The 41,003-nt window shown below is 55.3% G+C and carries 40 protein-coding genes; 25 read left to right on the top strand and 15 right to left on the bottom strand.

Translation table 11 applies throughout. The features are described from left to right. Positions 1-294: 294 nt before the first annotated feature. The 7 genes from M7F93_RS00935 to M7F93_RS00910 all read right to left on the bottom strand — a co-directional run bounded on the left by M7F93_RS00935 (position 295) and on the right by M7F93_RS00910 (position 6,382). Complete coding sequence (locus tag M7F93_RS00935) at positions 295-1,428, bottom strand: MFS transporter (protein WP_298167633.1); 1,134 nt, start codon at positions 1,426-1,428, stop codon at positions 295-297. A gap of 631 nt (positions 1,429-2,059) precedes the next feature. Further along, the gene (locus M7F93_RS00930; protein ID WP_298167631.1) at positions 2,060-2,335 is read right to left on the bottom strand and encodes a hypothetical protein; all 276 of its coding nucleotides are present in this window, start codon (positions 2,333-2,335) and stop codon (positions 2,060-2,062) included. 692 nt (positions 2,336-3,027) lie between these two features. After that, positions 3,028-3,891: a DMT family transporter gene (locus tag M7F93_RS00925; RefSeq protein ID WP_298167628.1), complete on the bottom strand. Its 864-nt coding sequence runs from the start codon at positions 3,889-3,891 to the stop codon at positions 3,028-3,030. A gap of 341 nt (positions 3,892-4,232) precedes the next feature. Continuing rightward, entirely contained in the window at positions 4,233-4,613 is a 381-nt protein-coding gene (locus M7F93_RS11890) for a DUF4124 domain-containing protein (protein WP_366144652.1), read from the bottom strand. A gap of 185 nt (positions 4,614-4,798) precedes the next feature. After that, entirely contained in the window at positions 4,799-5,368 is a 570-nt protein-coding gene (locus tag M7F93_RS00920; RefSeq protein ID WP_298167625.1) for a methyltransferase family protein, read from the bottom strand. Positions 5,369-5,589: 221 nt separating this feature from the next. Next, complete coding sequence (locus M7F93_RS00915; protein WP_298167622.1) at positions 5,590-5,886, bottom strand: hypothetical protein; 297 nt, start codon at positions 5,884-5,886, stop codon at positions 5,590-5,592. 22 nt (positions 5,887-5,908) lie between these two features. After that, positions 5,909-6,382: a GNAT family N-acetyltransferase gene (locus M7F93_RS00910; RefSeq protein WP_298167619.1), complete on the bottom strand. Its 474-nt coding sequence runs from the start codon at positions 6,380-6,382 to the stop codon at positions 5,909-5,911. A 409-nt stretch (positions 6,383-6,791) separates the two neighbouring features. Between M7F93_RS00910 and flgA the strand changes: the two genes are divergently transcribed. The 5 genes from flgA (at position 6,792) to fliW (ending at position 9,154) form a co-directional block, all read left to right on the top strand. Continuing rightward, positions 6,792-7,559, top strand: coding sequence for a flagellar basal body P-ring formation chaperone FlgA (gene flgA / locus M7F93_RS00905; protein WP_298167617.1), 768 nt, complete (start codon positions 6,792-6,794; stop codon positions 7,557-7,559). 92 nt (positions 7,560-7,651) lie between these two features. Next, positions 7,652-7,987, top strand: coding sequence for a flagellar biosynthesis anti-sigma factor FlgM (gene flgM, locus M7F93_RS00900; protein ID WP_298167614.1), 336 nt, complete (start codon positions 7,652-7,654; stop codon positions 7,985-7,987). A 4-nt stretch (positions 7,988-7,991) separates the two neighbouring features. Further along, entirely contained in the window at positions 7,992-8,393 is a 402-nt protein-coding gene (gene flgN, locus M7F93_RS00895; RefSeq protein ID WP_298167611.1) for a flagellar export chaperone FlgN, read from the top strand. Beyond that, positions 8,394-8,660 carry a carbon storage regulator gene (locus tag M7F93_RS00890; RefSeq protein ID WP_298167608.1) on the top strand — a complete coding sequence of 89 codons (267 nt, stop codon included), beginning with the start codon at positions 8,394-8,396 and terminating at the stop codon, positions 8,658-8,660. Next, positions 8,657-9,154 (top strand): flagellar assembly protein FliW, encoded by a 498-nt coding sequence (fliW, locus tag M7F93_RS00885; protein WP_298167605.1) that lies wholly within the window; start codon positions 8,657-8,659, stop codon positions 9,152-9,154. Before M7F93_RS00890 ends, fliW begins: the two co-directional genes overlap by 4 nt. Here fliW and M7F93_RS00880 read toward each other — a convergent pair. Then, positions 9,134-9,883, bottom strand: coding sequence for a flagellar brake protein (locus M7F93_RS00880; RefSeq protein WP_298167602.1), 750 nt, complete (start codon positions 9,881-9,883; stop codon positions 9,134-9,136). The two genes, fliW and M7F93_RS00880, sit on opposite strands and share 21 nt — an antisense overlap. Positions 9,884-10,118: 235 nt before the next feature. On the opposite strand from M7F93_RS00880, the gene motD reads away from it, so the two are divergent. The 11 genes from motD to M7F93_RS00825 all read left to right on the top strand — a co-directional run bounded on the left by motD (position 10,119) and on the right by M7F93_RS00825 (position 19,066). Then, positions 10,119-10,967: a flagellar motor protein MotD gene (motD, locus tag M7F93_RS00875; RefSeq protein ID WP_298167599.1), complete on the top strand. Its 849-nt coding sequence runs from the start codon at positions 10,119-10,121 to the stop codon at positions 10,965-10,967. 25 nt (positions 10,968-10,992) lie between these two features. Beyond that, the gene (locus M7F93_RS00870) at positions 10,993-11,676 is read left to right on the top strand and encodes an SPOR domain-containing protein (RefSeq protein WP_298167596.1); all 684 of its coding nucleotides are present in this window, start codon (positions 10,993-10,995) and stop codon (positions 11,674-11,676) included. A 207-nt stretch (positions 11,677-11,883) separates the two neighbouring features. Next, positions 11,884-12,303, top strand: a complete 420-nt coding sequence (gene cheY, locus M7F93_RS00865) for a chemotaxis response regulator CheY (RefSeq protein ID WP_298167593.1) — start codon at positions 11,884-11,886, stop codon at positions 12,301-12,303. Then, a complete protein-coding gene (locus tag M7F93_RS00860; RefSeq protein ID WP_298167590.1) occupies positions 12,300-12,788 on the top strand; it encodes a protein phosphatase CheZ in 489 nt (162 codons plus the stop codon). The genes cheY and M7F93_RS00860 overlap by 4 nt, the downstream gene beginning before the upstream one ends. 2 nt (positions 12,789-12,790) lie before the next feature. Further along, a complete protein-coding gene (locus M7F93_RS00855) occupies positions 12,791-14,866 on the top strand; it encodes a chemotaxis protein CheA (protein WP_298167588.1) in 2,076 nt (691 codons plus the stop codon). Further along, on the top strand, positions 14,866-15,486 hold the full coding sequence (locus M7F93_RS00850) for a hypothetical protein (protein ID WP_298167583.1): 621 nt from the start codon (positions 14,866-14,868) through the stop codon (positions 15,484-15,486). The genes M7F93_RS00855 and M7F93_RS00850 overlap by 1 nt, the downstream gene beginning before the upstream one ends. Next, positions 15,464-16,216, top strand: coding sequence for an oxygen-binding di-iron domain-containing protein (locus tag M7F93_RS00845; RefSeq protein ID WP_298167580.1), 753 nt, complete (start codon positions 15,464-15,466; stop codon positions 16,214-16,216). Before M7F93_RS00850 ends, M7F93_RS00845 begins: the two co-directional genes overlap by 23 nt. A 26-nt stretch (positions 16,217-16,242) precedes the next feature. Next, on the top strand, positions 16,243-16,416 hold the full coding sequence (locus M7F93_RS00840; RefSeq protein WP_298167577.1) for a hypothetical protein: 174 nt from the start codon (positions 16,243-16,245) through the stop codon (positions 16,414-16,416). Positions 16,417-16,482: 66 nt separating this feature from the next. Beyond that, on the top strand, positions 16,483-17,439 hold the full coding sequence (locus M7F93_RS00835; RefSeq protein ID WP_298167574.1) for a chemotaxis protein: 957 nt from the start codon (positions 16,483-16,485) through the stop codon (positions 17,437-17,439). Positions 17,440-17,451: 12 nt separating this feature from the next. Continuing rightward, positions 17,452-18,795 carry a methyl-accepting chemotaxis protein gene (locus M7F93_RS00830; protein WP_298167572.1) on the top strand — a complete coding sequence of 448 codons (1,344 nt, stop codon included), beginning with the start codon at positions 17,452-17,454 and terminating at the stop codon, positions 18,793-18,795. A gap of 28 nt (positions 18,796-18,823) precedes the next feature. Next, positions 18,824-19,066, top strand: a complete 243-nt coding sequence (locus tag M7F93_RS00825; protein ID WP_298167569.1) for a hypothetical protein — start codon at positions 18,824-18,826, stop codon at positions 19,064-19,066. A gap of 14 nt (positions 19,067-19,080) precedes the next feature. Here the strand turns inward: M7F93_RS00825 and M7F93_RS00820 are convergent, their stop codons facing one another. The 6 genes from M7F93_RS00820 to hfq are packed head-to-tail and all read right to left on the bottom strand — an operon-like array spanning position 19,081 to position 25,272. Beyond that, positions 19,081-20,370, bottom strand: coding sequence for an adenylosuccinate synthase (locus M7F93_RS00820; RefSeq protein WP_366144651.1), 1,290 nt, complete (start codon positions 20,368-20,370; stop codon positions 19,081-19,083). Positions 20,371-20,413: 43 nt separating this feature from the next. Beyond that, on the bottom strand, positions 20,414-21,616 hold the full coding sequence (locus M7F93_RS00815; protein ID WP_298167564.1) for an ATP phosphoribosyltransferase regulatory subunit: 1,203 nt from the start codon (positions 21,614-21,616) through the stop codon (positions 20,414-20,416). After that, the gene (gene hflC, locus M7F93_RS00810; protein WP_298167561.1) at positions 21,613-22,485 is read right to left on the bottom strand and encodes a protease modulator HflC; all 873 of its coding nucleotides are present in this window, start codon (positions 22,483-22,485) and stop codon (positions 21,613-21,615) included. The genes M7F93_RS00815 and hflC overlap by 4 nt, the downstream gene beginning before the upstream one ends. After that, positions 22,482-23,675 carry an FtsH protease activity modulator HflK gene (hflK, locus tag M7F93_RS00805; protein ID WP_298167558.1) on the bottom strand — a complete coding sequence of 398 codons (1,194 nt, stop codon included), beginning with the start codon at positions 23,673-23,675 and terminating at the stop codon, positions 22,482-22,484. The genes hflC and hflK overlap by 4 nt, the downstream gene beginning before the upstream one ends. A 14-nt stretch (positions 23,676-23,689) precedes the next feature. After that, the gene (hflX, locus tag M7F93_RS00800; RefSeq protein WP_298167556.1) at positions 23,690-24,964 is read right to left on the bottom strand and encodes a ribosome rescue GTPase HflX; all 1,275 of its coding nucleotides are present in this window, start codon (positions 24,962-24,964) and stop codon (positions 23,690-23,692) included. A 47-nt stretch (positions 24,965-25,011) separates the two neighbouring features. Continuing rightward, positions 25,012-25,272 (bottom strand): RNA chaperone Hfq, encoded by a 261-nt coding sequence (hfq, locus tag M7F93_RS00795; RefSeq protein WP_298167553.1) that lies wholly within the window; start codon positions 25,270-25,272, stop codon positions 25,012-25,014. A 373-nt stretch (positions 25,273-25,645) separates the two neighbouring features. On the opposite strand from hfq, the gene ppc reads away from it, so the two are divergent. Both ppc and M7F93_RS00785 read left to right on the top strand, forming a co-directional pair. Continuing rightward, positions 25,646-28,435 carry a phosphoenolpyruvate carboxylase gene (ppc, locus tag M7F93_RS00790; RefSeq protein WP_298167550.1) on the top strand — a complete coding sequence of 930 codons (2,790 nt, stop codon included), beginning with the start codon at positions 25,646-25,648 and terminating at the stop codon, positions 28,433-28,435. A 12-nt stretch (positions 28,436-28,447) separates the two neighbouring features. After that, complete coding sequence (locus M7F93_RS00785; RefSeq protein ID WP_298167547.1) at positions 28,448-29,026, top strand: Maf family protein; 579 nt, start codon at positions 28,448-28,450, stop codon at positions 29,024-29,026. 66 nt (positions 29,027-29,092) lie between these two features. Here M7F93_RS00785 and M7F93_RS00780 read toward each other — a convergent pair whose 3' ends face one another. Next, positions 29,093-29,878, bottom strand: a complete 786-nt coding sequence (locus M7F93_RS00780) for a tetratricopeptide repeat protein (RefSeq protein WP_298167544.1) — start codon at positions 29,876-29,878, stop codon at positions 29,093-29,095. Between the two features lie 186 nt (positions 29,879-30,064). Between M7F93_RS00780 and M7F93_RS00775 the strand changes: the two genes are divergently transcribed. The 7 genes from M7F93_RS00775 to M7F93_RS00745 form a co-directional block, all read left to right on the top strand. Then, complete coding sequence (locus M7F93_RS00775; RefSeq protein WP_298167541.1) at positions 30,065-31,615, top strand: efflux transporter outer membrane subunit; 1,551 nt, start codon at positions 30,065-30,067, stop codon at positions 31,613-31,615. A 43-nt stretch (positions 31,616-31,658) separates the two neighbouring features. Then, positions 31,659-32,750 carry an efflux RND transporter periplasmic adaptor subunit gene (locus M7F93_RS00770; RefSeq protein WP_298167538.1) on the top strand — a complete coding sequence of 364 codons (1,092 nt, stop codon included), beginning with the start codon at positions 31,659-31,661 and terminating at the stop codon, positions 32,748-32,750. 10 nt (positions 32,751-32,760) lie between these two features. Then, entirely contained in the window at positions 32,761-35,838 is a 3,078-nt protein-coding gene (locus M7F93_RS00765) for an efflux RND transporter permease subunit (RefSeq protein WP_298167535.1), read from the top strand. 241 nt (positions 35,839-36,079) lie between these two features. After that, on the top strand, positions 36,080-36,943 hold the full coding sequence (gene folD / locus M7F93_RS00760; RefSeq protein ID WP_298167532.1) for a bifunctional methylenetetrahydrofolate dehydrogenase/methenyltetrahydrofolate cyclohydrolase FolD: 864 nt from the start codon (positions 36,080-36,082) through the stop codon (positions 36,941-36,943). Next, positions 36,940-39,045 (top strand): polyphosphate kinase 1, encoded by a 2,106-nt coding sequence (ppk1, locus tag M7F93_RS00755; protein ID WP_298167530.1) that lies wholly within the window; start codon positions 36,940-36,942, stop codon positions 39,043-39,045. The genes folD and ppk1 overlap by 4 nt, the downstream gene beginning before the upstream one ends. A 12-nt stretch (positions 39,046-39,057) precedes the next feature. Beyond that, complete coding sequence (locus M7F93_RS00750) at positions 39,058-39,696, top strand: ParA family protein (RefSeq protein WP_298167527.1); 639 nt, start codon at positions 39,058-39,060, stop codon at positions 39,694-39,696. Further along, the coding region (locus M7F93_RS00745; protein ID WP_298167524.1) for a CYTH and CHAD domain-containing protein at positions 39,680-41,003 on the top strand (1,324 nt) is incomplete at its 3' end. The genes M7F93_RS00750 and M7F93_RS00745, both read left to right, overlap by 17 nt.

Genomic DNA, 41,003 nt, shown 5'->3' with positions numbered 1-41,003 from the left:
CTGCCGGAGGTGGTTATCTTCACGTGCATGCCGCCACTTTATCAGCGTTCATAGGCATGTCAATAAAAGAGCATAAGTGATAACACGTGCCACCACAGAAGTTTTAGAAAACAGGCGCTGAAACCCCTATGAATGCTGGGGCGGCATTACGAAATTGACGATTTTTGCCAATGAACTGTCGAACTCGGGGGTGCACAACATATAAGTTGCACTTCCTGTTTCATGACCTGAAAAGCGGCTGTTAGCCCGTCAACCGTCTGGGTAAAAAGGCCAATACTCAGTTTGACCCCTCCTCTATGGGGATTCTTGGTAATCTTTAAACAAGGCCATGGGCATACGTAGCGCTAACCACAAACTGGGCAGTGCCGCAGCAAATGCCAGTAAAAAGAATTCCACAAATCCCACCCGTGCCGCAAGAAAGCCGCTAAACCCACCGACGACGGTGGCTGCTACAGACATCAGGGCGGAGCCAATAGCGAAGTGCATCGCCTGATAGTCGCCCTGGCAGCGCTGCATAAGAAAAACCATCAAAACGGCGGTGCCGAGACCAGCCGCCACCTGCTCAAAGGCCACCGTAATGCCGACCCACCAGACAGAAGGCATCGCCCAGGCTAGCCACGCATAGGCAGGTATCGCCAGAGACTGGATAAAAGTCAGTGGAAATAGAGCGCGGCGTAATCCTCCTCGAGATATGATGATACCCCCCAGCAATGCACCCCCAATACCCGTCACGGTACCTACCGTGCCGGTGAGAATGCCACGTGCTACCAAGCCATAACCCAAATGGTTAAGGAATGGTGTCACCATTGCAAACATCATGGCGTCACCAGCACGAAAAAGCAGGATAAAGGCCAGGGCCCAAACGATTCCTGGTTGCTGCATATAGGTCGAAAGGGCTTCGCGCACTGCGCGCCAGCGTTGCCCCTGATGGCTCGTAGCCACTGGTGGTGGAAGTACGCGCTGATGAAAAGCTGCCAATCCCCACATCATCGCTGCTGCGGTTAAAAAACAAATGGTCCAGGACGCCCATCCAGCGAGGATAACGAGGGCACCATTTCCTACCAACATGGCTACCCGATAGGCGGCGACCCGCAGTCCGGAAAATGCAGCTTGATCGGACGAATTAAGTATCTGAATATAATAACCATCTACGGACATGTCATGGGTGGCAGACATAAAGGCCATTAACACAAAGATTTTAGCAGCAAGATCCAGATCCAGGTGTTGCGCGGGCCAGACCAACAAAGCTGCCACGGCACCCAAGATGATTTCCATCACCACCAACCAACGCTTTTTGTTGGCAAAAAGGTCGATTAACGGACTCCAGAATAGCTTGATGTTCCAGGGCAGACCGAAAAAAGAGAGCAGTCCAATGACCTGCAAACTGGCCCCGGCATAGGTAAAAAACTGCACGGAGACCTGTTGCACCAGCGAATATGGCAATCCTTCCGCGTAATAGGTGCTGACAATCCATCTGAATGTTTTAAACTTTTCTCTCAAGATTCATCCGGATATAAAAAACCCCCGCAACGCGGGGGTCTAAATGGCCCAAAAAACCCATTAAGCAGTTTTTGGGGGTGTGACGAGCTTTTTTTGTACCAACACCCATGAAACCGACTTTTCAGTTTCCGTCGGGGTAAGCACTGCTGCGGCGGTACAGACTCCCACATGCCAGACATGCCGCGCTCGATAGTGTAGCTCAACATTTTGCCACTCATTCTGGCAGTGACTTGCTGGCAGGCAAACAACCCTCCGCCTCTGCCAAAAACCCCGCTTCGGCCATCTAATCTGGTGTTTCATCGTGACAGTAGTAGTCGCTGCTACTTCTTCAACAAAACGTCCCCCTGTACAGCGAAACCCGACGACACGGTAGTAGTGGCTCCCGTGTCGTCATCACTCTGGGTGGATCCAAAACCCTGGCCACTGCGCATAGTCGAACTGTCACTCGACGCGGTAGTGGACTCTGGCGAGCACGAGAAGACGTATGACTAGACTAAAATTTCTGACATTCGTCATGACTTCTAAAGTGTTCTAGTTTTGAACTACCCAAGTAGTGAATTTAGTCAGTAGAAGAATCCGAACTCGTACCAGAAGCCGCATCAGAAGAATCGCCGCTGGCGGTACTGGCGTCAGGCGCAGCAGATTCCATCGGCATAGTAGCACTGCTGCTGTCCGTGGTGGTCGTCGCCGGGGCAGCAGATTCGGTGGTGGTGGTGGCACTGCTGTCAGAAGCAGCAGTGGTGTCTTCCTTTTTGGCACACGCTGAGGCAAGCGCGATGGCACTGGCAACGAGGATGATCCGGGCAGCAGGCTTAATCTTGGTAATATCCAACATGTTTTAAACTCTCCTTACGTAGGTTTCACGAGATGACAGCGTCAGTAACTGACGTAGATGGTATAGCGCAAACGGCCTCAACATGGTAGCACTAATTTCTCCTGTGCCAAATACCACAGATCGCAGCATAAGCAAACGCTCGCAGACTTAGGTGTGGAACAACGGCTACGAGATCAGCATGGTGACCCACCTGATGTCCAAAGATCGACTTGATCGCGGTCTCAGTGTCGGAAATCCAAGAGGAGGCATGGCAAACACGAATGTCAAAATCATGTTAGCTCGGATGATCGTAAAGAAAAAGCACGGGCTGGCACCCATGCACCCATATACGATACGCTACCTACGCGTTATGCGTCCCAACCTCCAGAGAGATTCCCGTGGGGGTTAGATATAACACCGCTCGGCGCGCCAAGTGCTGAATGGAACCTGCCGACTGGTGACAGCCTCCCGCTGGGACTCCATGAAAGCCCGCCGGGCATACCAGATCCACCAATTATAGATCGATATCACTACTATTATTATGGTCCACCGTACCAAGGAAACGAAAGGGGACTCATGTTGCTGGCCCCTGCAATATTGGAGGTAGGGTATCTGGCCATTTTAATGGTGGCCGATTAAAGTATTCTGTAAAAAATTTAACATCATATTGATCGGTAAAAACACTACAACAGGCTTACTATCATGGGCACATGTTAACGCTTTCGCAAATGCTTCGTCAGGGTAACAAAAAAGAAGCCAGATATCATAATTGCTCCGCCTATTAACAAATGATTGGTAACCTGTTCACCAAGCAAAGGAGCGGATCCCAGAATTACCACCACGGGCACAGCCATTTGTACGGAGGCACTTGTGACCCCCGAAAGCTCTTGTACCAGCATATACCAAACCACGTACACCAACGCAGAAGTGATTGCACCGACCACTAAAGCATAGTATAAACCGGACATGCTAATGTATATTGATTCTCGACCACCAAGATCAAATATATCTACGACGACGAAAATAATGAGTACAGCCAAGCCTGACCAAATGAAATTTGCAGTGGTGACGGCCAGTGAGTCAGTTATGTTTTTACCCAACATTGAGTATAATCCCCAAGATATACCAGCAATAATCATCAGAACTATTCCGATAATATCTGGTAGCCTGCTGATTCCTCCAATTAAAATCCAAAGGCCCCATAAGGAAAGGCCGCTCCCTAGCCATTGCCAGGCTGAGAGTCGATAACCCTTAAAAATCTCCCAACACAATATGGTGGCCTGAATGGCAAAAAATAGGAATAGCGTGCCAGTAGCTGCCCCGAGCTGTAAATATCCATATGCAAATGCAAGCGCATAGAGCAACAGCATAACTGGCATTAATATGTGGGATAGGCGTGGACGCACCCGGGCGATCAATGCCAGAAGTAACAGCATGATAAAACCACTAACCAGGCGAATTACAGTAAATGGCAAAGGGCCTATCAAATGCCCACCAAGGGCTGCGCGAGCCAATAGACTGTTTCCAGCCATACCGATTAACACCAAAATGGTAAGAACAAGGATTCGGAATGACATAATCTTTCTCTCGGGTAAAGGAGGCCGCTCCTATCATTGAATGAAAATCACTGGCGAAGGCAATAATAATCATACACCGCAACAAGATAATGGTTCCAGACTACCAAGAAGGCATCATGCAATGCGCTTTCTTTGCTCAGCAACAAAATATTTAACTTCATTACTGCTTGGATTTGATATACCACTTTTGTAATGCGCATACTCCAAGAGCCGCCGCCAAATCCAGTCGGGATGGAGGGGCTCTATGCCCTGACCAATCCAGCCACGTACCACCGGGAATTGGCAGCATCAGCCTGTTTGTTGGTGTCTTGCCCACAATCACTATCTGTTTGCGATCCAGCCTACGGGGCCATCCCGGCCCTGCGTCGCACGGAGTACGGGAGCGCAAAAGCTCTGTGGGGCGGGCGTTTCCTCCCCACACTCCTGTTTCGCTGATTTTGCAGGGCAGAAAGCAAGTTTAGACGCATAATCAAGCGTTGAGTCTGCTGCTGATTACGCCGTTGTCCTGTTGAACGACTTGAGGAAGGCGTTATCGGTGGACGCGAAAGAACGGCTCTCGGCGGCACGGGAAGCGTTGAGTTTGAAGCACGGAGAACGGTGATCCTGCTGCCACGCGCAGGAGGATGCCCGCCGTAGTTGACGACACCCCGTGGGGAAATCCAACGATAAATGGGGGCGGCTTCCAGCCCTGACGAAGCGAAGAAGAGCAAGCCCAGCAACATACACCGCACGGCGACGTGATGATGGTACTCCTGGTTGTCAATGGCATGTTCCATAAAATTGGCACGCCTCAGAGTTTTTCGGGAGCCACTTAGCGGCGCTCCGAAAGTATATCCGTGGAATGGACAAGCGTATTGCTTCCTTATGAGGTCAGAGATTCGTCTGCAGCGACAAACCGGTGAACCAGTTAAATGATCCCTGGAATGAGCCGGTATGTGTGATAGCGGTATTCTTGATAAGCGGGTCCGAACGCATCCGTCAGTATGTGTTCTTCTTTGGCGATTCTCCAGAGATAGATCGAAATGACGGGAAGAATGATCATGATCGCTGTGGCCCAGTAACCAAACGACAATGCCAACCCGGAAAAACACAGGAGTGCTCCCGTGTAGGAAGGATGGCGCACCATGCGGTACGGTCCGTGCCGGATCAGTCGATGTCCGGGCTGGATAGCCAGATCCACAGTGAAATATCTCCTTAACGTCATAACCGCATACGATCTCAGCAGCAATCCCGCCATCAGCAACGAACAACCCACCCGCGGCAGATATAGGGCAATATGTGGCTCATGGCGGACTTCTGCCGCTACCATACAAGCCCAGCTTCCGACACTGGAAAAAATCACGACGTTGAATATTTTTGAAGATCCACCGTCTTGTTTATTCGCATTCATGGGGGACCGGAAAAAATATTCCAGATACAACTCTAGCAATATCCATAAGGATAACACTGCCAACAGTAGAACTGCCGATACCGTCATTCACCACCGCCTTTGCTTCTTTGCCCAGATGATAGGACCCTGAGCATACCCCACAATGCGTCATATTGCTGCCTAAATGAACGTATGGTTCGTTCACCCTTCTTCTCCACGCCAGATTTTGCCCTTTCTCGGTGTATGGCGATGTCGACGGAGATCATGGCGCTGTCGCCATTGACGATAACCCGGAAAGGTGCATCGTATGCATGCCCCCAACAGAGCGATCAACAACCGCCATAATGGCGCACCATGCCGCTGAACAAAATGATTTGCATGGTCACTTCGTTTTTCACCTCCACGCACACGCGAAAATTCTGGATTGTGGCATGGCTCACTGAGTATCGCACATATCGACCTTGGCATCGAATATGCTCAATATTGTCACGATATATATGATCAATAATGGCTTCCAGATGAATGACCAGTTTTGAATAAACATCGGCAAGTGCGTAGCCATAGGGTGATGTGATGGCTACCCTGGTCATCGAGGAGGGCGATAATAAGCGGCGTTCTGCATACAAAACCCTATCCGGTATTATACTATCACCATTTCAGGTACATTTCTTTACCCACATCAGAGAATCCCATACTTTCGTACAGATGAATCGATTTGTGGTTAGCAGTGAAAACATGTAATGCCAGCCCTGCGGAACCCGCGCAACGACATTGCCCGACAACATGGGCCAAAAGGTTTTTGCCGTGACCCTGCCCCTGAAAATCTTCTTCGATCATGAGCCACTGTAGTATGGCGACCTGTTGCGGTGGTGCCGAATACCATGCGCCGCCGATAATGGCGTTCTGCCATTGAACAGCCACGAGGTACTGGTGCGCCGAAGCTTGTTCATGCTGATGCAGTTCTTGGATCTGGCGAAGCGTTATCGCCTCTGCCATCTCTTGCGAACAATGCATTGCCTGACGTAGCTGGAAACTATGGTGCGTCGCGAGGGTGGCAGTAAATTTCGGGATATATTCCGTGGGCATCGCCACATAAGTGGCCTCTGCAACGGTGCTATCCATAGCGAGCCTACTGGCGGGCGTCATTTCCTGAAGCCCCGATACTGACCGCACGATATTACCGATGCCCCGGACCGGTTTTCAGGCTGGAACAAAACACCAACAGGCTGGAAATATGGCCCTATCTGGTGAAATGGATGGGTTGCCTGCGTATTTGGCGTGAGGCTGGGGGTGACTGATGACAGGGACATAATAACTACTCTCCTCAAAAGGATATTGCTGCTGGTCTGCCCCAGCCATAAGCAATTATGGCGCCAACGACAGGGCGATTGGAACACTACCCCAGGAATCAAAGCGGCAATCATTTGCCGTTGAGAACATAGGGTTCTGTCAGAACATCCGCCTGTCCAAGACGAACCGCTTCTGCTTACCGTTCTGGGGTACCAGTAATGAATGGCATATTTTTTGCTGCATGGCATACACGACACACGCGGGTACGACGATGAACAATATCCATCCAGCACAACACCGGAAGCGCAGTATCTGGCTCTCGCGCGGAATGATGCTCCTCCTGTTTGCCTGCACGGTAGCGCCGCCCCTCAGCGCCGTTGGCGCAGAAACCCCTGAAACCATCCGTGCTGCCGTTGTCCGTTTCGTGCGCAATCACCTGCCTGCCAATGCCAGCACTGCAGAAATCCACATCAGCGGCCCGGCACCGAGCCTGCATTTTCCCACCTGCGCCCGCTTGCAACTCAACTTTTTCGGCTATGGCAATCCTTACGGTAACCAGACCGTCGCCGTGCGCTGCAGCAGTCCATCACCATGGGTCCTGTATGTACCGGTACAACTAAGCATGAATCAGGTCGTCGTCGTCGCCGCTCACCCACTCAGTGCGGGTATGGTGCTGAGCGCCGCCGATCTCAGCGTTGTCAAGCGTGACACTACCGGGCTCGGTGGTAGCATACTGAGTAACCCACAACAGGCCATCGGCCAGGTTCTGCGCTTTGGTACTCTGGCAGGGCAACCTGTTACCACATCCATGCTCAACGCACCGGAGATCGTTCATGCCGGCGAACAGGTTACTTTGTATGCGGAAGGAGATGGCATTCGTATCGCTACCATCGCCAACGCCATTGAAAGTGGTCGTCCCGGACAGGCTATACTGGTACGCAACATGCAGTCCGGCCGGGTGATTCGCGGTATCGTTACAGCCAATGGTACGGTGGTGGTGCCCTTCTGAAGGCTGGTCGGTTGCCAATAAGTTTCAAACGGGCCTTCAGTTCTTGCTCCAATGTGCCGTATCACGATTTCAAGTGTAGAGGAGAATCAGCCATGAACCCCATCAACCCTTATTCGGGCGTGCCCGGCACGAAGACGCAGACAAGTAACGATGCGGCGATTACTGCAAGTCAACCTGCATCATCCGGAGCCAGCCCGGCGCAAAGTGCCAAAAATCCAACCATAGCCCAGGACCATGTGACCCTTTCTCCCGTCGCTCTCAGTCTCCTTGCTACCCATAACTCCACGTCAAAAGACTCCGGGCGTGTGCAGAGCATCAAATCAGCCCTCGCTAATGGCACCTACCAGATCTCGCCACAACGCATTGGCCAAGGCCTTACCCAGGATGCACAACAGTTCTTGCCCTTGGTGCCCGGCAATAAGGCCTGATCTCATGACCAGCCAGACAGATGCTACCCTCCAGCAACAAATCAGTGCCCTAGAAGCCTTGCTTCAGTTGCTCCTTAAGGAAGCGCGTTGCCTCCAGTCCGGGAGCATAACCGAGTTGGAACCCATTGCTGCGGAAAAAGAACGGCTCTACCAGAACATCAGCATTCTGGAGTCCCGGCACTGCACTCAAGCTCCCAATCTCACTCCCGTGGATCTGCGCGCCCGGCGAAAAGCGCTTCTGCAAAAGATCGTTCAGCATAACCAACTCAACGGACAGGTTATTGGCGCCCTTGAACGCTTCAATAAGGGTGCCTGGCAGATTATTTTCGGTACTGACCACCCGCTCTACACTGATGTTGGCACCACTCAGAATGCCGCGCAGCGGCACCTGATCGGCAGCGCCTGAGTGCTCGTTCTCACCCGGCGCCGCGGTCAGGCCATTTGTATCGGCGATGATATTCGTATCGTTGTCACCCGCATAGAAGATGGTCAAGTCCGATTAGGGATTGAGAGTGCTCACCATGTGACCATCCTCCGCGAGGAATTACTGGAGTCGGTGCGCCATGCCAATCGGTCTGCACAAGCCGTAGCCCCCGTCGAGTTTGGCCAGTGGCTACAGTCTCACCGCCCGCCTGATCAGGACGCGGCCAACATTCAGGAAGAGCAAAAATGACCCAATACTCCACCCGCTTTGGCCTCCTGTCCATTTCCGAGGAGCAGGTTTGGCAGTGTGTCGCGCCGCTCCCTGGTTTCACGGAGTTGCAGCGTTTTGCTCTGTTACACGTTCAGGAACATGGCCCTTTTGTCTGGCTGCAATCGCTGGATGAGCCGCTGATCACTTTTCTGCTGGTGGCGCCAGCACACTTTGGCCTGCGCTATCCACAGCGGCCTCACTTCGCACTCCAGGAAGCGGAGGGGATTAGCATGGTCATGGCGATCCTGCCGCAACAAACAAAGGATTCTTTGCACGCCAATGCGTTGGCACCGCTGTATTTCATGCCAGGCACGCGTCAATTCGGTCAGTGGATTGTCGAACACCCCGATCCCGATTCAGCGGTCATTTCCGAAGCCAAAAGCCCCCCGCTTACCCTGTATACCCAGATCGTCCACCTCGAACACACCCAGCAGAAACTAGCTGCCAGCCCCCTAGCGATTGGCGCTGCGTAAGCGTTCGCGATCACAACGCAGGGTGTACTGAATAATCTGTTCCTGCAGGCTTCCCGGGGCCTGTACAAAGCTAAAACCGATTTCTTGCACAGCCATACCGCGGGGATAACGTACCGGTTCCACATAACGAACCTGCGCCCCTACCCAGTATGCCTTGCCCTGAAAGCTGAACTGCACGCTGGCCAGTATCTCGCCAGTGGTTATCGGGTAGTCATTAGGTGCATTAATTCTTGCACGCATGCCACCAGCACCAATATTCACACAGAATCCGTCGCAACTGCGGGCGCCGTGGCGCTGCAGTGACAACGCCATCCCCCCGGCGGGCTCAGCCAGCGTCGCGCGCAGGGCCATGCGCCGCTGCATCTGGTAAATAGCCTCTGGCCATTGGATACGCACAGCCCCGTAACGCTGCCACAGGAATCTCTCCATTACCTTGCTCTGAAACCCCAAGGGCATGGTCAAACGGCTCCACAGAAGCAAATCTTCTCCACACAGCAGACGAACATTTGCTGTCTCTGGCATAAGTTCATCCAGAATCAACGTGGAAGCATCGATTTCAGTGTGCAGAAGGGCGGCCTGCGCCAAGGTGCCACCCGTACGTCCTACCATCACCGCCAACACTTCGCCGTCGGCAACCAGTTCGGTAAGGGCACGCTCAATCGGGCCGCTCCCTGTTTGCCGATTTTTTTCAGTGAACAGTTGATCCAGTAAGCACTGATTCAAACGCATCTTATCCTCACCTTTCAATTGTGATCGTCAAGATTTTGACGATTCTGACAGAAGATCGTCAGCGCTGGGCGACCATGCCGGACTTTCTGGTCATTTTACGGTAAAGAGGCAGGAATCATGCCGGTACTAAGGCACTCGCTTTGCGGCACGATTTTCGCGTTACCGGGGACGCCCGCTGCGGAATCGGAAAATTCGTCTATTTCCCTGCGCATCTGCGTAAAAAAGGAATATCGCCATGGCACGTCGCAAGAAAGAAGAGGAATGGGAGAATCATGAACGTTGGCTGGTGTCTTATGCCGACTTCATTACCCTGCTCTTCGCCTTTTTTGTGGTGATGTATGCCATTTCCTCGGTGAACGAAGGCAAATACAGAGTCCTGTCGAGAACTTTGGTATCCGCCTTCAGTGGACACCCCTGGTCTCCAGTACCCATCCGCTCTGACGCGACCCCATCCCTCAGTGAAATGCCCATAAAGCTGCCGCCGCTGCCCAAAATCGCCAACATCGTCTCTGTGCCCCATGTGCAAAAAGGTCAGGTTTCTCCCAGAGCAAAAATGGCGCCGCAGACATCGCCCGAGGTCGCCATGCGCGACATAGAAAAACAAATGGCATCCCTACTTAGTCCCCTGATTAAGCAGGGGAGTGTCGCGATTCACCGCAGCAACCTCGGTGTCGTCATTGATCTCAACGCCAAAATTCTGTTTCCCTCGGCACAGACGCAACTCAGCCCCAATGCCACCCACACCCTGGGGTCTATTGCAAAGGTCTTGAGTCAGGTGCCTTATCAGATCCAGGTGGCCGGATTTACCAACGATCTACCCATCCGCACGACCCAGTTTCCCTCTAACTGGGCTTTATCTGCGGCACGTGCGGTTTCCGTGGTGGAACTTTTCATCCAGCATGGTGTGGACCCACAGCATCTGGTCGCCGCGGGTTATGGCAAGTATCATCCCATTGCCTCTAATAACACGGCAAAAGGCCTGGTTATGAACCGGAGAGTAAGCATCGTAGTAGTCGCCCCGCAGAACCCCAGTAGGGCCGGGACCGATCCAATCATGGCGGGCGCTATTGATCAGCGTGGTTAGTGAGTTTTAAGGAACGATGAGAGCAATGACACCTGACGAGATCCGTAAATGGCAAAGACAGCAAAAGCACCTCAATCGCGTTATCACCATTGCTCTTATCTTATTGATTATATTAGCGGCAGAAATATATCGGAGTCGCTTTGAACGGCGTGAAGAACATACACTAAGGGCCCTTCCATCCAGCGTTTTTCTGAGTCTGCCGCACCTGGTCACAGAGACCACCACGACCATCTCAACAGCTTCGGCAACCATCGTCGAAACGAAGAAGATGCCATCTGTCACGCCCCAAGTCGTTGCCAGAGGATCTATCCTCCCTTCGCAAAAAATTGCCACACACAGCAGTCCGAACCCACCCCCGGCACTTACCCCCGTGCAAACAATTGCCGCTCCCGCTCAGACGAAGAGGTCCTCACCGACCACTCAAAAAACACCAGCACCACCAGTTTCGACCCATGGTAACACCTGCAGCAGTGTCGGCTGGTATGTACAACTGGGCGCATTCGGGCGTGCAAGCATTGCTAAGGGCCTTGCTGATCAAATCGAAAGCAAGGGCTTCAGCACTTGCATTGGCACCTTGCCCCAGAACGCTCTTTACCGCGTTTTAGTAGGACCCGTACCCAATCGTCTAGCTGCCAACACCGTCACGCAGCGCATCGCCAATCTCACCAAACGTCAAGGTTATCCCCAATATTGGTCACCAGTTCGCTGATGATTCAGGCGGTGGAGGCCCCTTCAGCTTCCGCGCCTGCGTGTCGTTATTCTTCAGCAGGATGACAACTGCCCGCAGGGCTGTCTTGCTGGTATAGAGCTTGCTTATAAACCATCTATAGAGATTGGGGAGAATTCGCGCTGCAGATAACACGCTCGCAGCAACGGATCAGGGCGGCCTGCGACTCAAGGAGGAGAACAGGAGCATATGGGAATAGATCAGGTCGACAAAAGCATTCACATCCTTGTGGTGGACGATTTCTCCACCATGCGCAGGATTGTACGAAATCTATTGCGTGAACTAGGCTTCAGCAATTTTGATGAAGCTGAAGATGGGGTACAGGCGCTGCAAAAACTGCGTAGTCGCCCCTTCGATTTTGTCGTCTCCGACTGGAACATGCCCAACATGCAGGGCATCGACCTGCTCCGTGCCATTCGTTCAGACGCTCAACTCAAACACATACCGGTCCTTATGGTCACTGCTGAGGCAAAACGCGAGAACATCCTTGATGCTGCCCAGGCGGGGGTGAACGGCTATATTGTCAAACCCTTCACTGCCGAAACACTCAAGGAAAAACTCGACGCTGTTTTCAAACGTCTGCAAGCAGCCCAGGGAGGTCAGTCATGAGCGAGCATGTGTTAAACCCGGAGCGTCTGCTCAGCGAGGCCGAACTGCTCCTGCGTGAAGGCCTGAAACGTATCGCCAATATGGCAGAAGAAAATCTTTCGGGTGCGCAAAATCCACTGGAAGAAGCTCTGCGCCTCACCGAGGAACAAACCATGGCCACGCTATCTGCCGTTGAGCGTGCCCAGGATGCCGTAAATGACATCCGTAGCGCCCACAACAGTTTTATCGACGAATCGCTCATCCAGATTGACAGTGCCCTGCTCACCATTCTGACCAGCCAACAAGGGCAGGATCTTGCCGGTCAGCGGCTAAAAAAAGCCATCGCCCTTCTGCAAGCAGTCGAAGAACGCATCCGTCTGACACTCGTCGAAATCGGGATGAAAACCAACCCGTACTACGCGCCCCAAACGGATGATTTTGTGGATTCCAATCCCCACGTCAATCAAGACGAAGTAGATGCCCTGCTCTCAGAATTGGGAATTTAATCATGGATATGGAGATTTTGCAGGACTACCTTCCCGAAGCCAGAGAGCTCCTCGAAAAAGCCCAGGAGGACACCCTCCTCCTGGAATCCGACCCTGGCAATGACGAAATTCTGGCATCGGTATTCCGAGCCTTTCATACCCTGAAAGGCGGAGCGGGGTTCCTGGAAGCAGACCATCTCGTCAGATGGACGCATCACCTGGAAGACCTCCTGGATAAACTGCGTTCTCATACGCTGACCGTTTCTGCCAACATGATCGACGCCATCCTCAAAGGTCTGGACGTTATCGATAACATGCTACAGCAACTGGCGCACGGCGAAATTCCGGCACCTGGACCTGTGGATCTCGGCCAGGTTATTCAGCAACTCGCTGCTGGTCAAACAATCGAGTCAGGCATGAGCACACCACCCTATTGTCCGCCGACCGATGCCACGCTGTTGGCCAGTCAACGGACCACAGTCGACGGTCACAGCGGTACTTACGTTGAGCGTACCGATGTAAGCAGCCACTCCGCACCCGGTAGCAATGATGAAATCAGTGAGGCCGAGTTTGAGGCCACCCTCGACTCCCTCTATGGCAACCAGGCGCCCGGTCTCGCTGATGCCCCGGAGCGATTCTGCCTCACCGGAGACGAGATCAGCCCGGAAGAGTTTGAGCGAGTGTTAGATCAACTCTATGGCGGTCAAGCGCCTGGCTATGACGTACTGGAGCGCGCCACGCAGACGCAACCTGCCAGCGTTGCATCGGAGCTTGACGCGTCCGCATTCCACACTGATCTTCCGGTCCAGAACCTCGATGCGCAGCAGTCGCTACCCACGATGCTGGCGTCCATAGCGAACCCCGCTGCCAGTGCGCACGCGCAGAGTATGCCAGAGGCCGCCGACACCACGCTCCGCGTTGATGCGCTGCGCCTCGATGCCGTCATGAATCAGGTCGGCGAGCTGGTCCTCCTACGCAATCGCCTGGCTTCGGCGGTCAGTAGTCTAGGCGAAGAAAATGAGGATATGACGCGCATCGCCCGTGAAGTAGACCTCACCGTCAACGATATCCAGAGCACGGTCATGCGTTTGCGGATGCAGCCCTGTAAGCGGCTCTTCCAGCAACTGCCCCGCGTGGTACGCGACGCCTCCCGGCAGCTCGGTAAAGAGGTCAAACTCGACATTGTCGGCGAGGAAGTCGAAATCGACAAAACCGTCGTCGATGCCCTCTCCGGCCCCATGACACATCTGATCCGCAACAGCCTCGACCACGGCATTGAGCCTCCCGAAGTACGCCAAGCAGGAGGTAAAGCGCGTAGCGCAACGATACGGGTGGCCGCTGTGCATCTTGGCGACAAAGTGCGCATCGAAGTGTCTGACGACGGCCGTGGCATAGACCGCCAGTTTGTCACTCAGAAGGCCGTCGACAAAGGCGTGATTACGACAGATCAGGCGGCCCGGCTCTCGGAACAGGAAGCGCTGGAACTGATCTTTCGGCCCGGTTTCTCCACCAAAGACCAGGCTACCGATCTCTCCGGTCGCGGAGTCGGCATGGATGTGGTCAAAGAAACCGTGCGCAAACTGCGCGGGCATCTGGATATTCAGACGCGTCTCGGTCTCGGCACCACGATTGCTATGGAGTTTCCGCTGACCATGGCGGTATTGCCCGTACTTTACCTACGCCTGCGTCGGGAAATCTACGCCCTGCCCATCTCCAGCATCGAAAGCCTGCTGGATATTCAGGAAAACCGTATTCATCGTATGGGGGGCCGCAGCGTTTACCGCGTAGATGGCACTCAAATCACCCCCATGGTAGACCTTGGTGCCCTGCTCAATGATCGCCCTTTGCGTCTGGGTTCGGAACCCATCGAAGGGGTTCTTACCGAACGTGGCCTTTTCATGGTTTCGGAGGTGCTCGGCAATGAAGATTCGGTAGTCAAACCCATTGATTTTCTCGCCGAGCAGACCTGGTATCAGGGAGCGACCATCTCCGGCAAGGGTAATGTCGTCCTCATCCTTGATCCGGTGGCACTGATCGGTCACTCCTTGGAGTACTCCGGTATGGATAGGACGACCCTTGATCAGCGCGGTGCCGCCTGATGAACATCCAGCGCATCATGCAGGTCGTCGACGCTTCCTTTGCCGCCCGCCAGAGCATCGAAAAATCCCTGCGCGAGATTGATCGCCGGGCTTTGAATGCCATGGTGCTGGTCAAACGCCACGGCAACGCATTAGCCGGATATGGTGTCGTCGCCCAAGCTTTCCGCGAACGCGCTGCCAGCCTCAAAGAATCCGCGTCCCATCTACAGGAAACCATTGCACCCTTGATTCAGGCGCATATGCGTATTCTCCAGCATCAGCGCTTCGCGGCATCGTTTAGCACCATGATCCAGGCCATGACACACCATGAACAGGACTGCGCCAATCTCAAGAATACCCAGGTGCAACATCAAAAAATTATCACCCAGGAGGAAACCGATGCACGGAAAATATTGCTTCGCCTCATCGCCACGGTGGATGCCCTGCAAGAAGGCATTGAAGAACAGGAATACGTGGTGACCAATGGCCGTATCGAAGCGGCTTTAGCCGAAGGCACGGGTGCCCCGCTGATGCGCGTCTCACGCGACATGGGAGAGGCGGTGCGCACCGTATCCAACGCCATCCGCACTTATCGCCACCAACTGGAGAGCTTAGAGCATGAAAGCAGCACCAATATTTGAAGCAGGCAGCCATCGCTGGTGGATTCTCTATGACCAGGATGAGCATCGCGTCGTCGACTCCAATGTCTACGTGATGGAAGCGAATGGACAAAGCCTTATTCTCGATCCTGGTGGATTTGAAATTTTCCCGCAGGTTTTCGCTGCCCTTGTCGAGGTGATACCGCCAAGCAGTCTGAAGGCGGCTTTTGTTTCCCATCAGGATCCGGATGTTGCCTCCAGCCTGCCGCTCTGGTACGCCTGCAATGAGCAGATTCAGTGGCATACCCCCAAACTTTGGGAGGGCTTCATTCGCCATTACGGGGCGTTGGAGGCTCCCCTGCAGGGCATTCCGGATGAAGGTGGGGATATACTGATTGGCGGCCATCGCCTGGAGTTCATTCCTGCTCATTACCTGCATTCTTCGGGAAACTTCCACGTTTATGATCCAGAGGCCAGGGTGCTGTTTTCCGGCGATGTCGGCGCTGCGCTCTTACCACCAGGACATGGTGCCTGGGTGGATCGTCGCGATAAAAGCGGCCGCGCTTTCGAAGAGCACATTACCAAAGCCAAATACTTTCATGAGCGCTGGATGCCATCAAATGCTGCCAAAAAAGACTGGATCAACCGCGTGAGCAATCTGGAAATTGATTACCTTTGTCCACAACATGGCGCCATTTATAGTGGCGATAATGTGAAACGTTTTTTGAATTGGTTTGATAGCCTGGATGTCGGTACGGCCATCAATGAATAAGCCTGAAAAGATGGAGCCAACCTACTATGGAAAATACCATATTTTATATGAATCCTGCCGACAGACTGATCATGGAGCGTTATCACCGGCAACTGAACCCGCTTCTGCGTGGAGCCGATGTGCGGAAGGCGCTCGGACGTTCTATCCACCAATTCCATAAAGGTCTGGAACGAATTCGTAAGATATTTAGCGCTGCGTGATGTGATTTTCCAGAATTTAGACGCACTGTCTGCCGCCACCCAGAAAAGTCACCAAGGACCAAACCTATGAGCCAGTTATTACGTGAAGTGGATGAAAGAGCCCAACTCGCCGGCACTAACAAATTTGAACTCCTGGTCTTCCGCCTCGGTAAAGATCAGCAGCTCAACAGCCGTGAGCTTTTCGGCATCAACGTCTTCAAGGTCCGCGAAGCACTGGTGATGCCAAAGATCACTCCCATGCCTGGTGCTCCAGAGCATGTGATGGGTGTCGCCAACATTCGTGGGCAGATCATCCCTGTGATTGATCTTCCCACTGTGGTCGGTTGCCACGCCGATGGGCTCAACATCCTGCTGGTTACGGAGTATGAGCGATCCATTCAGGGCTTTGCCGTAGAGGAAGTTGAAGAAATCGTCCGTTTGGAATGGAGCCGGGTACTCTCCGCTGAAGGCGCTGCCGTCGGCGGACTGATCACGAGTCTAGCGCGTCTCGACGAAGATGAAGAAACCGCCCGCTTGGCGCTCGTCCTCGATGTCGAGCACATTCTGCGACAAGTACTCCCCTCCCGCTTCAAGGCTGGCGGCGAACTGGTCCAGCAGCATGTAGTCAACATTCCCCAAGGCGCTGTCATTCTCTATGCGGATGATTCCGGCGTCGCCCGCAATCAGATCGAAAAAACGCTGCGCAGCCTTGGCCTTCCTTTCATCGGTACCAAGACTGGGAAAGAGGCTTGGGATCGCCTGCAACAGTTAGCGCATGATGCCAAGGCAGCAGGTATTCCTTTGCGCGATAAAGTAGCCATGGTACTCACCGACCTCGAAATGCCGGAGATGGACGGCTTCACCCTCACCCGACGTATCAAAGAACATGAGACCCTGCGTGAAATCCCAGTGGTCATCCACTCCTCATTGTCCGGCACGGCCAACGAATCCCACGCCCACAGCGTCGGGGCCGATGGCTACGTCGCCAAATTCCTGCCAGACGATCTGGCCCGCGCCGTCGCCAAGGCCATTCAGCCCAATTAAGAGGACAGCCCTATGTCTACCGATCCCAGCTCTTTGATTTCCTTGCTTTCCGCCTGTCTGGATGGTGATGCGGATGCCGCGCATCTGATCGCCGAGGATGAAGAATTGCAAGCTACCGTCGCTCCCATCTGCAATTGGCAGAAAAACCGCCTGCAGCAGGATTGTCTTGCCCTCGACCACCAGGTCACGGCGCTGGAACACGCTGCTGAGGGCCATCTGCTTGGCATTGACTTCCGTAAAAACATTGAGGTGGCGCAAGCAGATAGCCAGTCTCTCCAAGCCCAGGCGCATGCCGTCGTTGTAGCAGTCCGCAGCGCCGCCGAGAGCGTCGCCGAAAACCAGGATCTCGCTGAAAACACACTGCGCGAGGTGCAGATGGGCAATGAACGGCTATCCGAATTGATTGGCGAAATAGACCTCGTCGAGCAGACGGTTACCGCCATGGGTAAAACCGTGCAGGCTTTTTTACAACAAACTCGCAACATCACCAGTCTCGCCGGCAAAGTACAGGAAATTGCCAAACAAACTAATTTGTTGGCCTTGAATGCTGCCATTGAGGCAGCACGCGCAGGGGAGCACGGCCGCGGCTTCGCGGTCGTCGCCGATGAAGTCAAAAAGCTCGCGCAAAGCTCTGCTGCCGCGGCTGCAGACATCCGTAACTCAGCGATCACCATCAACGAGGGCGCCGGCCAGGTCGAATCAGGAGTGGCAGCCAGCATCACCCACCTCCGCCGCGGTGGCGACTCACTGGAAACCGTTGCCGAAGTACTCGGCATGGCCAATCAATCCGCTCAAAAAACACGGAGCAACCTTAAGAACATCGTTAACGATGGTGCTCAGGAGGTCGCTGCTGCTGACGCCATGGACAGTCACATGAATGCCCTACAACGGTCCATGGATCATTTCGCCGCCCAATTCGGTGAAATTCAGAATGGTCTGGATACAGTTCGGGAGCAACTCGCTCAGGCCAGCGAAGCAGCCGTGCAGGGAGAGGCGGCACTGGCTACTCGGCTGACCATCGCCAAAGCGGAGCACGTCCAGTGGGTCGCCCACATTTTAGAGAGGATCAGCGCCAACAATACCACCACCTCTCCGATGGCCCTCTCTGACCATCATCAGTGTCGCCTTGGAAAATGGATGGACGGCATGGCACAGAATGAATTGGCGCAGTTGCCGGAATTCGTTGCCGTACAACAAGTGCATCCCCAGGTCCATAAGCTTGGCCTCGCCATTATTGCCGCCCTACAAAAAGGAGATGAAGATGCCGTTCGCAAGGGTGCCGGACAACTCAAGAGCCTTAGTACGATGATACAGCAGCAACTCGACAAACTGCGCGGCCGCATCATGAGTCGTTGATCCGGACAACCAGAGAAAGATTCACTCCATGGCGCGCGAAGCAAAAAAAAATGACCAAATAAAAACCTGGGCAATCACTTGGGTTTTGGCCATCCTTGCAACCCGCGGCGATTTTCTCGCCAACCCTGAAATATCAGGTAGTGGCAGCCCTTTCTGGATCCCTATCGGCTTGGAGACTCTGCGTTTTATGGTGCTCTGGTTTGCTGCCCACGTCATCGTTCATATCATTTTCGGCGCATGGGATACGTTTGCTGAGGGTCGTGAACTTTAATCGCCGACGTCTGCTTAAAGAATCTCCGTGCGTAAAATGGTGTCATCCCGATCTGGCCCGGTGGAGATGATCGCCAAAGGTCGTCCGGCGCGCTCCGCGATAGCATCCAGGTAGCAACGGGCCGCATCGGGAAGCGCGTCCCAGCGACGTACGCCTGCCGTGGACTCAATCCACCCCGGGAAGCTTTCGTAGACTGGTTCACAGGCGGCAAGCGCCTCGGCGCCACCCGGTAACTCATCCTGTACTACCCCGTTGACCCGATAACCGATCGCCATCCGGATTTCAGCAAGGCCATCCAGTACATCCAGTTTGGTAATGCACAGACCGGTCACCCCATTCACCCGGCAGGCGGCCCGCAGGGCCACCACATCAAACCAGCCGCAACGTCGTGCCCGGCCCGTAGTTGCGCCCACTTCCGCACCACGCTCAGCGAGGAATATCCCCGTCTCATCAAAGAGCTCCGTAGGAAATGGTCCAGCCCCGACACGCGTGGTGTAGGCCTTGGTAATGCCCAGCACGTAGCCGAGATCCGCCGGCCCTACCCCGCTGCCGGCAGAAGCGCCTCCCGCCACTGTATTAGAGGAAGTCACAAAGGGGTACGTGCCATGATCCACATCCAGCAAGGTACCCTGGGCACCCTCGAAGAGAATCCGTGCGCCCTCCGCCTGCAAACGCGCCAGCCGCACCGAAACATCTACCACCATCGGTGCGAGGCGCTCTGCCAACCCCAAATACTGCTCCAGGATAGCGTGGAAGTCTTCCGATTCCTGCTTGAAGTAGTGTTGGAGCACGAAGTTATGGTAATCCAGGGCCTCGCCGAGCTTGGCGGCAAAACGCTCGCGATGAAACAAGTCGGCGACACGCAAAGCGCGCCGCGCTACCTTATCCTCATAAGCGGGTCCGATGCCCCGACCGGTGGTGCCGATTTTTGCCGCACCCATCGCCCGCTCCCGCGCTAGGTCGAGACTCTTGTGGTAGGGCAGAATCAGCGGACAGGCGTCGGAAATGAACAGGCGCTCATGGGCATCGGGCACCACCGGTTGCAACTCATCCAGTTCGGAAAACAGGGCCAGCGGATCCAGCACCACACCATTACCGATAAAGCAGGACACGCCGGCACGAAGAATCCCCGAGGGAATCAGATGCAGAACGGTTTTCCGCGCGCCTATCACCAAGGTATGGCCAGCATTGTGTCCACCCTGAAAGCGAACCACCGCCTGGCACTGTTCTGTCAGCCAGTCAACAATTTTACCCTTACCCTCATCGCCCCACTGAGTACCGATGATCACCACATTTTGATTCATAGCCACGAACGACTCCGCAAATGGGTCATTGGAAAATTAAAATTCACGAATCAAGCTGCCGCATCTTCCAGCTCGCCTGTTCTTTGATCAGGACAGCATCAAAGCCCTGTGCCCACAATATCTGTTGGTCCGGTACGTCCTGACACAGCAAGTCCTGTAAAACCGCATAACCAGCCCGGCGATGTTCCTGCATCGACTGCCACAAAAGATCATCAGTACCAGCCGGAGCCCAAATCCGCCGCGCTCTCTCTGCCTCCGGGAATTCACGCAGCAGCGGCTTGAGATCCAGACTGAAACCCGTCGCCGCCCTCCGTCGGCCAAAAGCGGCACCAATATCATCATAGCGACCACCACTGGCCAGCGCCTCACCACGCTGCGGACCAAACAGCGAAAACAGCAAGCCGGTATGATACCGATGCCCGTGAATCTCCGAGAGGTCACATTGAATCGCAAGATCAGGATAACGCAGGCGCAATGCCCCCCAGACGAAACGCAGGTCATCCAGGGCGGTGCAAACCGCCGGGTGATGCCCGAGACGCTGGCGAGCCTGCTCCAAGATGTCGAATTCACCCTGCAAACGCGACAGGGCATCAAAATCTGCGCTCAGCTCCATGCCGCAATGGTGCTCCCGCAGCCATGCCCGTACATCCGGCCAAGCCTTGCGCTCGACATGCTGCAACAGGTCTGCACGTAGCGCACCTTCCAGACCTGCCGCGTCCGCCAGTGCCTGGGAAATACCCACGTGACCGATATCCAGCAACAGATTCGATACCGCACAGTGGATAAGGCTCTCTACCATCAGCGAAAGGACCTCCAGATCACCCGCCGGCCCGTCCACCCCGAAGAGTTCGGCGCCCATCTGAAAAGGGGCACGGCTCCCACCGAGCAAATCGGGCCGGGCGCGCAGCACTGTGCCAGCATAAGCCAGACGGCGGACCTCCTTCGCAGAGGATGTCTGGGCGTCTATACGGGCCATCTGCGGCGTCATATCTGAACGCAGACCCACCAGCCGACCGCTGTCCTGATCCAACAGCTTCCAGGTCTGTAAGTCGAGGTCTGCGGCACTTCCAGTCAACAAGCTCTCCAGATGCTCCACCAAGGGTGGAATGACCTGGCGATAGCCCCACTGTGCGTAGAGATCAAGCAAGGCCCGGCGACACTGTTCCAGTGCCTCCGTACGTGCAGGGAGAACATCTTCAAAACCACTCGGCAGTAACCAGGCTGGGTGAGTTTCAGGACGCGTCATTTGCCTGCCGACTCCAGCGAATGGCGAAAATATTTAAAGAATGGAGAATCCGGGTTAAGCACGAGAATATCCTTGTCCCCCAGACTGTGACGATAAGCTTCCAGACTGCGATAAAAAGAGAAAAACGCCGGATCTTTGCCATATGCCGCACCGTAGATGGATGCCGCCTCAGCATCCCCCTGCCCTTTCAGTTCTTCTTGTTGCCGATAGGCATCCGCCATGATCTGGGTCTTTTCCTTGTCCGCGCTGGCGCGGATTTCGGCGGCATCGGCGGCACCCCGTGAGCGATATGCATTGGCCTCCTGCGTACGCTCAGCCTCCATCCGTTTGTAGACGGCCTGCAGCACTTCCGGGGGCAAACCCACCTGCATAATGCGCACATCGACCAGATGCACGCCAAGAGATTGCAGGCGCTGATTGGCCTCCGCCAGCACCGGATCAATCATCTCCTGACGGTTACCCTGTATCACCGACTCCAAAGTCATTTTACCGATCTTACTCCGCAAAGAAGAGCGCACAATGTCACCGATCCGGCTCTGTGCGCTCGCATCGTTATGCAGGCGGGTGTAAAAAACCAGTGGATTGACCACTTGCCATTCGGCAAAAAAGCTGATGAGCACCGGCTTTTTTGCGACAGTCAAAAATGATTCCGGCTGCGTACTATAGCTTGATAAACGGTTATCGATGAACGCCACACTTTGTATCAGGGGCCATTTCATATAGAGCCCCGGAGTTTTCGCCACCCGTACCGCTTTACCAAACTGCAATACCACCGCGGTCTGGGTCATGCGCACCGAATAGAAGCTCGCAGAAGCCAGCAATAGTAAGGCGAGTACCACAATAATCGAACTCCAGGCCCAGTTCTTCATGATCTGGCCCCCGCTACCGGAATCCGTAAAGCCGCCGGGCTGGTCGTTAATGCTACCGGCGGAGTTACAGACAGGGCTGGCGCCGTGACTGCTGTGGAGCTCGTCGGACTATGGACCGCCACGGGAGTTTTGGCGGGCATATGGAGATAGATCACGGGCTGCCCCTTACTTTCAATAATCACTTTCTGGGTATGACTCAGAATAACCTGCATGGTGTGTAAGTACATACGCTCACTCACCACCTTTGGATTTTTCCGATAGGCTTGAAGAATGTCCGTAAAACGTGCGCTATCCCCCTTGGCACGATCCACCACCTGCTGCTTATAGCCCTCGGCATTCGTCACCATGGCGGCAGCTTCCCCCTTGGCTTTGGGAATCACCGAGCTCGCATAGGCCTGCGCCTCGTTACGCGCCCGCTCCATATCCTCACGTGCAGTCGTCACCTCCGTAAACGCTGGCTGGACCGCCTTGGGGGATTCCACCTGCAGCAGTTGAACAGCGTCAACGGTGACACCCGCATGGTAACGATTCAGCAGGTTTTGGGTGAGCTGCTGTGCCTGCTGCTCAATCGCACCTCTACCGGATGTAAGCAGATCGTCAATTTTGCTACGCCCCACCAGCTCGCGCATGGCGGACTCCGCACAATACGAAATCAACTGACCCGGATTCGTGGTGGCAAACAGATAATGACTGGCATTGGTAATTCGATACTGCACGGAAAAACGGACATCAACCACGTTTCCGTCTGCAGTCAGCATCATGCCGGGATTCAGTGAATCAGCGGCGCCACTATAACCCAAAACCAGACGCCGGCTCTGCGCTACTTTGGGCAGATATACACGCTCAAAAGGGAAAGGAAGCCGATAATGTAAACCGGGCTGGCTGATGCCAACCTCTTTGCCGAAACGCAGCACCACACCCTCTTCATCCGGTCCCACGACATAAATGCCAGAAGCAACCCAGAACAGGATCAGTACCATAATCACCAGAAAAGGTAGCAGGCGCAACCACTTGCGATCCATCTTCGGCCCGCTGCCACGGCCACCGCCGGAGCCAAAAACACCACCCAGTTTTTTCAGCTCCTGGGTGATTTTCTGGATATCAAAAACCGGCTTTTGCGCATTGGGACGCCGCCCCCAAGGGTTATTATCGTTTTTGTTTCCGTTTTCGCCCGGATCACTCCACGGCATACCGCTCTCCTTCCTCAGCCATCGGCCGGTATTGTAGGGGGCGTATCTATCGCCTGACAACCGCTATTGCGCATTTGCGCACGCATGCGCCGCCAGGTGAGATCATCAATGTCAAAAATCAGATGTGCCATGCCCAGCTCATCAAAATTTTCCTCAACAATGCTAGCCATGCGGTGCAATCGGGCACGCAAGGCGCCCTCTTCAGGCGTCAACGTCAATTCTGCACGCAGCATGGATCGCCCTACACGCTGCGCCATAGCCTGCAGCAACTCGGGCATACCCGCACCAGAGCAAGCACTAACACGCACCGCCATCAGGCTACCAGAGCCTTCATATACATTACCTGGTGCGTCTCCTGTCAAATCTACCTTGTTGAGTACCAACAGGCGGGGGATCCCATCTGCGCCAATTTCTTTCAAAACGGCGTCTACCGCGGCAATCTGGGCATCACGGTCGGGAGCGCTTCCATCTATTACATGGAGAAGCAACTGCGCCTGGTTTACCTCTTCCAAAGTCGCACGAAAAGCGGCAATCAAATCCGTCGGCAAATCACGTAAAAAACCGACAGTATCAGCCAGGAGAATGGCCTCGTGCCCCGCGACTTGCAAACGCCGTATTGCCGGATCGAGGGTCGCAAACAGGTGATCAGCAGCGTAACTGGAACTTTCTGTGAGGGTATTGAAGAGAGAAGATTTACCGGCATTCGTATAACCGACCAAAGCAACCGTTGGTAGTGGTGCCCGCTGACGAGCCCGCCGCTGTGTTGCCCGATGTGCAGCCACTTTGACCAGACGTCCGCGCAGAGAACGAATACGTTCACCAATGAGGCGCCGATCTGTTTCCAGCTGGGTTTCACCTGGACCCCTTAGTCCGATGCCGCCGCGCTGGCGTTCCAGATGAGTCCAGCCGCGGATGAGGCGCGTCCGTAAGCGTGTCAACTGCGCCAGTTCCACTTGCAATTTGCCTTCATGGGTACGTGCTCGTCGCGCGAAGATATCGAGGATAAGACCCACCCGGTCGACGACCCGGCATTGGAGCGCGCGCTCCAGATTGCGCTCCTGCACGGGGCTCAGGACTCGATCAAAAAGTACAAGATCTACAGACAAGTCGGAAACCTGCTCCGCGAGTTCGGCCACCTTGCCACGCCCCAGAAAAGTCGCCGGGTCGGGACGATCGCGCTGTACGGAAAGGAATTCTAATACGTACGCACCACTATCCGTGGCCAGATGAAAAAACTCCGCCCCATCGTCAGGATCGGCCTCACCATGCAATACCACATGGACGAGCAAAACCCTCTCCTGGGGCGAGGCTACAGCAACTTCGGTATTTGCCAGAATCAGGCCCCTTCTTCCGCATCGCCTTCGCCTTCCGGCAAGGGCAAACGCACATCACGACCGGGAACCACCGTAGAAATAGCATGTTTGTAAATCATCTGACTCACATTGTTGCGAAGCAATACGACGAACTGGTCAAAAGACTCCACAAAACCTTGCAGCTTGATACCATTCACCAGATAGATGGCGACAGGAACATGCTCCTTACGCAACAGATTGAGAAAAGGATCCTGTAGGATCTGTCCTTTTTGTTGTCCGGCCATTTTTATCTCCTTAACTATGCTTCATGGCGCTTCTAGGGTAGTGAAAAAGCCTGCGGGACTCCTTGCACTGCATGCCGGTTAGACTAACTCAAAAACAAAGCGAACGCCATGCTTGTGCAGCCGCGGATAGCACCTCTGTCTGGGGTGGAACGGCAATCAGCTTTTATTATGAATTGACCTGTCGCACGCTTCCCATTACGTTAGATGCAAAGCCAGTCGGCAAAAGTGGTCTCGGCCATTCCGCTCCATCAGCCTGAAGCAGAAGACCGCGACAGCGACTTTTCCCAGACAGCCCCAGGTACCCCAGTATCAGCGGACGACCCGGTGGTCATCGCCCCTGAATGTGGAATCAATGCAATAAGGAGACGGAACCGTGGAAAAGACGACCATCAATGACAAAGCACTCCGCGCTCGTGTCAAATTGCTTGGCAATTTGCTGGGCGAGGTCCTGCGCGAACAAGCCGGAACCCGGGTATTCAATGCCGTAGAGCAGCTTCGCCAGGGATATATCCGTTTGCACAAAAAAGAAGATCTCCGCCTGCGTGGTCGTCTCGCGCGCTTCATCGACGCACTGCCCCAGGATGATCTCGTGCTGGTGATACGCGCATTCAACACCTACTTCAGCTTGGTCAACATTGCGGAAGAAGAGTTCCAACATCTGCATCGTCGCCGCCTGTTGCAAAAGGGGGATGGGCTGTGGATCGGTTCTTTTGAAGAAACCTTCCGCGAACTGCAAAACCAGGGCATCAACTCCGGTCAAATACAATTTCTCCTGGATCAGACGCGTTACCTACCAGTATTCACAGCACACCCCACCGAATCCAAGCGACGGACGGTGCTTCATGGTTTACGCCGCATCTTTGTGGCCAGCAAAATGCTCGACGATCCATCTCTTAATGATGAGGAAGAACAGGATGTTATCGACAATCTGAAGGCGCAAATCCAAATTCTCTGGGAAACCGAGGAAGTGCGGACCAACCGACCACAGGTACAGGATGAGGTCGAGAATGGCCTTTTCTATTTCCGCGACAGCCTCTTTGAGGCCGTGCCACGCACCTACCAGGCGGCGCGACGTGCAGCGCGACGGGTCTTTGGCAATGATGATATCGACATCCCGGCTTTCATCCGCTTCGGCTCCTGGATCGGTGGTGACCGCGATGGCAATCCCAATGTGACGGCGGCCATTACCGGTTGGGCCTTGCGTACCCAAAGCATCGAAGTGTTGCGAGAATACCAGCAACGCTTAAGCGATCTCTACCAACTGCTTGGGCATTCCAGCCGCTTCTGCGCCATTTCTCCCATCCTGCTGGCCTCGCTGGAACGAGATGCCGATGACTTCCCGGAACTCGCCGAATGGGTGGATCAACGTTTCCCCAGCGAACCTTATCGGCGCAAGCTGCGCTACATGATGACGCGCCTTGATCTGCGACTTCGGCAACTGGAAAACGGTCAGATCCTCAACGAATCCTCTGGTCCGGCTTATGCGGCCGCAGAGGATTTCCTCGACGATCTTTTGCTGGTGCGTGACTCCTTGCGGGGCCACAACGATGACTACATCGCCGATCACAAGGTGCAGGACATTATCTGGCTGGTTCAGACCTTTGGTTTCCATCTGGCCAACCTGGATATTCGTCAGGAATCCACCGTACATTCCCGCACCATCGCTGAGCTTTTTGCGGCAGTGCCCGGCTTCGCCAACTATCTGGAACTACCGGAAGAGACGCGCCTGCTGACGCTCTCCGAAGCCCTGCGCCGACCCGGCCCGCTGGTAGAAAAGCAGCCCGATCTGTCACCGATGGCCGCCGAGACCTGCGCCATGTTCCGCTGCATCGCCCAGTTGCGTCGTGAAGTGAGTTCATCCGGTTTCGGCAACTACGTGATCTCTATGACACATGAGGCCAGCCACATCATGGAAGTGCTGGTCCTCGCCAAAGAGTTCGGCCTGGCCGGTTGGTCACGGCAGGGGCTGTACAGTGAGATCGCCGTCACGCCCCTCTTTGAAACTATCCACGATCTCGAACGCATGGACACGGTGATGTCTACCTTGCTGGACAACCCGGTCTATACCGAAATCCTCCGCAGTCAGGACGATACCCAAGAGGTCATGCTGGGCTATTCGGACTCCTGCAAGGATGGCGGCATCCTCTCTTCCAGTTGGTCCCTGTACCAGGCGCAAATGCGACTGGCCGCCCTGGCAGACAAGCGACGAATTCAGATGCGCGTCTTCCATGGTCGCGGCGGTAGCGTGGGGCGCGGCGGCGGCCCCACCTACGAAGCCATTCTGGCCCAGCCGCCAGATACGGTACGCGGACAAATCAAAACCACTGAACAGGGAGAGGTGCTCTCCTTTAAATATGCCAACCTGGAGACGGCGCTTTATGAACTGACCGTGGGCACGGCCGGTCTCATCAAGGCGAGTATGGGGCTAGTCCGGTCCGTATCTGGTGATAACCCGAACCACTTGCGGATTATGGCAGAGTTGACCCGCACCGGAGAGGCAGCTTACCGCGACCTGACCGAAAACACCCCGGGCTTCATGGATTATTTCTACGAAGCCACCCCGCTTAACGAAATTGCCCACATGAACATCGGGTCGCGTCCCTCTCATCGCCAGCGGGGGGACCGTTCCATGTCCTCTATCCGCGCTATCCCATGGATTTTCGCCTGGGCCCAATCGCGGCATATTCTGCCAGCCTGGTATGGACTGGGTTCGGCACTCGCCCAGTGGCGGAGGGATAAGCCGGAGCGTTTGCAGGCTTTGCGGGACATGTACCAACAGTGGCCGTTCTTTCGGGCGCTCATGAGTAATATCGCCATGGCCATGGCCAAAACAGATATGGCTATCGCCGGCGAATATGCCGGTTTACCCAAAGATCAGAAGATTGCCGCCGGGATATATCAGAAAATTCGCGCCGAGTTTGAACGCAGCCTGGCCGAAATGCTCGCCATGGCCGGATTAGAGCAACTGCTCGCCGACAATCCGGCTCTGGCATTTTCCCTGCAACGGCGCAACGTGTACATGGAGCCACTCAACCATATTCAGCTCGCCTTGCTGCGTCGTTATCGCAATGATGACGCACCGCCCGAGTTCCGCGAGATATGGCTGGACCCTCTGTTACGCACCATCAATGCTATTTCTGCCGGACAGCGCAACACCGGGTAAGGAGGAAGGTGCGTGTCTCTGCCAGAATTAATCCTCGCGTCCACCAGCCCTTACCGCCAGGAATTGTTGCAACATCTGCAAATTCCGTTCCGCGTGGAAGCTTCAGCGGTCGATGAAACCCCGTTACCGGAGGAGGCGCCAGAGGCCCTCGTCTGTCGGCTGGCAGAAGCCAAGGCGCAGGTCGTGGCGCGCCGCAATCCCCAGGCAGTGGTCATCGGCGCCGACCAGATGGCGGTCTGCGGTACCCGCATTCTCGGCAAACCGGGGAATGCCGAACGGGCCGTGGAACAACTGGACTGGATGCAGGGTCAGGCTGTCGAATTTCTCAACGGTATGGCCATCGTCGCCGCATCCGGCACCGAAATATTTCTGGTGCCATATCGGATCGTCCTACGCGCGCTAACGAGAATGGAGATTGAGCGCTATGTGGCGCGAGACCAGCCACTGGATTGCGCCGGAAGTTTTCGCTCCGAAGGACTGGGCATCAGTCTGGTGAAGCGCATGGAAGGAGAAGACCCCCACGCATTGATGGGCTTGCCGCTGATTGCCCTCTGCCGGGTGTTGCGCAAACTCGGTTACCCGCTACCATAACCCCCTGAAAAGGCATTAAAAAGGGGCATCGCAGTGATGCCCCTTCGATTGCGCAAAGCAACGGGCTTAGCCCCAGCTGTCGCCGCCGTCATCCAGTCCGAAGTCGTCATTGGACGCCAACTGGTCATTGCCCCAGGAGTCGTCCGTCAAACCCAGATCATTGTTGCTGCTATCACCGGCGGCATTACCCGATTCATTGCCGTGTCCAAACAGACTGCCGGCCAATGCCTGCCCGGCTGCCAGTCCGGCGCCCACCCCAACACCAGTGGCAATCCCGGAGGTCAGACTGGACCCCAGCCCACCCCCCTGCTGCGGCATGCCGCCCATGGCACCGCCGGGATTCATGGGACCATAACCGTTCATCCCCCCGAAAGGCCCGGAAGGCTGTCCACGGTACATCATGCTCGCCTGCTGGCGGCGGCGGCGCAAGAACATGGATATCAGCGCAATGAATGCGACGAGACCCAGGAAAAACGCCAGCACTGTACTCCAGTGACTTGCTTTGCTGATTTTACCGACCGGTTTATTCACATGACTCTGCAACGACTTCTTAAAAGAGGTCAGCACCTGCGCTTTCACAAAGGGCATGCCGGGTGCAAGTTGCTCGGATTTCTGCAAGGCCGCTGCCGCGTCGGTCCAGTGGCCCTGACGCGCCAGAATCCGCGCCTCGACATACTGCGCCTCCGCGGACTGCGGGTGCGCGACCAGCACCTCCCGCATCATGCTCTGCGCCTGATCCAAACGACCCGCCTGTATCGCTTGCGTGACTTGCGCTACACTAGGTTCGGCCCACGCTGTAGGCGCGGCCAGCATCAAGGCAATGGCGATGGTTCCAAAGATTTTCAACCGCATACGCTCCTCCAAACAGTAAACCTCGTAACTGGAAATATGCGGTGAAACCCTGTGCAAATCAAGAGCACATTGCCCGGTAATCAGTTCCTGGCTTTCGCGCGGGGGAAACGCCGGAACCGTTTGACAGCAGGGGGGATTGCCTCCATTATACTGACCGGTCGGTACAGGCCCGTGAGAGGTATCGTTGTGCAAAAACCATTGCCGAGACCCATTGCTGCGGTGCTGGCGGCCGTGCTGGCAGGGAGCCTGGCGGCCTGTAGCTTCGAACCACCGCTGCGCATGCCCCCGGCCCCGTCGGACAAAGCACCCTACACGGCAGGCGCACAGATCAAACGAACCGTGACACCCGGCGGCCCTGCTGGTCACGCTCAGGAAATGGCATATGGCCAGGAACTCCACGAAGAGTGGTGGAAGCTTTTTCACGCCAAGGCGCTGGACACCCTGATTGCCGTAGGTCTGAAAAACAGCCCGACCATCGCCCAGGCGCAAGCGCAATTGCGCGAAGCGCAAGCCGCCGCGAGAGTGGATAGCAGCATCTTTTATCCACAGGTAACGGGCAATCTCCAGGCGAATCGCAGCAAGGCCAGCGCGGCGGCCTTTGGCAGGAGTGGCGGCTTTCGCTACTCCCTGATCACCGGCAGCGTCGGCGTTACCTACTACCCGGATATTTTTGGCGTGAATCGCCTAGTCTACAGCCACGGCGAAGCCTTGGTGGAGTATCAACGGTGGGAACTGGAAGCGGCGCGACTGGCTCTGACTGGCAACATTGTCACCACCGCCATCAATGAGGCGGCGACGGAAGGTCAGATTCGCGCCACCATGGCCATCATTGCCCAGGAGAAGAAACTTCTGCAACTGACGGAGAACCAGTACCGGGCAGGGGCCATCGACTACGTCAGCGTGGTGAACCAGCGTAGTCAACTGGCCACGGAGATGGCGACCTTGCCACCCCTGGAGCAACAACTCGCCGTCTATCGTCATGAACTCGCCATTCTGGTGGGAACCTTTCCTGCGAACGCCAGGCGCCAACCCTTTACCCTCGCGGCCTTGCAACTCCCGAAGCAATTGCCGGTAAGCCTCCCCTCGCAGTTGTTGAAGCAGCGTCCGGATATCCGCGCCGCACGCGCGCAGATGCAAGCCGCGAATGCGGCGATCGGCGAAGCCCGCGCACAGTTTTATCCCACCGTCCAGCTCAGCGCCGCGTTCGGCGCCACAGCGACTCACCCGGGGCTGTTTTTCAACCCGGTGAGCAGCATCTGGAGCCTGGTGGGCGCCATGTCGCAACCGATCTTTGAGGGCGGCAAATTGGAGGCGCAGAAAGCCGAAGCGCACGCCGCTTATGACGTAGTGTATGCCGCCTACAGAAGCACAGTGCTCAGCGCCTTTGATCAGGTAGCGAATGCTTTGCGCGCGGTGGAGCATGATGCACAGACTCTCGCAGCTCAACGAGAGGCGCTCCAGGCAGCCGCGCAGGCATTGCAACTGGCCCAGGCGAGTTACCGGGCGGGAGCCTCTGATTATCTCACCCTGCTGACCTCCGAAGTACAGTATGACCATGCCCGGATTGCTGAAATCAAGGCTGAGTCGCAGCGCTATCAGGATACCGCGGCGCTGCTCGTTGCTCTGGGTGGTGGCTGGTGGAACAAAACGGGGTCCCGAGCCTCCCCCACCGCCAGCGCGCCACAAAATTCCCATTCAGATGCCGGCACATTGCCGGTAACGCAGGCTAACCCATGAGCCGTTATGCATTCAGTACAGCCATCCGCCGTGGAGACTGGTCATGAAAAAAGCGTTTATTATTGTAATTGTCGTCTTGATCATTGTTTTTGGCGGTATTTTTGGCTTTAAGGCTTTCGTCAACAAGAAGATTTCCGAGGCCATGGCGCATATGCCAAAGCCCATCGTAACCGTCAGCGCTACAGCGGCACGGACAGAACTTTGGCATCCACACCTGCAGGCCGTAGCTTCTCTGGCAGCGGTACAAGGGGTGGAAGTCACCCCGCAGATAGCCGGTAATGTGACCGCCATTCATTTTCATTCTGGTCAGTATGTCCGGAAAGGTACCATGCTGGTACAGATTGACGACAGCAACCAGCTTGCTCAGATGGCGAGCGATGAAGCACAACTTCGTCTGGCACAGATCAATCTACGCCGGACCCGCGTTCTGATCGCCACCAAAGCCACCAGCCAATCGCAACTGGATTCCGCGGTGGCCGTGTATCAAAGCAACGTGGCTGCGCTAAGAGATATTCATGCGACGTTGAACAAGTTGGCCATCCGCGCGCCCTTCAGTGGCTATCTGGGGATCCGCCAGGTGAATCTCGGGCAATACCTGACACCCGGTGACAAGATTGTCGACCTGCAATCCTGGGATCCGCTGTATGCGAATTTCACCTTGCCGCAAAGTGAGCTACACGACATCCATGTGGGTACGCCGGTGCAAGTCGAGACTGATGCACGCCCCGGTCAGGTTTTCAACGGAAAAGTGACCGCATTGGGGGCTTCGGTGAACAGTACGACACGGCAAATTGAGGTGCAGGCCACCATTGCCAATCCGCAAAGTGTATTGCGCCCCGGACTTTTTGGCGAGCTCACGGTAATCGGCAATATCGAAGAAAGGGTGTTGACGGTGCCCGTCTCCGCTCTTTCTTATAACACCTTCGGCAACTATGTCTACGTGATTAAAAAGGCGACGCAGAATGGCAAGATCGTGGAGGTCGCCCATCAGCAAGTCATCAAGACCGGCAAGGAGCGTAATGGACAGGTGAGCATAGTCTCTGGCCTTAAGGCCGGTGATATGGTCATCACTGCGGGGCAGGTAAAACTGGTGAATGGCAGTCTCGTCAAGATCAGCACCGAGAAAGATGCGTGAGGCGCAGCACATGACTTTTACCGATATTTTTGTTCGCCGCCCGGTACTGTCTACCGCTCTGAGCCTCGTCATTTTTCTGCTGGGTTTACACGCCTATTCGATGATGGCGGTCCGTGAGTATCCGGCCATCGTTAACACAGTCATCTCCGTAAAAACCGCATATCCAGGCGCCAGCCCAGATACCGTACAAGGCTTCATCACCGCGCGCCTGGAAAAAGTGATCGCCAGCGCACCGGATATAGATTACATGACATCCGACAGTTCGGCTGGTTCTTCGACCATCACGGTGTACATGAAGTTGAATTACAGCCCCAATGCGGCGCTCGCCAACATCCAATCGAAAGTGCAGCAGGTAACGGATCAGTTGCCTACAGGCAGTCAATTACCGGTCATCAGCGTAACAAATGGTCACCTGACAGATCTGCTGTATGTCGCCTTCTACAGCCAAGAACTCAGTCAGCAGCAAATTACCGACTATCTGCTGCGTGTGGCGCAACCGCGACTGGCCTCGGTACCGGGAGTAGGCGAAGCGCAGATACTGCCACCGGGCGCCGGCAACGGGAATACCTACGCGATGCGGGTGTGGTTGAATCCTCAGAAAATGGCGGCCTTGGGCATTACCGCCGCGCAGGTTTCACAAGCATTAGCCGCGAACGATTTCATTTCCGCTGTCGGACAAACCCGTGGGAAGACGGTCCAAAACACCATTGTCGCGACCACCAATCTGCATAATGTGGGTGAATTCCGCAATCTGGTTCTGCGCCAGTCTGGCAACACCCTGATCCGTCTCAAAGATGTGGCCAAAGTAGAACTCGGTGCACAGGATTACACTTCGCAGGCCTTTTTCGATGGTAAACCGGCGGCGTTTATCGGTATTCAGGAAGCGCCTTCGGCTAACTCTCTGAATGTGGCTTCCGGGGTAAAAGCATCGCTGGCACAGTTGTCTAAAAGCCTGCCGCCCGGCATGCATGTGGCGATTCCTTATGATGCCAGCACCTTCATCCAGGCTTCTATCGATGAAGTTGCCATGACCATTGGAATCACCCTTGCCGTGGTGGTATTGGTCATTTTCCTCTTCCTGGGTTCTTTCCGTGCGGTACTCATACCCGCGATCGCCATCCCCCTGTCTATCGTGGGCGCCGGCCTGATCACCTGGTTCATGGGCTTCACCATCAACCTGCTGACCCTGTTGGCCGTGGTTTTGGCCATCGGACTGGTGGTGGATGATGCCATTATCATTGTGGAGAATGTACACCGGCATATCAATGAAGGGAAAAAACCCGTTGAAGCGGCCTTAATGACCGGGCGGGAACTGGGAGGACCGATCATCGTCATGTCCACCACGCTCGTCGCAGTATTCGCTCCCATCGGATTTATGGGGGGGCTGACGGGCAGTCTGTTTGGTGAATTCGCGTTTACGCTGGTGGCTACGGTTTTAGTGTCCATGATCGTAGCGCTCACCTTATCGCCGATGCTCTCCAGCAAGATATTACGCCCGACCAGGGAACATGGCTTTGAACATTTTATCGAGCAGAACTTCGCTGGTCTATGTAAGTTCTATGACCGGGTCTTGGGTAGCACCCTGAATTATGTGCCGGTCACCATGCTCTTTGCCGCGGTCGTGTTCGGGAGTATCTATTTTCTGTTTAGCACCTCAAAGACCGAATTGGCGCCAGCGGAAGATCAGGGCATTATTTTTAATGCGGGCACGGGTGGCCCAACCATTACACCGGATCGACTGGCCAATGATGGTATGCAAGTTTTGAAAGTATTGAATAAATATCCCGAGACAAAGGCAACCTTCATGGTCACCGGCATATCGGTGGGCAGCGGCGGTGGCTCCAACAGTCTGTTCGCGGGCATGAATCTGACCAATTGGGACAAACGCTCCACGACGGCGATGCAGTTGCAACCCCGGATCCAGCAGGCCCTGCAGAGTGTTCCGGGACTCCAGCTCGCCTCATTCTTGCCGCCATCCCTGCCCGGTTCGGCGGGTGGTCTGCCGGTGCAATTTGTGCTGCAGAGCCCGGGCAGCTACAACAAAATCGACCAAGTGGCTCGGCGGCTGATCGCGGAAGCCGAGAAAAGTGGCTTATTTTTCTATGTGACCAAAGACTTGCGCATTGATAATCCCGAAATCGTACTGAAAATCCATCGGAGCATGGCCGCCACCCTCGGACTGACCATGGCGAACATCGCCCAGGATCTGCAGCCCCTGTTGGGCGGCAACTATGTCAACCGCTTCGATATGGAAGGCCGCAGCTACAAGGTCATTCCCCAGGTACCGGATCATTTTCGCCTCGATCCGGCCGCCCTGAAGCAATATTACATCGCGACCGGCAGCGGCCAGATGGTGCCCTTATCTACCGTAGTTTCTATTGAAACCAAGGTCGAGCCGCAATACTTGCCACAGTTCCAGCAGCTCAACTCGACGACCATCCAGGCGGTGCCCAAACCCGGCGTTACCATGGGCGAGTCTTTACGGTTCTTTAAGACTGCAGCGGGAAAAATCATGCCCAAAGATTTCTCTCTGAACTATGCAAGCCAATCCCGTCAATATATGCAAGAGCGGGGTGGACTGCTGATCACTTTTGCGCTGGCCATCATTCTGATATACCTGCTACTGGCCGCACAGTTCGAGAGTTTTCGCGATCCGCTGATCGTGCTGATTACGGTACCCATGTCCATTAGTGGGGCGTTGATTTTCATCAGCCTGGGCCTGGCTTCCATCAACATCTACACGGAAGTGGGGCTGATCACGCTGATTGGTTTGATCGCCAAGCAGGGTATTCTGATCGTGCAGTTCGCCAACGAGATCCAGAAAACAGAAGGACTCAACAAGCGTGAAGCCGTGCAGAAAGCCTCCAGCATTCGTTTGCGTCCCATCCTCATGACCACGGGAGCGATGGTACTGGGCGTTCTGCCCTTGCTGTTAGCGGGCGGACCCGGCTCGGTCAGTCGCTTCCAGATGGGCCTGGTAATCTTTACCGGCTTGGGTATTGGCGCTTTCTTCTCGCTTTTCGTGGTGCCAGCCATGTATATGGTACTCGCCAAGGATTTGCGCGCGTCCCAGCCCCAGGAAGCCTGACAGGAGATTGTTGCTTTGCTCGGTGGATCCGGCCGGGACGCTTATTAGGGTCCCGGCCTTTTTCGCTTGACAAGACGGAGGGTGGCCAGAAGAATACCGGTGGGTATTCTCGCTGGTCTTTTTTGAGAAACATCCGCTTCGCCGCCCTTGCCGGGTTGGCCTGTTCGCTGTTCGCACACAGGTAAATTTTCATGGGTCACGAATTCTTCCCGAGCATTGAGACCTTAGCAAAGAGGTCCTGGTGACTGCACAACGCATTGATGGCAAAGCCATCGCCAAAAAAATACAGGCGGATGTCACCCATCGCAGTCAGGCTTTTCTCCAGCGTTATGGACGCTCCCCTGGTCTTGCGGTAGTGCTGGTCGGGGCCGATTCCGCGTCTCAGGTCTATGTGCAGAAAAAGCGGGATACCTGTGCTTCAGTGGGCATCCGCTCTTTTTCTGCCAATCTTCCCGCAGACAGCACGCCACAACAACTCCTGTCTCATATTTCCGAACTAAACGCTAATAATGCCGTGGATGGCATCTTGGTGCAGTTGCCCCTGCCCCCGCATTTTGATCCTGAAGAAATCATCGAGGCTATTGCTGTCGACAAGGATGTCGATGGTTTTCACCCCTATAATGTCGGCCGTCTTGCGCTGCGCGCGCCACTGCTGCGCTCCTGTACACCCGCCGGTATCATGACCTTGCTTCAGGAAACCGGTATAGAGGTCAGGGGGAAAGAAGCGGTGATTGTCGGCGCATCCAATATTGTCGGGCGGCCCATGGCACTGGAACTGCTCCTGGCCGGGGCGACGGTGACTGTCTGCCACCGCTTCACCCGCGATCTCGCGGCCCATGTGGGACGCGCCGAGTTGCTCGTCGCGGCGGCAGGCAAACCGGGACTGATACCCGGTGAGTGGATTCGTGAGGGAGCAGTGGTCATCGATGTGGGAATCAATCGTCTTCCGGACGGGCGTCTGACCGGCGATGTGGACTTTGCTGGCGCGGAGCAACGTGCGGCGTGGATCACGCCGGTCCCCGGTGGAGTCGGACCCATGACGGTAGCCACACTCTTGCAGAATACCCTGATTGCGGCAGAGCAACGCATGGGGATAAGCTCATGAATGGGACACCTGTCCCGCAAAAATCTGGTGCGGCGCCATCTCTGGATAATCCCGATCTCTATTTTAACCGCGATCTCAGCATCCTCGCATTTAACCGGCGGGTACTTGCTTTGGCGGATGATCCACATGTGCCCCTGCTGGAGCGTTTACGTTATCTGACCATTGTTTCCAACAATCTGGACGAATTTTTTGAAGTACGCATGGCAGGGCTTCTGCAGCGACGCAAATTCGGCGCTGGCCCCTCGGGGCCGGATATGCTCGGACCTAATATCGAAATTGAAGCAGTGGCCAAAATGGCCCACGAAATTATCTCTGCACAGTATCGCTGCCTGAACCAACGACTGCTACCCGCCCTGGCCAAAGAGAATATCCGTCTGTTGCGCCGACGCGAGTGGCGGGTCGCGCAAAGACGTTGGATCAGCAGTTATTTTCAGAGTGAAGTCCTACCTCTGCTCACGCCCCTGAGCCTTGACCCGGCCCATCCCTTTCCCAAGGTACAGAATAAGGGGTTGAATTTCGCCATCGTCCTGGAGGGTCAGGACGCCTATGGGCGGCACAGTCCCATCGCCATCGTGCAGGCGCCGCGGATACTATCGCGTATCATCCAGATTCCAGCACATCTGGCCGGCCCGCATGATTTCGTGTTTCTTTCTTCTATCATTCACGAGCATGTGCAAACCCTCTTTCCGGGCCTGACTATTCAGGGCTTTTATCAGTTCCGGGTAACCCGCAACAGTGAACTCTTCGTGGACGAAGAAGAGGTGGACAACCTCCTTGATGCGCTCGCTGATGAATTGCCGATGCGCCCTTTTGGTGAGGCGGTACGGCTGGAAGTCGCCAACAACTGTCCGCGCGAGGTAATCGACTACCTCTTGAAACATTTTGAGCTTGGCGAGGATCATCTTTATGCGCTGCTGGGGCCCGTGAATCTGTCACGGCTGGCAGCCATTATCGACATGGTTCCCCGCCCCGACCTGCTCTTCCCGCCCTTTGTACCCGGTCTGCCATCCGTCTGTACGCGCCCGGAAAATATATTCGCGCAACTCCGCGAGGCACCCATTCTCCTCCATCACCCATACCAGAGCTTCAACCCAGTACTGGATTTTCTCCGCCAGGCGGCCAATGATCCGCAGATCATCGGTATCAAGCAGACGTTGTACCGCACCACCCCGGACTCTCCCATCATTGATGCGCTGATAGAAGCGGCGATGGCTGGCAAACAGGTCACTGCCGTGGTCGAGCTCAAGGCCCGCTTTGACGAAGCAAATAACATCCAGATGGCGGAGCGCCTGGAAGAGGTGGGTGTGCAGGTGGTATACGGCGTGGTCAATCACAAAGTGCATGCCAAAATGATATTGGTCTTGCGCCGTGAGGAGGATGGGATTCGCCTCTACGGGCATCTGGGTACTGGCAATTATCATCCCCGCAATGCGCGGATTTATACCGATCTCAGCCTGCTCACCGCAAATCCTGACATCACGGCGGATATGAATGATCTGTTCATGCACATCACTGGCATGGGCAAGGCGCCGCAACTGCGTTGCCTGTTGCAAAGCCCCTTTACGATGTTCAGCGGAATACGTGATGCCATCGAGGCGGAGACCCAGCACGGCGTGAAAGGCCGCATCATCGCGCGGGTGAACGCGCTGGTCGAACCAGACCTGATTCGCACCCTGTACCGAGCCTCCCAGGCTGGGGTAGAAATCGACCTGGTGGTACGCGGCGCCTGTGCCTTACGCCCCGGCATACCGGGCGTCTCTGAGCATATCCGGGTACGTTCCATTGTCGGTCGTTTTCTCGAACACAGCCGCGTCTATTACTTCGGGAATGACGGATCTCCCAAGCTTTGGATGTCAAGTGCCGACTGGATGGGGCGCAATTTCTTTCGCCGCCTGGAAGTGGCGGTACCTATTCTCGACCCTGACTTGCGCGCCCGCGTACTCAGAGAAACCCTTCAGCTGTACCTGGAAGATGACTGTAACGCCTGGGCCATGCGTGCCGATGGTGCTTATGATTTTCTGCGCAAAACCCCGGACGCCGCCTGTAAATCGGCTCAGGACCGCTTACTGGAACACTACGACAGGAGTAACCACCATGCGTGACAGGGTTTCGTCGTGATCCGGGTGCTGGTGCTCAACAGTAAAGGAGGTTCCGGAAAAACGACAGTCGCCACCAACCTCGCCAGTTTGCTGGCACTGCGCGGCTCGGTACTTCTCGCTGACCTGGATCCGCAGCATTCGTCCAGCACCTGGGTCGAGCGGCGGTCGGAGCACTTACCAAAGCTGTCCGTCATGGTCGATGCTGATCGGGATTTCCGCGATTATCCGCCGAGTGATTTCGTCGTCTTTGATGCCCCTGCTGGTCTGAAAAAAAGGCGCCTGGAAGACATGCTGGATGAGGTGGGGGCGCTGCTGGTACCCATCGGCCCCTCTTCTTTCGATATGGATGCCAGCCGTCTTTTCCTGGAAAAACTGGATGAGATTAAACGCTTTCGCAAGGGTAAGGTGCGCATGGGTGTTATTGCCAACCGCGTGAATGCGCGTACCAAGGGCGGACAACAACTGCAAATGTTTCTGGCAGATTTGCAGTTGCCGGTGGTGGCCACCCTGCGCGATAGCCAGCTCTATGTGCGGGCCGCGCAACAGGGCGCGGGCATAGCGGATTTGCGGACGACAGAAACCCGTGCGGAGTTACCGCAATGGGCGCAGATTCTGCGCTTTGTAATGGAGGGGGGACATGGAGCAAGAGCTTAAACTACAGGTACTCGATCCTTCCCCCTGCGCCTGGGAAAAGATTTATCAACATCCTCTGCTGGCACTGGGCACAACACCTCCTTTGCCGCTTCACGCTCTATACTACGATAGTCGCGATGGTGCCTTGCAGCGCGCCAGGCTGGCCTACCGTGTGCGTCGGGAAGGGAAAGAGTGGGTAGCCACTCTCAAGGCCGAAGGTCAATCCGCTGGCGGGTTGCATCAGCGCCCCGAATGGAACGTCGCTGTTTCCTCCGCCAGAGCGGATCTTCGGGTGTTTACTGACGCGAATGCTGCAGCGTTACTGGCACCCTTTTTGGATTTAGCGTTGCAAGTCATTCTTGAAACCCGTTTTGAACGGCTGGAGAGTCGGGTGGATCGCGCGGATGGCAGCCAGATTCTGGTCGCACTGGATCGCGGAGAAATCGTTGCCAACGGCTTGCGTGAACCTATTCTCGAAGTAGAACTGGAACTGGCAACAGGGGAGCCTGCCGCGGTATTGGAGATGGGCGCGGAGCTGTGCCACGATCTGCCGCTGTTGCCCGATGGGGAAAGCAAGCTGTTCCGGGGTTTGCGCCTCGCCGGGCTGATACCGGCCGATACCAGTACGATGCGAGACAAAACACCACCGCTCCGCCGCCACGAAAACGCCGGAACGGCACTTAGCCGCCTGCTGATCCAGCAAAGTCAACAGGCGACTGGCGAAGCCAGGCAGCATTGGGCCGCTAATAGTACGAAGACCTTTCATCAGTTGCGCAAAACTGTTCGCAGCCTGCGCGCCCTACTGCGTTTCTGCCGGGCTCTGGATGCTGATAACCGCCTCGGCGGTGCCCGTCGGGAATTGGCGGACTGGTTTCACCAGCAAAATATACGGCGTGACCATGAAGTACTCGCCACTTATTGGGAGGCGTTGGCCACGGATACAGGCACCGAAGTGGCCCCGCTGCATAGTTGGCTGATGGTACAGGCTGAAGCAACGCATGCACATCTTGGCCAGTTCGCCGCCGCGATCCTGAAGCTTTGGGCACTGCTGCTGCGTGCAGCGCTATACAGTGATCAGGATCTACAACACTACGCGGAAATGCATTTGCGGCGTCAGGATCGCCAATTAATGGCTGCGGGAGATGCAGTCAAAACCGCCGCCAGTTTTCACGCCTTGCGCATACGCATTAAGAACTGGCGCTATGTGATTCTGGCACTTGGCGATATGTGGCCCAGCAAAGACAGTAAAACCCTGCTCAAAATGCTTTCCGCCTTGCAGGAAATCTCTGGTGCCATACATGACGCCGACATGGCGGGACAGCACCTGG

Origin of the sequence: Acidithiobacillus sp., from assembly GCF_027322205.1 — a bacterium.
Classification (GTDB): Bacteria; Pseudomonadota; Gammaproteobacteria; order Acidithiobacillales; family Acidithiobacillaceae; genus Acidithiobacillus.
Note: the sequence above shows the minus strand (reverse complement) of the source record. Positions and strands in the feature narration are given on the sequence as shown.

Coding starts and splice junctions, on each gene's coding strand:
- M7F93_RS00930 (WP_298167631.1), bottom strand. CDS start 2,335: ATGTTGGATATTACCAAGATTAAGCCTGCTGCCCGGATCATCCTCGTT.
- M7F93_RS00925 (WP_298167628.1), bottom strand. CDS start 3,891: ATGTCATTCCGAATCCTTGTTCTTACCATTTTGGTGTTAATCGGTATG.
- M7F93_RS11890 (WP_366144652.1), bottom strand. CDS start 4,613: ATGTTGCTGGGCTTGCTCTTCTTCGCTTCGTCAGGGCTGGAAGCCGCC.
- M7F93_RS00920 (WP_298167625.1), bottom strand. CDS start 5,368: ATGACGGTATCGGCAGTTCTACTGTTGGCAGTGTTATCCTTATGGATA.
- M7F93_RS00910 (WP_298167619.1), bottom strand. CDS start 6,382: ATGGATAGCACCGTTGCAGAGGCCACTTATGTGGCGATGCCCACGGAA.
- flgA (WP_298167617.1), top strand. CDS start 6,792: ATGGCATACACGACACACGCGGGTACGACGATGAACAATATCCATCCA.
- flgM (WP_298167614.1), top strand. CDS start 7,652: ATGAACCCCATCAACCCTTATTCGGGCGTGCCCGGCACGAAGACGCAG.
- flgN (WP_298167611.1), top strand. CDS start 7,992: ATGACCAGCCAGACAGATGCTACCCTCCAGCAACAAATCAGTGCCCTA.
- fliW (WP_298167605.1), top strand. CDS start 8,657: ATGACCCAATACTCCACCCGCTTTGGCCTCCTGTCCATTTCCGAGGAG.
- M7F93_RS00880 (WP_298167602.1), bottom strand. CDS start 9,883: ATGCGTTTGAATCAGTGCTTACTGGATCAACTGTTCACTGAAAAAAAT.
- motD (WP_298167599.1), top strand. CDS start 10,119: ATGGCACGTCGCAAGAAAGAAGAGGAATGGGAGAATCATGAACGTTGG.
- M7F93_RS00870 (WP_298167596.1), top strand. CDS start 10,993: ATGACACCTGACGAGATCCGTAAATGGCAAAGACAGCAAAAGCACCTC.
- cheY (WP_298167593.1), top strand. CDS start 11,884: ATGGGAATAGATCAGGTCGACAAAAGCATTCACATCCTTGTGGTGGAC.
- M7F93_RS00860 (WP_298167590.1), top strand. CDS start 12,300: ATGAGCGAGCATGTGTTAAACCCGGAGCGTCTGCTCAGCGAGGCCGAA.
- M7F93_RS00855 (WP_298167588.1), top strand. CDS start 12,791: ATGGATATGGAGATTTTGCAGGACTACCTTCCCGAAGCCAGAGAGCTC.
- M7F93_RS00850 (WP_298167583.1), top strand. CDS start 14,866: ATGAACATCCAGCGCATCATGCAGGTCGTCGACGCTTCCTTTGCCGCC.
- M7F93_RS00845 (WP_298167580.1), top strand. CDS start 15,464: ATGAAAGCAGCACCAATATTTGAAGCAGGCAGCCATCGCTGGTGGATT.
- M7F93_RS00840 (WP_298167577.1), top strand. CDS start 16,243: ATGGAAAATACCATATTTTATATGAATCCTGCCGACAGACTGATCATG.
- M7F93_RS00835 (WP_298167574.1), top strand. CDS start 16,483: ATGAGCCAGTTATTACGTGAAGTGGATGAAAGAGCCCAACTCGCCGGC.
- M7F93_RS00830 (WP_298167572.1), top strand. CDS start 17,452: ATGTCTACCGATCCCAGCTCTTTGATTTCCTTGCTTTCCGCCTGTCTG.
- M7F93_RS00825 (WP_298167569.1), top strand. CDS start 18,824: ATGGCGCGCGAAGCAAAAAAAAATGACCAAATAAAAACCTGGGCAATC.
- M7F93_RS00820 (WP_366144651.1), bottom strand. CDS start 20,370: ATGAATCAAAATGTGGTGATCATCGGTACTCAGTGGGGCGATGAGGGT.
- M7F93_RS00815 (WP_298167564.1), bottom strand. CDS start 21,616: ATGACGCGTCCTGAAACTCACCCAGCCTGGTTACTGCCGAGTGGTTTT.
- hflC (WP_298167561.1), bottom strand. CDS start 22,485: ATGAAGAACTGGGCCTGGAGTTCGATTATTGTGGTACTCGCCTTACTA.
- hflK (WP_298167558.1), bottom strand. CDS start 23,675: ATGCCGTGGAGTGATCCGGGCGAAAACGGAAACAAAAACGATAATAAC.
- hfq (WP_298167553.1), bottom strand. CDS start 25,272: ATGGCCGGACAACAAAAAGGACAGATCCTACAGGATCCTTTTCTCAAT.
- M7F93_RS00780 (WP_298167544.1), bottom strand. CDS start 29,878: ATGCGGTTGAAAATCTTTGGAACCATCGCCATTGCCTTGATGCTGGCC.
- M7F93_RS00770 (WP_298167538.1), top strand. CDS start 31,659: ATGAAAAAAGCGTTTATTATTGTAATTGTCGTCTTGATCATTGTTTTT.
- M7F93_RS00765 (WP_298167535.1), top strand. CDS start 32,761: ATGACTTTTACCGATATTTTTGTTCGCCGCCCGGTACTGTCTACCGCT.
- ppk1 (WP_298167530.1), top strand. CDS start 36,940: ATGAATGGGACACCTGTCCCGCAAAAATCTGGTGCGGCGCCATCTCTG.